This window comes from Blastococcus sp. TF02A-35, from assembly GCF_004571075.1.
GTDB lineage: Bacteria > Actinomycetota > Actinomycetes > Mycobacteriales > Geodermatophilaceae > Blastococcus.
Genome location: NZ_SPQP01000025.1, coordinates 1 through 55,604 on the forward strand (window position 1 = coordinate 1; position 55,604 = coordinate 55,604).

Below are 55,604 nucleotides of genomic sequence, written 5' to 3' on the forward strand. Positions count from 1 at the left end.
GCCTGGACCAGTAACGCCCAGCGCACCGCCGCCCTGGACAGCTGGCTGGAGCACTACAACACTGCCCGCAGCCACTCCGCCCTCGGAGGCCGCCCACCGATCAGCCGCCTCGCCGCGTGAACAACCTCTCTGGTCGCTACACCTAGACGGCGCAGCTGTCTCCCGAGCAGCCGTCGGCGGCCGGGACGGTGACCAGCGGGTTGGCGTCCGCCCACGCCCGCTCCAGCACCTGGAGCAGCAGCTCGGCCGGCTGCGCGCCCGCGGCGCCGTACTTGCGGTCGACGACGAAGAACGGCACGCCGGTCGCGCCGAGCGACTGGGCCGTCGCACCCTCCTGCGCGACGACGGCGCGGTAGCGGCGGTCGGTGAGGACCTCGCGGGCCTCGGTCTCGTCCAGGCCCACCTCGGCGCCGAGCGCCACCAGCGAGTCGACGTCGAAGACGCTGCGGGACTCCTCGAAGTGGGCGTGCAGCAGGCGCTCCTTGAGCTCGCCCTGGACGCCGCGCTCGGCGGCCAGGTGCAGCAGCTCGTGGGCCAGCGAGGTGTTGCCGCTGATGCCGTTGGCCAGGTCGTAGGTCAGCCCCTCGGCGGCGGCGACCTCCTCGAGCTGGCGCATGTTCTGCCGCATCGCGTCCTCGCTGGTGCCGTACTTGCGGGCCAGCGCGGGCAGCGTCGCGTGCGTCTCGCCCTCGGGGAGCGTGGGGTCGAGCTGGAAGGACCGCCACACGACCTCTACCTGGTCGCGGTGCGGGAACTGCTCGAGCGCCGTCTCGAGCCGGCGCTTGCCGACGTAGCACCACGGGCAGACGACGTCGGACCACACCTCTACGCGCATGCCGGGATCAACCTCGTTGCGCGTTCAAGCATTCCGGGGTGTTTCGGGACCCTCAGCCGGTGGACCGCGCCGCGAGGCAAGCCTCGACCCAGACGCGGAGCTTGTCATCGGGGCTCAGCGGCGAGAGAGCCTCACGGATGCGCGCCTCCGCGCCGTCGACCTCCAGGAGCGCCATGGCGAGGCTCCGCTCCGGAGACATGCCGAGAAACGTCCCCGAGGGGCCGTGCTGCACCGCGTCGGCCAACGTCGCAGGGTCGAGCCACGACTCGAGGACGGGCACCACGTCGTCACTCAGGGCGCCGGCGAGAGCGTCGCCGACGAGCGCCGTGTGCTCACCCTCGCCCAGCACCCACGTATCCAACGGAATGGCCCCCGGCGCTCCGGTCCGCGCGAACTCAGGGCTGTGGAGCTGCCCATGCAGCAGCGACTCGTGCACATGGGGCCAGGCGTGCTGGGGGTAGCCCCGCGCTTGGCGGTACTGCCGGAACGCCGGCGTCATCACCCCGTACCCCACCATGACCCCTGTCTGGTGGGCCGTGACGTCAGGATCGAACTGGACGATCAGCTCCGCCCCCCGCGGCCCCTGGCGCATGTACGAGCGGCCCCGGCTCCGGTAACCCGCAGCCTTCAGAAGCGGGGCGGCATACCGCCGCACGAATGCGTCGACGTCACGAGTTCTCACGCCACCCCCGTCGCGGTCGGTCTTCATGGAATCAGGATGGGCATCGGCCTCGGGCGGGACACGATCCCCACCCCCGGGCGCGGCAACAAGCCACCGAAGAGACCTCCTGGGAGAAGCCGGAGCCACCGGGCTCCTCGCCCCCACTGTCGGCCGAATCCTCACCGGATGAGGCAGCGGGCGCGTCATGCGAAGAGCCGATCTGGCTCTGCATTCTCTCCGGCCGCTTCCGCCCTACAGAATCACCTCGACCTCGCCACGGTGCGGGAACTGCTCCAGAGCGCTCTCCAGTCGGCGCTTGCCGATGTAGCACCACGGTCACACAACGTCGGACCAGACCCCCACCTGCATGCCCGTCCGAGCTTCGTTGCGGCTCCGAGCATTCCGGGCGGCTCTGACCGCTACGTCGTCAGAGCCGCTTCCAGGAGTACCCGGATGGCGGGCCGGGAGTGCCGGGGATAGTCCTCGACGCGGATGAGCAGTTCTTCCTGCCCCTCCAGGACATCCTCCTCCATGACCGCGAGGACGCCCCTGGCGCGCTTTTTGGCCTCCGGATCGTCCCAACCGGCGAAGAAATCCCTGGCCCGTCGCACGGCCGTTCGAGCGTCCTTCAGGTGGGTGTACTCGGCGCCACCGGGGAGTCGCTGCTTGGACAGGTCGATGCCGGTCCGGAACGACACATCCACCAACGTCGCGCGCGAGAAGTCATTGCCTTCGAACTGGTTCGCGGCGCGGCCGGTGATCTTCCGGTCCTCCGGCCGGAGGCGCCCGTGGAAGACAGCCTTCTGCAAGCGGCCGGAGAAAGTGCAGTCGACCAGTTCGACCGCCTGGCAGAACCAGTGGTCGATCGAAGCGCCTTCGAAGGTGCAGTCCACGAATCGGGCGAAACCCCCGGGGCCCATGTGGATCTTGGCACCGGTGAAGTCGCAGCCGACGTACTCCGATACACCGCGACCAGCGCCGAAAGAGCCGTGGTCGAACACGGTGCCGCTGAAATCGCAGCGCTCGAAGAGACACCGCTCCGCCGAGAAGTGATGGACGTGTCGGCGGCTGAGATCGGCCTCGACCAGCCGGCGGCCGGAGAGCACGATCTCGGTCCGGTTGGAGAGGTCTACCCGACCGACCGGTCGCACGGAGAAGTCCATGTCAGCCGGCCTGGCACACGTATACGCACATCTCCACGCCACTCTAGCCACGGCGGGCTGCTGGGTCGGCCCGTTGCAGCGCAGCCGCCGTCTCTCAGTGCGCCGGCCCGAGGAACGCGTTGGCGGTCAGGGGTCCGCCCGACGCACCTCCGCGCGGGCGCGGCCGTCGCCGGGGGTCGGGTCCAGGAACACGTAGCGGACGCCCTCGTGGCGGGCGACCAGCCGGCGCTCGGCCTCGTCGGACGCGCGCTCGATGTCGGCCACGGTGACGTCGTCGGCGAAGTCCACCTTCGCCGAGACGATGAGCTGGCCCGGGCCGATGACGGTGGTGAGCAGGAACGGCACGTCGACGACCTGCGGCAGCGCCAGGATCTCGGCCTTCAGTCCCTCCTGGATGCGCGGCGACACGGACTGCCCGATGAGCAGCGAGACGTTCGCCCGGGCCAGCGCTCCGGCGACGAACAGCAGCAGGACACCGATCGCGATCGCCGCGACCCCGTCCCAGACCGGGTCGCCGGTGAGGTGCTCCAGGCCGAGGCCTGCCGCGGCGAGGACCAGGCCGACCAGCGCCGCGCTGTCCTCGAAGGTGACCGCCTTGACCGTGGTGTCGCTGGTCTGCGCCAGGTAGCGGCGCCACGTCGTCCCCCACCTGCGGGCCTCGCCGCGGACCTGGCGCACCGCCTTGACCAGCGACGACCCCTCCAGCACGAAGGAGACCGCGAGGACGACGTAGGCCACCAGCGGCGACCCCTGCTCCTCACCGCCGCGGATGGTGCTGACGCCCTGCCAGATCGAGAAGCCGGCGCCGAGGGTGAAGGTGGCCAGGCAGGCCAGGAGCGCCCAGAAGTAGGTCTCGCGCCCGTAGCCGACCGGGTGCCGGGCGTCGGGGGCCTTGTTCCCGCGCTTGAGCGCGATGAACAGCAGCACCTCGGTGATCGTGTCGGCCAGCGAGTGCGCGGCCTCCGAGAGCATCGCCGACGAGTGGCTCAGCAGGCCGCCGACCAGCTTCGCGACCGCGATGCCCAGGTTCGCCAGGCCGGCGACGACGACCGTGCCGGTGGACTCGCCCCCGCCGCCGGTCGCCTCCTGCAGGACGGCGTGGTCGGTGGCCGGGGCCGGCTGGGTCATGGCTGCCCCGGTGCCCCGTGGGGCACCGGGGCATGCGCCTGGGCGCTAGCGGACGCCGACGAGGTCGACGACGAACACCAGGGTCGCGCCGGGCTTGATGACGCCACCCGCGCCGCGCTCCCCGTAGGCCTTGTGCGCCGGGATGGTGAGCCGGCGGCGGCCGCCGACCTTCATGCCGACGATGCCCTCGTCCCAGCCCTGGATGACCATGCCCACGCCCACGCGGAACTCCAGCGGGTCGCCGCGGTCCCAGGAGGCGTCGAACTGCTCGCCGCCGTCGTGCGTCACGCCCACGTAGTGCGCGCTGACCAGGTCGCCGGCCTTGGCCTCCTGGCCCTCGCCGACCACGAGGTCCTCGATCACCAGGTCGTCGGGCGCAGGCCCGGTCGGCGGCTCGACGTCCGGTCGGCTCAGCTCGGCCACGGTTCTCCCTCCCGCGCCGGGGCGGTCCCGGCGCCGTCTCCACCCATCCAAGCAGCGGCGGCAGCGGTGGGCTTCTCGGCGGGGGCCTCCTCGGCGGGGACGTCGAGCGGGTGGGCCATCTCGTCGGCCGGGAGACGCGCCGCGAGGATGGCCACGACGCAGAAGACCGGCGGCGCCAGCCCCGCGACGAGGAACGCGCCGGTCATGCCGACCAGCTCGGCGAGCGGGCCGGCGAGCGCCATCGACAGCGGCATGAAGCTCAGCGACACGAAGAAGTCGAGGCTGGACACCCGCCCGAGCAGCGCCGGGGGCACCCGCCGCTGCAGAAGCGTGCCCCAGATGACCGTGCCCGCCTGGAACGTCGCGCCCAGCACGGCGGCGGCGGCCAGCATCAGCCCGAGGTCGCTGGTGAGGCCGAAGACGACCATCGGCAGGCAGCCCAGGCCCCAGAGCAGGTTCATCACCGTCAGGTAGCGGCGCGGCAGCCGCCTCGACGCGACGACGAGCGAGCCGAGCGCCCCGCCGATGCCGAACGCGGCGAGCACCCAGCCGTGCTGGCTCGCCCCGCCGCCGGCGTCCTCGATGACGAAGGGCACCAGGACCTCGAACGGGCCGATGAACGCCAGGATCATGAAGGCCGCGAACAGCAGGGTCGCCAGCAGCCACGGCGTCGCCACCATGTAGCGGAAGCCCTCGCGGACGTCGGCGAGCAGCCCCGGCCGGGAGCCGTCCGCCGCCACCTCCCGCCGCACCGGCGTCATCGGCAGCGCCAGCACGCAGGCCGCGGCGGCGAAGGCCACGGCCGCCGTCACCGCGAGGGCCGCCCCGGGCGAGTACGCGGCGACGAGGAAGCCCGCGGCGGCCGGGCCGGCGGCCTGGCCGAGCACCGGGCGGACGGCGCCCTCCAGGCCGTTCACCGCGAGCAGGTCGTCCTCCGGCACGATCGCCGGGACGAGCGCGGAGTAGGCGGGGTAGAACAGCCCGAGCGCCACGCCGTCGGCCAGCGCCACCGCGGCCAGGTGCCAGACCTGGAGGGCATCGGTCAGCGAGAGGGCCGCCGCGACCGAGACCGCGACGCCCTGCAGGAGCGAGACGGTCAGCAGCAGGTGGCGCTGCGGCACCCGGTCGGCCAGCGCGCCGCCGAACAGGGTCATGACCAGCATCCCGCCGGCGCTCAGCGCCGCGACCAGGGACAGCGCCCCGGGCCCGCCACCGAGCGCGACCACCTGCCACACCATGGCGATCGCCCACAGCCCCTGCGTGAGGAGGGCCAGCGCCAGCGCCGCGGCCAGCACCCGGTAGGCGGGGTGCCGGAGCGGCGCGAGAGCGCGTGGCAGCGCCATGGCTCCTCCTCCGGGTGTGGACGGCCCATGGTGGGCGACGGGTACGACAGGACGCACCCGGGTTTCCGTCCACGGTCCGGCCCGCCGACCACGTGCGGTCCGCGGCCCGGCGTGCTGGGCTGGGGGCATGGCCACCGAGCGGGCGGGCGGGGAAGCGGCATGGTGGACCCGCGCCGTTGTCTACCAGGTCTACCCGCGCTCGTTCTCCGACTCCGACGGCGACGGCATCGGTGACCTGGGCGGGGTCCTGCAGCGGGTCGACCACCTGGCCGACCTGGGCGTCGACGTCGTCTGGCTCTCGCCGGTCTACCCCTCGCCGCAGGCCGACAACGGCTACGACATCAGCGACTACCAGGACATCGACCCGCTGTTCGGCTCGCTGGCGCAGCTGGACGAGCTGGTCGAGGCGCTGCACGCCCGCGGGATGAAGCTGCTGATGGACCTGGTGGTCAACCACACCAGCGACCAGCACCCGTGGTTCCTGGAGAGCAGAGCGAGCCGGACCTCGGCCAAGCGCGACTGGTACTGGTGGCGGCCGCCACGGCCCGGGTTCTCGGCCGGTGAGCCGGGCGCCGAGCCGACGAACTGGCAGTCGTTCTTCTCCGGGCCGACCTGGGAGCTCGACGAGGCCTCCGGCGAGTACTACCTGCACCTGTTCGACCGGCGCCAGCCCGACCTGAACTGGGAGAACCCGCAGGTCAGGCAGACCGTGTACGAGATGATGCGGTGGTGGCTCGACCGCGGGGTCGACGGCTTCCGCATGGACGTCATCAACATGATCAGCAAGGACGTCACCCCGGACGGCGGGCTGCACGACGGCCCGCCCGTCCCCGGGACGTCCCTCGGTGACGGGTCGGCGTCCTACCTCTGCGGGCCGCGGATCCACGAGTTCCTGGCCGAGATGCACCGCGAGGTGCTCGCCGGGCGCGACGGCGCGTTCCTCACCGTCGGCGAGATGCCCGGCGTGACGGTGGAGCAGGCGCGCCTGTTCACCGACCCCGCGCGCGGCGAGGTCGACATGGTCTTCCAGTTCGAGCACGTCGGCCTGGACCACGGGACGTCGAAGTGGGACCTGCGGCCGCTGCGGATGCGCGACCTCAAGGCCTCGTTCGGGCGCTGGCAGGCCGGGCTGGCCGACGTCGGCTGGAACTCCCTCTACTGGGACAACCACGACCAGCCGCGCGCGGTCTCCCGCTTCGGCGACGACTCCCCCGGGTTCCGCCGCGACTCGGCCACCTGCCTGGCCACGCTGCTGCACCTGCACCGGGGGACGCCGTACGTCTACCAGGGCCAGGAGCTCGGGATGGCGAACTACCCGTTCACCTCGCTCGAGGACTTCCGGGACGTGGAGTCGCTCAACCACCACGTGCAGGCGGTGTCGGCCGGGCAGGACCCCGCGCAGGTGCTGGCCGCGCTGCGGGCGATGAGCCGCGACAACGCCCGCACGCCGGTGCAGTGGGACGCCTCGCCCCACGCCGGTTTCACCACCGGGACGCCGTGGCTGCCGGTGAACCCGGACCACGTCGAGTGGAACGCGGCGGCGCAGCGGGAGGACGACACCTCGGTCCTCGCCCACTACCGGCGGCTGGTCGCGCTGCGGCACGACGACGACGTGGTGGCGCTGGGCGACTTCACGATGCTGCTCCCCGAGCACGACGACGTCTACGCGTTCACCCGCACCCTCGGGGCCGAGACGCTGCTCGTCGTCTGCAACCTGTCGCGGACGACCTACCGGCTGGCGGAGCTGCTGCCCGAGGCGCCCGCGGCCGAGCTGGTGCTGGGCAACCTGCCCGACGACGACCCGGCGGAGCTGCGCCCGTGGGAGGCCCGCGTCCTGCGGCCCGCCTGACCGGGACGCCGGTCAGCGTCGCCGGCGGACCTGCTCCATCGTGCGGACCGCCTGCCGGCACCGCTCCTCGACCGAGCGGAGGGATCCCGGCGGGGGCGAGAAGGCGGTGATCGCGTGCCGCCGCCCGTCGGGCCGCAGCACCCAGGCGCCGCCGTCGTACACGAACCGCTCCACCTCGGCCCACGGGAGCACCAGGGTGCGGAAGACGTTCACGACGACGACCTCGCGCCCGAGCTCGACTCGCACCCGGTCGTTGCGCCACGTCGCGACGAGCACGAGGACGCTGCCGACCAGGCACAGCGGGAGCAGCGCGCCGCCCTCCTCGATCCCGCCCACGGCGACGGCCGCGGCGGAGACCAGACCGATCGCCGCGACGGCGCCCCGGAGCCACGACGGCGGCCGCAGGACCGTCACCGGTGCCCCCTGGTCGTCGTGCGCACGTGCACCTCCCGAGCGGACCGCATCCGTGGACGCACGCACGGTCGCACGACCCGGCGTCGGGGGTGCGCAGGCCTCACGCGCTCCGCAGCGGCGCCACCTGCGGCGTGCGCTGGAGCACGCTGCCGTAGTGGCTGATCAGCTGGTCGCCCACGCGGGCCCAGGTGCGGTGCTCCACCGACGACCGGGTGCGCGCCGCGACGGCCCGCAGCGCCAGCCGGTCGTCGCGCAGCCCGGCCACCATCGCGGCCAGGACCTCGGGGTCCCCGCCGGCCCACAGCCAGCCGTTCTCCCCGTGCCGCACCAGGTCCAGCGGCCCGCCGGACGCGGCCACGACCGCGGGCACGCCGGCGGCCAGGGCCTCCTGGAGCGCCTGGCAGAACGTCTCGTCCGGGCCGGGGTGCACGAAGAGGTCCAGCGAGGCGACGATCCGGGCGAGCGCGTCACCGGTGCGCTCGCCCAGCAGCACCGCCTCCGGCAGCGCCTCGGCCAGCTGCCCACGGCACGGGCCGTCACCCACCACGACCAGCCGGACACCGGGCAGGCGGGACACCCCCGCCAGCAGCTCGAGGCGCTTCTCCACCGCCAGCCGCGCGACCACGCCGACCAGCAGCTCGCCCCGGGGGGCCAGCTGGCGGCGCAGCCCGGCGTCCCGCCGTCCGGGCGCGAACTGGACCAGGTCCACGCCGCGCGCCCACAGCGCCACCGGGCCGATCCCGTGCCGCCGGAGCAGCGCCGCGGTCGACGACGACGGCGCCAGCGTGAGGTCCGCGCTCCCGTGCACCGAGCGCAGCACCCGCCACGCCGCGGCCGCCCCGCCGGGCACCCGGTAGCGCCGCGCGAAGGCGGCGAGGTCGGTCTGGAACACCGCCACCGACGGGATGCCCAGCGCCCGGGCCGCCCGGCCGGCGGACGCGCCGAGGACCGCCGGCGAGGCCAGGTGGACGACGTCCGGGGCGAGGTCGGCGAGCACGCGCGTGAGGTCGCCGCCCGGCCGGGCCAGCGGCAGCCCGCGGTACAGCGGCAGCCGCATCGACGGCACGGTCACGACCTGCACCTCGGCCCCGCAGGGGGACTGGTAGGAGCCGCCGCTCGGCGCCACGACGACCGGCGTGTGACCCCGGACGGCGAGGTGGTCCACCGTGCGCAGCACCGAGTTGACGACCCCGTTCACGGCCGGGCGGAAGGTCTCGGCCACCACGGCGACGCGCAGGGCCAGGGGCGCGGCCCCGGTGCCGGTCACGGTGCCACCAGGTCCGCGGGGAGGACGGGCACGGTCGGGAACGGCCGGTGCGGCGTCCGGGTGGGCTCCCGCCCGCCGGCCGCGGCGGCGACGGCGTACTCGGCCAGCGCAGCCAGGTCGCGCCGGTCGCTGCCGGGGTGCAGGGGGGCGAGCTGGTGGAGCTCCAGGACGAGGCCCTGCGTGGCGATGACCCGCGCCAGGCTGCGTCGCAGCGAGTCGCCGCCGAGGTAGCCGGCGACCGCGGTCGGCCCCGCCGGCGTGCGGTAGCGCAGCGCGACGGGGCAGACCGGCGCACCGGCGTCGACGGCCGCCTGGAAGAACGCCGGGCGGAAGCGCCCGGGCCGGCTGCCGCAGCTCGTCGTCCCCTCGGGGTGCACCAGGACCGGCGTGCCCGCGCGAAGCAGGTCGGCCACCTCGGCGACGGTCCCCGGGAGCCGGCGCAGGCTGCCGCGGTCGAGGAAGACCGCGCCGGAGCGCCGCGCTGCTGCGCCGACGACCGGCCAGGCCGCGACGTCCACCTTCGCCACGGGGCGCAGGGCGGGGAAGGCGGCCAGCAGCGCCACGTCGTCGAGCCAGGAGACGTGGTTGGCCACGACGAGCGGCGCCGGGCCCTCCCCGGCCAGGCGCCAGGGCACCGCCGGCGGGAGCACGCGCAGCTCCACGCCGAGCGCGGCGAGCGCCCGCGGGGCGGCGCCGGGGACGCCGGCGGCAGCGCCGGCCAGGGCGGCCGAGAGCTCGGTCCAGCGGCGGGCGCGCAGCGTCCGGCCGGCCGGCGGGGCGGGGGTGTCCACGCAGCTCGAGGTGCAGTCCGACCTCGGGAACCAGGCGTTCACGCCATCCCTCCCGCCGCGGCGGTCAGGCGGCGCAGCACGCGCGTGTCGATGTCGGCCATCCGCAGCAGCACGTACAGGTCGGCGGTGCCGAAGTCGGCGTCCAGAGCGGGCCGGCCGCAGACGTGGGCGCCGAGCCGCAGGTAGGCCCGCAGCAGCGGGGGCACCAGCGGCCGGGCGGCCGGCACCGGCGCCTCCACGTCGAACGGGACGTGCGGCACCACCCGGAGCGCCGCGGGCGCCAGGTGCCGCTGGCGCACGACGTCCCACACGCCCGCCGCCGTCGCGCCGCCGTCGGAGAGGGAGACGGACGCGCAGCCGCCGAGGTAGCTGTACCCGCCGTCGCGCACGTAGCGGACGACCCCGGCCCAGAGCCGGCCGACCACGGCGCCGGTGCGGTGGTCGGGGTGGACGCAGCTGCGGCCGGCCTCGACCAGGGCCGGCCGGATCGCCGCGTGCCGTGAGAGGTCGAACTCGCCGTCGGAGTAGCCGCCGCCCAGGCCGGCGGCCCGGTCGGGCGGGAGCAGCCGGTAGGTGCCCACGACGGCATCGGTGCGCTCGTCGCGGACCAGCAGGTGGTCGCAGTGGTCGTCCCACTCGTCGGCGTCGAGCCCCTCGGCGGCACGGGGCCCGCGCAGGCGGGCGCCGCACTCGCGGGCGAAGACGTCGAACCGCAGCCGCTGGGCCGCCTCCACGTCGGCGCGGGTGCGGGCCAGCTCGGTGCGGTAGCGGAACGCGGGCGGGGAGATCGGCAGGGCAGCGGTCACGGGGACACCTCGCGTGCCGGAGGCCCCGGACGGGCCTCGGACACCCCGCAGGGTGGGGACCCCAGGTGTCCGGCCGGTGCACGCCCGCGGACGACGACACGTCGGTTGGGCGGTGCGCGGGCGGATTCGCCCCTCCCGCCCCGATCTCCTCACCCGTTCGGGCGTACGGCCGCGCCGCCGGGCCGGCCGGGCGGACGCGCCCGGCCGTGGAACGCTTGACCCTCGACCGGGTCGAGGCCGGACGGTTCCAGCCGTGGAGGAGCGTATGCGGGGGATCGGCCAGGTGGCACGCGAGAGCGGCCTGACGGTCAGCGCGCTGCGGTTCTACGACGGCGCGGGCGTGCTCGTGCCCGCGCACGTGGACCCGTGGACGAGCTACCGCTGGTACAGCGACGAGCAGGTCGCGGTCGCGCGGCTGGTGGCCCGGCTGCGGCGGGTGGGCCTGCCGCTCGCCGAGATCAGCCGGGTGCTCGAGCACCGCGACGACCTCGCCGTCGTCGACGCCGTCCTGGAGTCGCACCTGCGGCGCCTCGAGGACGGCCTGGCCGACGCCCGCCGTGAGCTCTCCGCAGCCCGTTCCCTTCTCGCACCGGAGAGCGCCATGACCCCCGACAGCACTACTCCCGACAGCACGACCCCTCACAGCACGACGTCCATCCGCACCACGACCACCGCCCTGCTCGACGCCCTGCGCGCCGTCCGCTTCGCCGTCGGCACCGACCCGGGGCTGCCGATGCTCACCGGGGTGCTCGTCGACGCCGACGACGACGCCGTCCGCCTCGTGGCCACCGACCGCTACCGGCTGGTGGTGCGGCACCTCCCGGGTGCCGTGCTCGACGGCGGGCCGGTGAGCGCGATCGTGCCGGTCGGGCTGGTCGACGAGGCGCTGGCGACGTTCACCTCCGACGGCCCCCTCACGGTCCGGGTCGACGGCGACGACGTCGTCCTGGAGGCGGGCGACGGGTCGCTGCGGGGCCGGCGGGTGGACGCCGACTTCCCCGCCTACCGCTCGCTGGTCCGGGAGCCGGGCAGCACGCAGGTGGAGCTGGACGTCGCCCGGTTCCGCGACGACCTGGCCGCGGCGCCCACGCGCAGCGTGCCGACCGGCCCGGACGGCGCCGAGGAGACCGCGACGGTGCTCACGCTGGGCCCGGTGGAGGTGGGCGTGAACCGGGAGTTCCTGCTGCAGGCGCTGGAGGCCGAGGGGGCGGGCCAGCTGGTCCTCGACCTCGACGGGCCGCTCGCGCCGCTGGCCATCCACGACCCGCGCCGTCCGGGCGACGTCTCCCTCGTGATGCCCATCCGCCTTCCCGCCTGAGCCGCACCGGCCGGCATGACTGTGCGCTGGTCCACCCCATCCGGGTGCGGTGAGGTGGACCAGCGCACAGTCGCGCGGGTCAGGTGAGGGGTGAGCGGGGCAGCAGGCGGTCGCTGATGATCCGCTTCTGGATCTCGCTGGTGCCCTCGAAGATCGTGGTCAGGCGGGCGTCGCGCCAGTGCCGCTCGACCTGCCGCTCGGTGGTGTAGCCGTTGCCGCCGTGCAGCTGCATGGCCTGGTTGGTCACCCGGATCGACATCTCGGTGGCCTCCAGCTTCACCATCGAGGCCTCCTTGTGCACCGGCAGCCCGAGGTCGAGCAGGTGGGCGACCTGGCGGTAGAACGCGCGGGACTGCTCGATCTGGGAGGCCATCTCGGCGATGTTGAACCGCAGCGCCTGGAAGTCGGCGATCGGGTGCCCGAACTGCTCGCGCTCCTGCAGGTAGCGGATCGAGTCCTCCAGCGCGGCGCGGGCCAGGCCCACGGCGCGGGCGGCGGTGTGCACGCGCGCGGTGTTGAGGAACTTCTGCGCCTCGGCGAACCCGGCCTGCTCGGCCGCCTTGCCCTCCTCCGCGCTGTCCTCCTGCGCCGCCTTCGCCTGGTCGATCACGTTCTCGCGGGGGATGCGGACGCCGTCGAAGGTGAGGTCCCAGGTGAGGAAGCCGTGGTAGCCGATCTTGTCGATCGGGTGCCCGGTGAGGCCCTCGGGGAACTCGCCGCGCTTCTTCTCCAGCAGCAGGTTGACCAGGCCGGCCGAGCGGGACTCCCCCTCCTCGGGGTCGCGCTCGCGCACGAGCACCTGGATGAAGTCGGCCGCCTTGGCGTTGCCGCACCAGCGCTTGTGCCCGGTCACGACCCACTCGTCCCCGTCGAGGACGGCGCGGGTCTGCACCCCGGCGAGGTCGGAGCCGGCGTCGGGCTCCGACAGCGCGATCGCGCCGATCCAGTCGCCGCGGGCGCTGCGGGCCATCAGCTCGTGCCGGCGGTCGGCGTCGGGAACCGCGGTGCCCAGGCCCTGCGAGCGGGCCAGGATGCTGGCCGTCGACATCCAGGCCCGGGCCAGCTCCTCGCTGACCATGCAGTACTCGAAGACGCCCAGGCCCAGGCCGCCCTGCTCGGCGGGGACGGTGATGCCGAAGTAGCCCAGCTCGGCCAGCCGCTGCAGCAGCGACGCCGGGATCTCGCCCTTCTGCGGGTCGAGCTCGTTCGCGACCGGGAGGACCTCGTCCATCGCGAAGCGGCGGGCCTGCTCCTGCAGCTCCTCCCGCTCCGGGGTGTGCCACGGCGGCAGGAGGACCGGCGGCTGCGGCTCCCAGATCTCGTTCTCGGACTCGCTGGCGCTCGACGTCATCGTCGGTCGCACCTCCTCGGTCGGGCGGACGGTTCGCTACACCTTGGCGGGGAAGCCTTCCCGCCGCACGGCGTCGTCACCCGTGAGGTGAGCAGCCTCACCCGGCATGATCACCGTCGTGAACGTCCCCGGCATCGACGTCCCCGACTCCCGCGGCCGCACCGGGCTGGACCAGGTGGGCCGCGACCTGACCGGCAACCCCGACGTCGTCGTCCGGGACGTCGAGCTGCTGGCCAGCGGCTGGCACGTGCTCCGGCGCACGACGCTGGAACGGCGGCGCCGGGACGGCGAGCAGGTCACCGAGCAGCGCGAGACCTACGACCGCGGCAACGGCGCCACGCTCCTCCCCTACGACGCCGAGCGGCGGACGGTGCTGCTCACGCGCCAGTTCCGCTACCCGGTCTACGTCAACGGCCACCCGGACGGGCTGCTGGTCGAGGCGGCCGCCGGGCTGCTGGACGACGACTCCCCCGAGGACGCCGTCCGGCGCGAGGTCGAGGAGGAGCTCGGGGTGACCGTGGGCGAGGTGGAGCACCTGTTCGACGTCTTCATGAGCCCCGGCTCGGTGACCGAGCGGCTGCACTTCTACGCCGCCCCCTACCGCCCGGCGGACCGCACCGGCGCCGGCGGCGGGCTGGCCGACGAGGGCGAGGACATCGAGGTGCTGGAGCTGCCGTTCGACGAGGCGCTGGCCATGGTCGACGACGGCCGGATCGCCGACGCGAAGACGATCATGCTGCTCCAGTGGGCCGCCCTGCGCGGGCCGTTCAGGAGCTGAGGCGCTGCTCGGCCAGCCCGATGTAGTGCTCGACGAGCGAGGCGTCGTCGACGGTGCCGGTGTTGACCGCCTTCGCCGGCTCGACCCCCTGGAACAGCCGCTTGAGCGGGACCTCGAGGCGCTTGCCGGTGCGGGTGTGCGGCACCCCGGGCACCGCGAGCACCTCGTCGGGCACGTGCCTCGGCGACGCCTGCTCCCGGATGGCCGACCGCAGCCGGGCCACGAGGTCCTCGGTCAGCTCCTCCCCCGGTGCGAGCTGCACGAACAGCGGCATCCAGTAGCCGCCGTCGGGCTGCTCCACGCCGAGGACGACGCAGTCGACCACCTCCGGGAAGCCCTCGACGGCGGCGTAGATGTCGGCGGTGCCCATCCGCACGCCGCCGCGGTTGAGGGTGGAGTCCGAGCGGCCGGTGATGATGCAGGTGCCGCGCTCGGTGACCTCCAGCCAGTCGCCGTGCCGCCAGACCCCGGGCCACGGCTCGAAGTAGGCCGACCGGTAGCGGGCGCCGTCGGGGTCGTTCCAGAAGTACAGCGGCATGGACGGCATCGGCTCGGTCACCACCAGCTCGCCCAGCTCGCCGACCACCGGCTCCCCGGCCTCGTTCCAGGAGGCGACGGCGACGCCGAGGTTCGGGCGCTGCAGCTCGCCGGCCGTCACCGGCAGCAGCGGTGAGGACCCGATGAACCCGGTCGCGACGTCGGTGCCGCCCGAGGCGGAGGTGAGCTGCAGGTCGGTGCCGACGGCGTCGTAGACCCAGGCGTAGGAGGCCGCCGGCAGCGGGGAGCCGGTGCAGCCGAGGACCCGCAGCGTCGAGAGGTCGTGGGTCTCCCCCGGGCGGACGCCGGCCTTCTGGCAGGCGGCGAGGTAGCCGGGGCTGGTCCCCAGGTGGGTGAGGCGGAGCTTCGCCGCCAGCGCGAACTGCGCGTCGACGGTGGGGTAGGCCGGAGCGCCGTCGTGGACCACCGCCGTGGCGCCCGACAGCAGGGACGACACCACGACGTTCCACATCATCCAGGCGGTCGAGGTGTACCAGTAGAAGCGGTCGCCGGGGTTGATGTCGCTGTGCAGGGTCCCGGACTTGCGCTGCTCCAGGACCACCCCGCCGTGCCCGTGCACGATCCCCTTGGGCAGCCCGGTGGTGCCCGAGGAGTAGAGGATCCACAGCGGGTGGTCGAAGGGCGTCGCCTCGAACACCGGGTCCTGCTCCTCGGCGACGGCCTCGGCCCACGGCAGGGCGCCGTCGGCGACCTCGTCGGGGAAGAGCCGGGGGACGGCGACCGTCGTCCGCACCGTCGGCAGCGCCGCTCGCAGCTCGGTGACGACGTCGCGCCGGTCGTGCGCCCGGCCGTTGAAGCGGTAGCCGTCGACGGCGACGAGCACCGTGGGCTCGATCTGGGCGAACCGGTCGAGGACCGCGCGGGTGCCGAAGTCCGGCGCGCAGGCCGACCACACCGCCCCGACGGAGGCCGCACCGAGGAACGCGACGATCGCCTCCGGCACGTTGGGGAGGTAGCCGACCACGCGGTCGCCGCGGCGCACCCCGAGCCGGCGCAGGGTGGCGGCGAACGCGCCGACCTGACCGCGCAGCGTCGCCCAGGAGATCTCGCGCGGGTCGCCGTCCTCCGCGACGGCGACGACGGCGGGGTAGGCGTCGGTGGCGTGCCGAAGCGCCTGCTCGGCGTAGTTCACCGTCGTCCCGGGGAACCAGACGGCGCCGGGCATGGTGCGGTCGGTCAGCACCCGGTCCTCGGGGACGCCGGGCAGCACGCCGGTCCACTCGGCGAGGTCGCCCCAGAATTGGTCGAGGTGGTCGACCGACCAGCGCCACAGGGCGTCGTAGCCGGTGGGGTCGCCGAAGGACAGCCCCCGGCGTTCCTCCACCCAGCGGGCGAAGGCCGCCATCCGGGTGCCCCGGATGCTCTCCGGGGTCGGTCGCCAGAGCTCCGCGGGGGTCTCGCTCATCCCCGCACCATGCCATCCTCGGTCCGCGCCGACCACGTCTTCCCCGACCTCCCCAGGAGCGCCCGTGCCCCCCGACCCCGACGACGAGCGCAACGTGCTGGGCGGCCCGCTCGAGCCGTGCGGCACCGACCCGGTCACCGGCTTCTACCGGGACGGGCACTGCACGACCGGCCCGGACGACCTGGGCCGGCACACCGTCTGCGCCGTCGTCTCCACCGAGTTCCTCGCGATGCAGCGGGAGCTGGGCAACGACCTCTCCACCCCGCGGCCCGAGTACGGCTTCCCGGGCCTGCGGCCCGGCGACCGCTGGTGCGTCGTCGCCACCCGGTGGCTGCAGGCCTACCAGGCCGGCGCGGCCTCCGGCGTGGTGCTGGCGGCCACCAACGCCCGCTCGCTGGAGATCGTCCCGCTCGAGGCGCTGCGCCAGCACGCCGTCGACGTCCCCGACGACATCAGCGGCCTGGAATGAACGCCGCCCCGGCCGCGCTGGCGCCGGCATGAGCGACCTCCTCGACCTGCCCGTCACGACCCTGCAGGGCGCGCCGACGACGTTCGGCGAACTGACCGGCGGCCGGCCCGCGCTGGTGGTGAACGTCGCCAGCCGCTGCGGGCTCACCCCGCAGTACGCCGCGCTGGAGGCGCTGCACGAGGAGTACCGCGAGCGCGGGTTCACCGTGCTCGGCGTGCCGTGCAACCAGTTCATGGGCCAGGAGCCGGGCACGGCCGAGGAGATCGAGCAGTTCTGCTCCGCCACCTACGGCGTCACCTTCCCGATGACGGAGAAGGTGGAGGTGAACGGCGAGGGCGCGCACCCGCTGTTCCAGGCGCTCACCGCCGCCCCCGACCTGGACGGCGAGGCCGGCCCGGTCACCTGGAACTTCGAGAAGTGGGTGGTCGCGGGGACCGGGTCAGTCGTCGCCCGCTTCCGGCCGCGCACGCTCCCCGACTCCCCCGAGGTCCGCGCCGCGATCGAGTCGGTGCTCCCGTGAGCGACGCCGACCTGCGCTTCTGGTTCGACCCGGTCTGCCCGTTCGCCTGGATGACCAGCAAGTGGGTCCGGATGGTCGGCGAGCAGCGGCAGTACGCCGTCGAGTGGCGGTTCATCTCGCTGCGGCTGCTCAACGCGCACGTCGACTACGACGCCCACTTCCCGCCGGAGTACGAGGCCGGGCACACCGCGGGCCTGCGGCTGCTCCGCGTCGCCGCCCGCGCCCGGGCCGAGCACGGCCCGGAGGCCGTCGGCCGGCTGTACGAGGCGCTGGGCGCCCGCGTCTTCGAGGTGCCGGCGCAGCCGGGCGACGAGAGCCGACGCGGGACGCGCGCGTTCGTGGAGCCGGCCCTGGCCGACGCCGGCCTGCCGTCGGAGCTGGCCGGCGCGCTGGACGACGGCTCCTGGGACGCGCAGATCCAGGCGGAGACCGACGAGGCGCTGGCGCTCACCGGCAAGGACGTCGGGACGCCGATCCTGCAGTTCCGCCCACCCGACGGCGTCGCCTTCTTCGGCCCCGTCATCAGCCGGCTCCCCGCCGAGGACGAGGCCGTGCAGCTGTGGGACCACGTGGTCGGGCTGGCGTCGTTCCCGGGGTTCGCCGAGCTCAAGCGGAGCCTGCGCGAGCGGCCCCAGCTGCCGGCGTTCGGGGTCCGGCCGGGCGAGGCGGGCGCCGAGGAGGACTGGCACGGCGGCAGCCGGCGGCAGAAGCGCTGACCGCCGTCCGGAGGACGGCACTGCCGGACGGCCGTCGGCGGAGCTAAGGTAAGCCTTATCTGACCTGCACCGCCGTTCGTCCCGGGAGCTGCTCGTGGCCACCACGGTCGACGTCCCGACCCGGGACGCGGCACGCCCGCCCGCGCGCTCGATGCGCGCCCGGCGGCTGGCGACGCTGGCGCTGCTGCTGGTCCTGGTCGTCGGGGCGGCGCTGGCGAGCATCGCCGTCGGCACCCGCTCCATCGGCCTCGGCGACGTGTGGCAGGCGCTGCTCGACGGCGACCTGGCCAGCGAGGAAGCCGTCATCGTGCGGCAGCTGCGGGTGCCGCGCACCGCCCTGGGCCTGCTGGTCGGGCTCGCGCTGGGCATCGCCGGTGCGCTCATGCAGGGCCACACCCGCAACCCGCTGGGCGACCCCGGGCTGCTCGGCGTCACCGCCGGCGCCAGCCTCGCCGTCGTCCTCGCCATCTCCGTGCTGGGCCTGACCTCGCCGTCGGACAACGTCTGGTTCGCCTTCGCCGGCGCGCTGGCCGGCACGGTGCTCGTCTACGCGATCGGCTCGGCCGGCCGGGGCGGGGCCACCCCGCTCACCCTCGCGCTGGCCGGCGCGGCGCTGTCGGCGCTGCTCTACGCGCTGGTCCGGGCGATCCTGGTCTCCGACGAGCAGACCCTGGAGAGCTTCCGGTTCTGGGTGGTGGGCTCGCTGGCCGGCCGGGGGGCGGACGTCGCGTGGCAGGTCGGCCCGTTCATCGCGCTGGGCCTGGTGCTCGCGCTGGCCAACGCGCCGGCGCTGAACCTCCTGGGGCTGGGCGAGGACGTCGCCCGAGGGCTGGGCCAGCGGATCTGGCTGGCACGCGTCGTGGGCCTGGCCGCGATCACGCTGCTCTGCGGCGCGGCGACCGCGGCGTGCGGCCCCATCGCGTTCCTCGGCCTGGTCGTGCCGCACATGGTGCGGGCGCTCACCGGGCCCGACCACCGCTGGCTGCTGCCGTGCTCGGGCCTGCTGGGTGCCGCACTGCTGCTGGCCGCCGACGTCATCGGCCGGGTCGTCGCCCGCCCGGGCGAGCTGCAGGTGGGCATCGTCCTGGCGCTGGTCGGCGCCCCGTTCTTCATCGCGCTGGTGCGCCGGGTACGGACGGCCGGGCTGTGAGCGTCACCGCGCCCCCGCGGGCGCCGGGCACCCCTCCCGTGCGCAGCGGCCGGACCCTGCGGGTCGGGCCGGTGTCGGCGTCGCTGCGCTGGCGCGAGGTCGCCCTCCCGGTGGTCGGGTTCGCCGCGCTGGTGCTGGTGTCGGCGGTCAGCATGGGCCGCGGCGACTTCCCGATCGGCGTGCCCGACGTGCTGCGCACCCTCGTGGGCCTCGGCGAGGGGCCGCAGGAGTTCATCGTCCTGGAGCTGCGCGCCCCGCGGGTCGTCGTCGGCGTGCTGGTCGGGCTGGCGCTCGGCGTGGCCGGGGCGCTCTTCCAGACCTTCGCCCGCAACCCGCTGGCCTCCCCCGACACCCTGGGCCTCACCACCGGCGCCTCGGCCGGTGCGGTGGCGGCGATCGTGCTCACCGGCGACACCGCCACCGGCGCGGTCCTCGGCGGGCTGGGGATCCCGACCGCCGCGCTGCTGGGCGCGGCCGTGGCCGGGCTGCTGCTGTTCGCGCTCGCCTGGCGCGCCGGCCTCGACGGGTACCGGCTGGTGCTGGTCGGCATCGCGCTGTGGTCGGTCGGCAACGCGCTCATCGACTGGCTGCTCACCCGTGCCGAGATCTACGACGCGACCTCGGCCTACGTGTGGATCACCGGCTCGCTGAACAGCCGGACGTGGGACCACGCCGTCCCCCTGGCCATCGCGCTGGCGGTCCTGGTCCCGCTGGCCCTGGCCGCGAGCCGGGTGCTGGCGGCCCTCCAGTTCGGCGACGACACCGCCCGCGGGCTCGGGGTGCGGCTGGCCGGCGCGCAGACGGCCGTCGTGCTGCTCGCCGTGGGGCTGGTCGCCTTCGCCGTCTCCGCCGCGGGCCCGGTCACCTTCGTGGCGCTGGTCGTCCCGCAGATCGCCGTGCGGCTCACCAGGGGCTCCCGGCCGCCGCTGCTGGCCTCGGGGCTGCTGGGCGCACTCCTGGTCGTGAGCGCCGACCTGGTCACCCGCACCGTGCTGCCCCAGGCGCTGCCGGTCGGCATCCTCACCGCCGTCATCGGCGCGCCCTACCTGCTCTGGCTCCTGGTCCGCGGAAGGCGGCGAAGCACACTGTGACGATCGAGACCGAGCTCGTGCCCGCCGCCACCGCCACCGCCCGGGTGCGGCTGGCCGCCGAGCACGTCCGCCTGGCCTACGACGAGCGCGTGGTCGTCGACGACCTGGACCTGGAGCTGACCGAGGGCTCCTTCACCGCCATCGTCGGCCCCAACGGCTGCGGCAAGTCCACGCTGCTGCGGGCGCTGGGCCGGCTGCTGCGCCCCACGTCCGGGCAGGTGCTGCTCGACGGGCGGGCCATCGCGCGGACGCCCACCCGCGAGGTGGCCAAGGTGCTCGGCCTGCTCCCGCAGACCCCCGTGGCGCCCGAGGGGCTCACCGTCGGGGACCTGGTGGCCCGCGGCCGGCACCCCCACCAGAGCTGGCTGCGCCAGTGGTCCCGGGACGACGAGGCCGTGGTCACCGAGGCCCTGACCTGGACCGACATGGCCGACCTCGCGGACCGGCCGGTGGACGCCCTCTCCGGCGGACAGCGCCAGCGGGCGTGGATCTCGATGGCCCTGGCGCAGGGCACCGACCTGCTCCTGCTGGACGAGCCGACCACCTACCTCGACCTTTCCCACCAGATCGACGTGCTGGAGCTGGTGGGCCGCCTGCACGCCGAGCGCGGCCGCACCGTGGTCGTCGTGCTGCACGACCTGAACCTCGCCGCCCGCTACGCGCAGCGCCTGGTGGCCATGAAGGACGGCGCCCTCGTCGCCTCGGGAAGCCCCGCGGAGGTGCTCACCGAGCAGCTGCTGGCCGACGTCTTCGACCTCGAGGCGCGGGTCGTCCCCGACCCGGTGACGGGCACGCCGATGGTCGTCCCGGTGCGCCGGCTGCGCTGAGCAGGGCCTTCTCGCGGGGGACCCCCTTCTCGGCCTTGGTTAGGGCAGGCTAACCTTCCCGCCACCCGGGGATGATCGATCCCCTGACGACTGAGGAGCACCCGTGCACCGGAAGAGCCTGATGGGGGGCCTGCTCGCGCTGGCCGTCGTGGCCTCGGCGAGCGCCTGCGGCAGCGACGACGAGAGCAACGGTGGCGGCGCCGCCGCCGAGGGCGGCTGGGAGTTCACCGACGACATCGGCCAGACCGTGGAGCTCGACGCGGCGCCCGAGCGCATCGCCGGCCTCAACGACCTGACGGCCTCGCTGTGGAACTACGGCATCGAGCCGGTCGCCACCTTCGGCCAGACCTCCGCCGAGGACGACGTCGCCTTCGAGGGCCGCGACCTCGGCGACGTGGCGATCGTCGGCTCCGCCTACGGCGAGATCGACCTCGAGGCGCTCGCGGCCGCCGACCCCGACCTGATCGTCACGACGATCTACCCGGACGACTCCTCGGGCGAGATCCCGGAGGGCAAGGCCGGCTACGGCTTCAACGACATGGCCCAGCAGGAGCAGGTCGCCGAGATCGCGCCGATCGTCCACATCGCCTACACCGGCTCGGGCGCCGACGTCATCGAGCGCGTCGTCGACCTGGCCGCCGCCCTCGGCGTCGACACCGAGGGTGGCGAGGTCGCGGAGGCCCGCGCCGACTTCGAGGCCGCCTCGGCGAAGCTGGAGGAGGCCGCGGCCGGCGGCGTCAGCGTGCTGCCGGTCTTCGCGACGCAGGCCGACGGCTGGTGGATGGCCAAGGCCGACGACGACCCGCAGCTCAAGATGTACAAGGAGCTCGGCGTCAACTTCGTCGACCCGGGTGGTGACGGCTACTTCTGGAACCCGGTCGGCTGGGAAGAGGTGCCGAACCACCCGAGCGACGTGCTGCTCTACTCGCTGCGGTTCAGCATGACGCCGGAGGAGATCGCCGCGCAGCCCACCGCCGCGCTGCTCCCCGCCGTCCAGAACGACCAGCTGCACCCGTGGAAGTACATCGGCCCCGACTACGTCGCCCAGGCCGCCTACATGGAGGAGCTGGCCGGCTACCTGACCGAGAGCACCGACGTCACCCCCTGAGCCAGCACCCCCGGCCCCGCTGTCAGCCCGACAGCGGGGCCGGGGACTCCGGCAGCAGCGGGGGCTCCGCGCGGGCGGCCGTGCCCGCCCGCGCCGTCTGCGCCAGCGCGATCCCGGTGAGGACGACGATCCCGCCGGCCACCTGCCAGGCGGTGAGCACCTGCTCCACCCACAGCCAGGCGACGACGGAGGCGAACACCGGCTCCACGGTCGCCACCAGCCCCGCCGTGGTCGGCGGCAGGTGCGGCAGCGCGCTGATCGACAGCCAGAACGGCGCGACCGCGCCGAGCACGCAGATCCACCCGACCAGCACCCACAGCGGGGCGGTCAGGTCGCCCAGCGAGAGCGGCACCTGCTCGGCCAGCACGCCCGGGTCGAAGGCCCACCACGGCGCGGCCGCCGCCCAGAACAGCGCGGCCGCCACGAAGCTCCAGCAGGTGAGCGTCACGGGGTCGCGGCCGACCGTGCCGCGCTCCCCCACCAGGTAGTACGTCGCCAGGCAGAGCGCCGCTGCCAGCGCCGCCCCGACGCCGACCGCGTCGAGCGAGCCGCCGCCCTCCCACACCTGGGCCACCAGCACCAGCCCCGACAGCGAGAGCAGCAGCGCCAGCCACAGCCGGCTGCGCACCGCCTCGCGCCTGACCAGCCACACGTAGAGCGCGATGAACACCGGCGCGGTCATCTCGAAGACCAGCGCGATGCCGACCGGCAGCCGCCCGATCGCGACGTAGTAGAGGAACTGCGTCATCGCCACACCGACGACGCCGAAGACCGCGAGCAGCGGCAGCTCCCGGCGGTGCACGCGAAGGCGGTCCCGGGAGAGCACCGCGAGAGCGCCGAGCAGCACGAGCGCCGCACCGGTGCAGCGCAGCGCGGTCAGGCGCGTGGGCGGGATGCCGGCCTCCAGCGCCAGCGTGGACACGGTGCCGTTGACCGCGAAGAGCCCGGCCGAGGCCAGCGTGAAGGCGTACCCGAGAGCGGGACGGGCGGTGCGGGACACCGCCGCACCGTAGCGGGCGTCCGGCCGCGAGACGCCTACCGCTCAGGGAGCACCCAGGCGGTGGCGGTACAACGGAGGCAGGCCACGACCGGGAGGAGGCCCCGCGTGCAGCAGCGACCACCGTGGTCCGACCGGCGCCGGCGGACCCTGACGGCCCTCGGCCTGGGCATCGTGCTCGGCGGGCTCGGCGCGGTCGGGCTGCCCGCGGAGTACGGCGTGACCGCCGGCATCCTGGCCGCGCTGTGCGCCTTCCTGCTGGTGGCGGCGACCGTCGTCTTCCTGGCGGTCCCCGGACCGGGGACGGCGGGCGTCCTCGCCCGGTCCTCCCCCGTGGCGGGCTCGGCCCTCGTCGTCGCCGTCCTGCTGCTGCTGTCCACCTCCGCCGAGCTGCGCTGGGTGTGGACGCTGGTCGCCCTGGCCGCCGCCGCGTGGACTGCCTACGCGGTGTGGGAGACCCGGCGCACCGAGGGCTGAGCGCCGCGGCCAGACTGCCGGCATGGAGCTGCCCACCGCCCTCTACGTCCCCGACGGCGACGGCTCGACGAGCACCCGGTTCACCGCCACGGCGCTGACCATCGGCCCGTGGGACGCCGGGCTGCAGCACGCCGGCCCGCCCGCCGCGCTGCTGCTGCGCGAGGCGGAGCGGGCCGGCGGCATCGACGACGGCCAGACGGTCCGGCTGGCCTACGACATCTTCGCGCCGGTGCCGGTCGGGCCGGTCCGCCTGCGCAGCTCCGTCGTCCGCCCCGGCCGCCGGGTCGAGCTGGTGGAGACCGTCCTCGACGCCGGCGACGACCGCCCGCTGATGCGGCTGTCCGCCTGGCGGATGCGCACGGCCGAGGGCGCGCAGGCCACCGCCCTGCCGCACCCGTCGGCGACCGGCCCGGAGGAGAGCCGCGCCGAGACGGCGGCCTTCTTCACCACCGAGGTGGCCTACCACCGGGCGCTGGACTGGCGGTTCGCCGAGGGGTCGTTCAACGCGCCCGGGCCGGCCACCGCCTGGACCCGGCCGGAGTGCGAGCTCGTGGCCGGCGAGCCGATGACCCCGCTCCAGCACCTGCTGGTGATGACCGACGCGGCCAGCGGTATCTCCGCGGCGCTGGACTGGACGACCGACACCTTCGCCAACGTGGACCTCTCGCTGGCCCTGCACCGCCCGCCGCGGGGCGAGTGGCTCGGCATGTCCGCCACCACCGTGCTCGGCGGCGCCGGGGCCGCCCAGTGCTTCGCGGTCCTCTTCGACACCGAGGGCCCGGTCGGCCGCTCCAGCCAGTCGCTGTTCGTGGAGCCCCGCCGGAGGCCGTGACGGATCTCGCCCCGAACGTGGCGATCCGGCTGGCACCGGTCGGCCGGCGTCGGGGAGGGTGGGGAGGTCGACTTCCCCCGACGATCGGAGTGCATTCCCCGTGGACGCGTTCAGGGACCTGCTGGACTGGTTCGCCGGCCGCGGTCTCGAGGTCGTGCTGATCATCCTGGGCTCGGTGCTGCTCGCCCGGTTCGTCTCGTGGGCCGGGAACCGGATCACCGACCGGATCGACCGCAACGCCACCGGCGGCGACGCGCTGGTGCGCTCGGAGGCCGCCAAGCACCGGCACTCGCTCACCCAGGTGCTGCAGTGGGCGGCGATCGTGCTGATCTACTCGATCTCGGTCTTCTTCGTGCTCGACCGGCTCGGCGTCCCGGTGACCGGCCTGGTCGCCCCCGCCACGGTGCTCGGCGTCGGCCTCGGTTTCGGCGCCCAGCGGATCGTGGGTGACGTGCTCGCCGGCTTCTTCATCATCACCGAGCGGCAGTACGGGTTCGGCGACGTCGTGGCCATCAGCGTCGTCGGGGCCGGGGAGGCCGCGACCGGCACCGTCGAGGACGTGACCCTGCGCGTCACCCGGGTGCGCTCGCCCAACGGCGAGGTGGTCACGGTCCCGAACGGGCAGATCGTCAAGGTCGTCAACCTCTCCCGCGACTGGGCGCGCGCCGTCGTCGACGTCCCCGTCCCGTCGACCGTGGACGTGAACCGGGTCAACGAGATCCTGCGGGAGGTGGGCCGGGAGGCGTTCCGCGACCCGGCGATGCGGCCGCTGCTGCTCGACCCGCCGACCGTGATGGGCGTGGAGTCCCTCGGCCTGGACGAGGTCAACGTGCGCGTGGTCGCGCGGACGCTGCCCGGCAAGCAGTTCGAGGTGGGCCGCGACCTGCGCGCCCGGGTCGTGCTCGCCTTCCGCAACCAGGGGATGCAGGTGCCCGCGTCCCCGACCACCCAGGAGAGCCAGGACGGCGCGACCGTGGTGCAGGAGAGCATCCGATGAGCGGCCTCGAGCAGCCGAAGCACGCCGACGACGCCGCGGCGGCCGCGCCCATCGTGAGCACGGCGCCCGCGGCCGCGCCGCAGCACCGCTGGTGGTCCTCGATCCCCTCGCACCTGGGGCGCGCCCGCACCTCGACGGTGGTGCTCGCGGTGCTGTTCGTCGGGATCTTCGCGCTCTACCTGCAGGTGAAGCCGCCGGACCCGAACGCCCCGGCGCCGCGGGAGACCTCCGTCGAGCAGCCGACCACCCCGACGACGACGGAACCGGCACCCACGACCACCGAGCCGGTCCCGACGACCGACGAGGACGACCGGACGACGAGCACGCCCACGCCGACCCGGACCCCCACGCCGACGACCGGCCCGCAGACCGGCTCGGAACCCGAGCCCGAGCCGGAGGAGCCGACGACCGTGCCCGAGCCGTCGGCCCGCACGACCCCCGACTCGCCCGGCGGGAGCACGCCGACCACGGTCAGCCCGCCGGGCTGACCTGGCTCAGAACGTCGTGACGACGGCGATGCCGGGCCGCCGGCCGACCTCGGCCAGCGCGGTCCCGGCATCGTCGAGCGCGAGCTCGCGGGTGACCAGCGGCCGGGGGTCCAGCCGGCCTGCGGCGATGAGCCCGAGCAGCTCGGGGTAGGCGTGCGCGGCCATGCCGTGGCTGCCCAGCACCTGCAGCTCGAGGGCGATGACCCGTTCCATCGGCACCTCGGCCCGCCCCTGCTCCGGCGGCAGCAGGCCCACCTGCACGTGCCGGCCGCGGGGGCGGAGGCTGCGCACGGAGCCGGCGCACGTCGCCGGGGCACCGAGCGCGTCGAGGGAGACGTGCGCACCGCCGCCGGTCAGCTCGGCGACCGCGGCCGGGACGTCGCCCGCGCCGTCCACCACGTGCTCCGCCCCGAGCGCACGGGCGAGCTCGAGCGCACCGGGGGCGACGTCGACCGCCACGACGCGCGCGCCCGCGGCCACGGCGACCTGGACGGCGGAGAGGCCGACGCCGCCGCAGCCGTGCACGGCCACCCACTCGCCGGGCCGCACCTGGCCGACGTGCACGACGGCCCGGAAGGCGGTGGCGTAGCGGCAGCCCAGCGCGGCCGCGGTGGAGAGCTCCAGCTCGTCGGGGACGGCCACCAGGTTGACGTCGGCGGCGTCCAGGGCGACGAGCCCGGCCAGCGACCCCCAGTGGGTGAAGCCCGGCTGCGTCTGGCGGGCGCACACCTGGTGCTCGCCCGCCGCGCACTGCGCGCACCGGCCGCAGGCGTTCACGAACGGCACCGTGACGCGGTCGCCGACCCGCCAGCCCGCGACGCCGTCGCCCACGGCCGCGACCGTCCCGGCCAGCTCGTGGCCCGGCACGTGCGGAAGGACGACGTCGGCGTCGTGGCCCTGCCAGGCGTGCCAGTCGCTGCGGCAGATGCCGCTGGCGCCCACCTCGACGACGACGCCGCCCGGCGCCGGGACCGGGTCGGGTACCTCCCGCACCTCGAGCGGACCGCCGAAGGACTCGAACACCAGTGCGCGCACGGGCCCAGCCTGCCGTGCCGCCCGCCGGGCCTCCGCCCAGGCCCACTGCGTGGGACGGATGTTTCACGTGGGACAAGCGGGGCCCTAGTATCGGCGGTGGCTCACGAGAGGCAGCGACAAGCACCTGGCTGGCTGCCCGGCAACCTCTACTCCGTCTGAGGTGCTCCCAGGGGAAGAGCCGGCCGGTCGGCGCCCGCCGTCCGGCAAGGACGGAGCTCCCGTGCGCCGCGGGTCTCCGCGAGCGAGAGGAGACGGCGCATGACCGACCCCCAGGCCTGGAGCTTCGAGACCCGGCAGATCCACGCGGGCACCAGCCCCGACCCGACCACCGGGGCGCGCGCCCTGCCGATCTACGCGACCACGAGCTACCAGTTCCGCGACAGCCAGCACGCCGCGGACCTGTTCGCGCTGGCCGAGATGGGCAACATCTACACCCGGATCATGAACCCGACGCAGGACGCGCTGGAGCAGCGCGTGGCCTCGCTGGAGGGCGGCGTCGCCGCGCTCGCGGTCGCCTCCGGGCAGGCCGCCGAGACGCTGGCCATCCTCAACCTGGCCGAGGCAGGCGACCACGTCGTCGCCTCCGCCTCGCTGTACGGCGGCACCTACAACCTGCTGCACCACTCGCTGCCCAAGCTGGGCATCACCGTCTCCTTCGTCGAGAACCCCGACGACCCGGAGAACTGGCAGTCCCTCGTGCAGGAGAACACCCGCGCCTTCTACGCCGAGAGCATCGGCAACCCGAAGGGCGACGTCCTCGACATCGAGACCGTCGCCGGCGTCGCGCACTCCAACGGCGTCCCGCTCATCGTGGACAACACCGTCGCCACGCCGTACCTGATCCGCCCCTTCGAGTTCGGCGCCGACGTCGTCGTGCACTCGGCGACGAAGTACCTCGGCGGCCACGGCACCGCGATCGCCGGGCTGATCGTCGACGGCGGCTCGTTCGACTGGCGCGGCGGCCGGCACCCCATGTTCACCACGCCCGACCCGACGTACCACGGCGTCGTCTACGCCGACCTCGGCGCGCCGGCCTACGCCCTCAAGGCGCGGGTGCAGCTGCTGCGGGACCTCGGGCCCGCCGTCTCGCCGTTCAACGCCTTCCTCATCGTGCAGGGCATCGAGACGCTGTCCCTGCGCATGGAGCGGCACGTGGCCAACGCCCAGCGGGTGGCCGAGTTCCTGGAGGCCCACGACGCCGTCGAGCGGGTCAACTACGCCGGCCTGCCCACCAACCAGTGGCACGCGGCCCAGCAGAAGTACGCCCCCAAGGGCGCCGGCGCCGTCCTCACCTTCGAGCTGCACGGCGGCAAGGAGGCCGGCCAGCGGTTCGTGGAGGCCCTGGAGCTGCACAGCCACGTGGCCAACATCGGCGACGTGCGCAGCCTGGTCATCCACCCGGCGTCGACCACGCACTCGCAGCTCACGCCGGAGGAGCAGCTGACCACCGGCGTCACCCCGGGCCTGGTCCGGCTGGCCGTCGGCCTGGAGGGCATCGAGGACATCCTCGCCGACCTCGAGGCCGGCTTCCGCGCCGCCAAGGCAGCCTGAGCCACAGGGCAGCTGGGCAGATGGGCGGGTGGGTCGAGGGGGACCCGGTCGGCGACCGGCGCTTCCTCGACCTGCCCGCCTTCTCCCCGGAGCGGGGCGGGCTCCTGCCGTCGGTCCGGGTCGCGTACGAGACCTGGGGGACCCTCGCCCCCGACGGCGGGAACGCGGTGCTGGTCGAGCACGCGCTGACCGGCGACAGCCACGTCGTCGGGGACGCGGGGCCCGGGCACCCCACACCGGGCTGGTGGAGCGGCATCGTCGGCCCCGGCGCGGCCCTGGACACCGACCGGTTCTTCGTCGTCTGCGCGAACGTCCTCGGCGGCTGCCAGGGGACGACGGGGCCGTCGTCGGCGGCCCCCGACGGCCGGCCCTGGGGGTCGCGGTTCCCGGAGGTCACCGTCGGCGACCAGGTGCGGGTCGAGGCGGCGCTGGCCGACGCGCTCGGCGTCGACCGGTGGGCCTGCGTCGTCGGCGGGTCGATGGGCGGCATGCGGGCGCTGGAGTGGGCGGTGGCCGCGCCCGAGCGGGTGGCGTCGGTGTTCTTCCTCGCCTCGGCCGCCGTCGCCTCCGCCGACCAGATCGGCACGCAGACCACGCAGCAGGCGGCCGTGCGCGCCGACCCGCGCTGGCGCGGCGGCGACCACCGGCCCGACGAGCAGCCGGTCGACGGCCTCGGCATCGCGCGCCGGATCGCCCACCTGACCTACCGCAGCGGGCTGGAGCTGGAGGCCCGGTTCGGCGCGCGGGTGCAGGACGACGGCCGCTACGCCGTGGCCTCCTACCTCGACCACCACGCCGAGAAGCTGGCCGCCCGGTTCGACGCCGGCAGCTACGTGGTGCTCACCGAGGCGATGAACAGCTGGGACGTCGGCCGCGGCCGCGGCGGCGTGGAGGCCGCGCTGGGCCGGGTGACCGCTCGCGCGCTCGTCGCGGGCGTGGACACCGACCGGCTCTACCCGCCGGACCAGCAGCGGCGGGTCGCCGACGCCCTCGGCGTGCCGCTGCGGCTGATCACCTCGCCGTACGGGCACGACGGCTTCCTCATCGAGACCGGCGCCGTCGACGCGCTGCTCCGCGAGCTGCTCGGCGCGGGCGGCTACGACGGGTCGGCGGACGGTTCGAGGAACTCCAGCCGGTTGCCGAACGGGTCGGTCGCGTAGCAGCGGTCGTGGCCGGGGAAGTCGTCGTCCCAGGTGACCGGGTGCCCGGCCGACTCCAGCACCGCCGCGAGCTCCCGCAGCCCGGAGACCAGCAGGCCGGGGTGAGCCTTCTTCGCCGGGACGAACGGGTCCTCGGCGCCCAGGTGCACCTCCAGCCCGCCACCGCGGAACCAGCACCCGCCGCGGGCCGCCAGCACCGGCGGCTTCGCCAGCTCCTCCATGCCGAGCACGTCCCGCCAGAAGGCCCGGCACGCGTCCTCGCCGCCGGGCGGGATGGCGAGCTGGACGTGGTGCAGGGGCAGCAGCTCGAAGGCCGCGGGCGACGCGTCGGGCACGGTGCACTCTCCTCGCTGGCGCAGGATGCGCCGGTGGCGGTCGATCTTCCGGTCGATGGCGCGCAGGTTCTCCCCGAGCAGGCCGACCCGCCGGCGCACCTCGGCCCGGTGCTCCAGCAGCATGGCCAGCCGCCCGGCGCGACCGGCCTCCCCGTGCCGGCGCAGCTCCGCGAACCGCCGCATCGTGGCGATCGGCATCCCGGTGGCCCGCAGCCGCAGGAGGAAGGCCAGCCGGTCGAGGTCCACCTGCCGGTACCGCCGCCGCCCGCCCGGGCTGCGGGCCACCGGCGGCAGCAGACCCTCCCGCTCGTAGTAGCGCAGCGTGTCGGCCGACAGGCCCGTGCGCGCGGTGACGACGGCCAGGGCCATCCCGGGGTCGGCATCGTCCTCGCTCATCACCGGTCACGCTAGGACCTGGAGCGCGCTCCAGGTCAAGCACCGCTCCGGGGCCGGGCAGACTGTGCCGGTGGACGACGACCTCCTCGCCCTGCGGGCCTCCTGCGAGCGCAGCCTGACCGGCCACGCGGACTGGCGGCCCGACGCCCTGCTCGCCGGGATCCCCGCGGGCACGCGGCCGGACCGCTACGGCGACGGCGGCGTCGTCACCGAGCTGGAGAACGAGGTCGCCGAGGTCCTCGGCCTGCCCGCGGCGGTCTACCTGCCCAGCGGTGTCATGGCGCAGCAGGCGGCGCTGCGCGTGCACGCCGACCGGAGCGGCCGGCGCACCGTCGTCTGCCACCCCGAGAGCCACCTGGTCTCGCACGAGGAGCAGGCCTTCGAGCGGCTGCACGGCATGGTGCTGCGACCGGCCGGCGACCGGCACGGGCTGCTCCTGCGGGCGGACCTCGACGCGGTGGCCGAGCGGCCGGCGGCGCTGCTGGTGGAGCTGCCGCAGCGCGACCTGGGTGGCCGGCTGCCCCCGTGGGCGGACCTGGTCGAGCAGGTGGGCTGGGCACGCCAGCGCGGCGCGGCCGCCCACCTGGACGGCGCCCGGCTGTGGGAGGCCTCCGCGGGCTACGACCGCACCCCGGCCGAGATCGCCGGCCTGTTCGACACCGTCTACGTCAGCTTCTACAAGGGGCTGGGCGCGCTGGCCGGGTGCTGCCTGGCCGGCCCCGAGGACGTCGTCGCCGAGGTCCGCGAGTGGCGCCGGCGGCTGGGCGGCACCCTGTTCGGCATGTGGCCGGGTGCGGCGTCGGCGCTGGGCTGCCTGCGCCGACGGCTGCCGCTGATGCCGGCCTACCTCGAGCGCGCCCGGGAGGTCGCCGCGGCCGTGCGGGACCTGCCCGGAGTCACCGTCGTCCCCGACCCGCCGCAGGCCCCGATGCTGCACCTGCTGCTGCGCACCACCCCGGAGCGGTTCACGGCCACCGCGCGCCGGCTGGCCACCGACGAGTCGCTGTGGACGTGGGCGCAGGCCGCGCGCACCGGGGACCCGTGCACCGTGCGGGTGGAGCTCGCCGTCGGCGACGCGACGCTGACGCTGACCGTGGCCGAGATCCGCGCCGCGGTCGCCGCCCTCGCCGGCTAGCCCTCCAGGCGGCGCACCTGCCGCGCGGAGCCGAGCCGGTCGGTGTAGCTGATCGCGTTGCCCTGGATGTGCAGCTGGTCGTCGTCGGTGGCCTCGCGCAGTACCTTCGCGGGCACGCCCGCGATCAGCGAGCGCGGCGGGAAGACCTTGCCCTGGGTGACGACGGCGCCGGCGGCGACGATCGAGCCGGAGCCGATGTGCGCGCCGTTCATGACGATGCTGCCCATGCCGACGAGCACGTCGTCGTCGATGCGGCAGCCGTGCAGGACCACCCGGTGCCCCACCGAGACCCGCTCCCCCACGACCAGCGGGAAGCCGGGGTCGGAGTGCAGCGTCGAGCCGTCCTGGACGTTGGAGTCGGCGCCGATCTCGATGACCTCGGCGTCGGCCCGGGCGACCGCGCCGTACCAGAGGCTCGACCGGGGGCCCATCGTCACCGCGCCCACGACGACCGCCGTCGGCGCGACGAACGCGCTGTCGTCGATCTGCGGGCTGCCGAAGTCCAGGGCGCCGATGAAGTTGTCCGTCACACCCCCACCCCAGCACAGCGCGCGTCCGCACGTCGGGCCGGGGGCGGCGGCATAGCATCCCCGCGGACCAGCACGAGGACGGGGAAGCGCGATGACCAGCCTGGCAGGCGAGCTCCTCGGGCCGCTCGGTGCCGGGGACGCGGCACCGGCGCGGGCCTGGGTGGCGCGGTACCTCGAGTCCGCCGGCATGCCCCCCGCCCGGCTCGCCGCCCTGACGGGCCTCGGGCGCTGGAACGCCGACCGGGCCGACGCCGAGCTCACCGGCGAGGCCGCCGACGCGCTCCGGTCGGCCGTCCGCCTGACCTCGGGCGACCGCACGGCGAGCGGCCTGCTGGCGCTCTGCCTCCGGCTGGACTGCGAGGCGGCCTGGGAGGTCTCGTGGGAGCACGGCCCGGTGCAGGCGGTGATCGACACCGCGCTCGCCGCCCGCACGGGCACCGAGGAGCACGCCGACGCCGAGTGGGGCCTGCTCGCCCTCGTGGGCCGGGAGATGCTGGTCGAGGCGGCGGCCGCGTCGGGCAGCCTGCGGGTGCTGGCCGAGCAGGCGACCGCCACCGCGGTCGCCGCTGCCGAGGTGGCCGCCCTCGCCGCCGCGCGGGGCGGTGACCCGATCGCCGCGCACACCGGCGAGGCGGCCGACGCCGAGACCCGGTACTACCGCGCGGTGGCGACCGCGGCGACCGCCGCCGGCCGGCCGTCGGGCCGCGCGCTCGACGCCGCCGTGGCCGAGCTCGCCGACGCCGAGACGTGGTTCGCCGACGACGACGTCGGCCGCAGCGAGCTGCGCGCGCACCGGGCGTCGCTGGAGGCGCTGCGGGAGGCGGCCGGGCGGCCGGCGCTGGAGGTGTCCGCCGGAACGGTCGTGCACCTCTACCCGTTCGGCCTGCGCGGGGTGACGCCCGGGGCCGCGGTGCGCGCCCTGCGGGCCACCGGGCAGCGGTGGACCCTGGCCGGGCTGCCGGTGGCGCACGTGGAGCGCGAGCTTCCGCTCAACGACGTCTGGAAGGGCAACGACCCACTCGGGCGGCAGTACGCCGGCGCCGCCCTGGTCCTGCCCGACGTGCTGCTCCCCGACGGCGACCGAGACGAGCCGCACCGGCTGCGGGTGGAGGTGCGGCTGACCGAGCTGGGCAACCACTGCGTCCGGCTGGTCATGCCGCTGGAGGACGCCGGCCCGCAGGCCCTGTACGCCGCCCAGCTGCGCGCCGCGCCGGAGGCCGGCGACCTGCGCGAGCTCGGCACGGCCGTCGTGCCCGCCGAGGGCGCGGCCGGCCCGGGGTGGGGCCGGCTCAGCGACCTGGCCGCCGACATCTGCGCCGACCTGTGCGCCCAGTTCGCCGAGCACGCCGGTCTCCCGACGGTGCAGGTGAGCACCCGGTCGGGTGCGTACCACGTGCTCACGCGGGTGGAGCGGGCCGTCGCCGTGTCGCCGGACTGCCCAGCCGTACCGGTCGAGGACCCGCGGGAGCTGGTCTCGCTGGTCGGGGGCGCGCTGCTCGGGCACCCGGTGCGGCACGGCGTCAGCGCCATCGCGGAGTGGTCGGGCTACCGGCCCGGCGCCGCGACGCCGATCGACGCGCCGGGCCTGGTGGAGGGGCTGGTGCTGCGCACGGCCAACACGACGGCCCTGGCCTGCCCGACGTCGCCGAGCTACATGGTCGACGCGGTGCAGGAGGCGGCAGAGTTCGTCGCCACCCTGGACGGTCTCTTCGCAGGCTGGCAGGTCGAGCTCGCCGACCACTACTACCGGATCAACCGCGAGATGGAGCGGCTGCAGGAGGAGATCGCCCGGCGCCCCGCCGAGGGCGACTGGGACCTGCCCTTCCTGGACAGCACGCAGCGCGACCTGGAGGCCGCCCAGCACGGGATGCAGCTGTTCGTGATGGCGGCGCGCCTGCGGCTGATGTTCATCACCGCGCCGTCGCTGGTGACCTCCCCGGTGATGCGGACGACGCTGGACCACCTGCTGGCCGCCGCCGGCTTCGACCGGGCCCGCGCGGACTTCGTCGGCACCGTGGAGGACGTCGTGGGCGACCGGGCCTGGGCGCTGATCGACAGCTCGGTGCGGCGCCGGCAGGAGCTCGCCGAGGCGCGGCGCCGCGAGCAGGAGGCGGTCGCCCTGGCGCAGCAGGCCGAGGACGAGGCGCGCGGCCGCCGCAGGATGGACATCCTGCTCGCCGCGGTCGCCGCCGTCGGCATCTCGGGCCTGTTCTCCATCGTGCAGGCCGGCTACGCGCTCACCGGCTGGCGCTCGGCCGTGCTGGTGGCGCTGGCCGTGGTCACCGCCCTGGCGACCGGCGCCATCACGCACCGGCTGACCGCCCCGTCGCGCACCACCCGGCGGAGGTGACCGGCGTGCAGCCCGTGGTCCTGACCGGGCCGGCCGACCTGGCGGAGGTCCACGCCGGCCTGCTGGTGCCCGCCTTCCCCGCGGACGAGCTGGTCGACGCCGAGGACCTCGTCGCGGCCGTGGGGGCCGGCACCGCCGAGGTGCTGGTGCTGCGCGACGAGCGGGGACCCGTCGCCGCCGCCGTCGCGGACTTCTTCCCGGGCGCGGGCGTCGTCCTGCTGTCCTACCTGGCCACCCGGCCCGACGCGCGCGCCGCCGGGAACGGCGGCCGGCTGCTGGACGCCGCGCTGGAGCGCTGGCGGGCCCGGGCGGACCCCTGCCTGGTCCTGGCCGAGGTCGAGGACCCCGCCCACCACGCGGGGTCCACCGCGCACGGCGACCCGGCGGCCCGGCTGCGGTTCTACGGCCGGCGGGGCGCCCGCCGGCTCGCGCTGCCCTACGTGCAGCCCGCCGTCCGCCCCGGGGCGCCGCGCGTGCCACACCTGTTCCTCCTGGTGCTGCACGCCGCCCCGGAGCTGCGCCGGGGCGAGGGCGCCGTCGACGGCCGGCCGGTCCGCGCGTTCCTCGAGGCGGCGTTCCTCGCCGACGAGGGACGGGCGCCCACCGACCCGCAGGCGCTGGCGCTGCTCGACGCGGTGGGCGACGAGACGGCTCTGCTGCCCGTCTGACCTCAGATCAGGCCGTGGGCGTGCACCGCCTCGGCCACCTGCAGGAACCCCGCGACGTTCGCGCCCAGCACCAGGTCGCCGGGCGAGCCGTACTCCTCGGCGGTCTCGTGGCAGCGGGCGTGGATGTCGCGCATGATCTCGGCCAGCCGGGCCTCGCTGTGCTCGAAGGTCCAGCGGTCGCGGGAGGCGTTCTGCTGCATCTCCAGCGCCGAGGTGGCGACGCCACCGGCGTTGGCCGCCTTGCCGGGAGCGAACGCGACGCCGGACTCGCGGAACACCTTCACCGCCGACGGGGTGGCGGGCATGTTCGCGCCCTCGACGACGTAGCGGCAGCCGTTGCGCGCCAGGACCGCCGCGGCGTCGCCGTCGAGCTCGTTCTGGGTCGCGCTGGGGATCGCCACCTCGCACGGCACGTCCCAGACGCTGCCCCCGTCCACGAACTGCGCCGAGGCGACGCGGTCGGCGTAGTCGGCGATCCGGCCCCGCTCGACCTCCTTGACCTGCTTGAGGACGTCGAGGTCGATGCCCTTCTCGTCGACGACGTAGCCGCTGGAGTCCGAGCAGGCGACGACGGTGCCACCGAGCTGGTGGACCTTCTCGATGCCGTAGACGGCGACGTTGCCCGAGCCGCTGACGACCACCCGCCGGCCGTCGAAGGACTCACCGCGGACCTTCATCATCGCCTCGGCGAAGAAGGCCGCGCCGTAGCCCGTGGCCTCGGTGCGCACCAGCGCGCCGCCCCAGCCCAGCCCCTTGCCGGTGAGCACGCCGGACTCGTAGCGGTTGGTGATCCGCTTGTACTGGCCGAAGAGGTAGCCGATCTCGCGCGCGCCGACGCCGATGTCGCCGGCCGGGACGTCGGTGTACTCGCCCAGGTGCCGGTAGAGCTCGGTCATGAACGACTGGCAGAACCGCATGACCTCGGCGTCCGAGCGGCCCTTGGGGTCGAAGTCGGAGCCGCCCTTGCCGCCACCGATGGGCATGCCGGTCAGCGCGTTCTTGAAGATCTGCTCGAAGCCGAGGAACTTGACGATGCCGAGGTTGACCGACGGGTGGAACCGCAGCCCGCCCTTGTAGGGGCCGAGGGCGGAGTTGAACTCCACCCGGAACCCGCGGTTGATCTGCACCTCGCCGCGGTCGTCCATCCACGGCACGCGGAAGATGATCTGCCGCTCGGGCTCGCAGATGCGCTCGACGGTCTTCATCTCGCTGAACTCGCTGTGCCGGTCCAGCACGACGGCCAGGGACTCGAGCACCTCGCGGACAGCCTGGTGGAACTCGCCCTCACCGGGGTTCCGGCGGAGCACCTCCTGGTAGATCCCCTGCACCCGCTCCGGGACCTCGGCGTTCACGGCGTCTCCTCGCAGTGCGTCACGCCCAGAAAGTACGTGCCCGCCGGGCCGCGCGCGGAACGAGGTCGTCCGCAGCTGCGGTTGTCGTACCCGGGGTCCACCATGTCGGCGTGCCCGAGCCCACCGACCTCCCCGTGCGCGCCTTCGCCGACCAGGCCGCGCTGGAGGAGTGGCTGGAGGAGAACCACGCCACGTCGCCCGGGCTCTACGTGAAGATCGCGAAGAAGGGGTCGGGGATCCCCTCGGTCGACTGGGCCGGGATGGTCGAGGTGCTGCTGTGCTTCGGCTGGATCGACGGCCGGGCGAACCGGGTCGACGACACCTGGTACGTGCAGCGGGTCACCCCGCGGCGCCCGCGCAGCGTGTGGTCCCTGAAGAACGTGGAGACCGTGGCCCGGCTGGTCGAGCAGGGCCGGATGCGCCCGGCGGGCCTCGCGGCGGTCGAGGCGGCGAAGGCGGACGGCCGCTGGGAGCGCGCCTACGCCGGACCGGCCACGATCACCGTGCCCGAGGACCTCGCGGCAGCGCTGGACGCCGCGCCCGCGGCGCGGGCCGCGTTCGACGCGCTGGGCAGCGCGGACCGGTACTCGGTGCTGTGGCGGGTGCACACGGCCGGCACCCCGGCAACGCGGGCGAAGCGGATCGCCGCCGCGGTGCAGGACCTCGCCGACCGGTCGGCCGGCGACGAGGTCAGCCGGTGAGGCGGACGCCGAAGCGGAAGCCGTTCTGGTCCACGGTGGTCACCGAGAGCGGCGTGCCGTAGGTGCGGGCGTGCACGATCTTCCCGTCGCCGATGTAGAGGGCGACGTGGCTGATCGGCGTGTAGTAGAAGACCAGGTCGCCGGGCTGCAGCTCGGCACGGCCGACCTGGCGGCCGATGGTGGCCTGGGCGCGGCTGCTGCGCGGGAGGGTGACCCCTGCGGCGGCGTAGGCGTAGGAGGTCAGCCCGGAGCAGTCGAACGCACCAGGCCCGGAGGCGCCACCGCGGTAGGGCGAGCCGACCTTGGACAGCGCCACCTGGATCGCGGTCGCGGCTGCACCGTTGGGGGCGACCGGCAGCTCGGCGATCGACGGGGCGGCCAGCTTGGGGCCGGCGATCGCGGTGGAGATCCGGTCCTGCTCCTCGGCCGACAGGCGGGCGAGGTCGGACTGGTACTTCTCCGCCTGCTGCTGGACCTCGGCCTCCTGCTTCTCGAGCTCGGCGAGGCTGGCCTGCGCGGTGGCCGTCGCCTGGTCCGCGGCCGCCTGGGCCTCCTCGGCCGCGGCGCGGGCGCGGGCGACCTCGGAGACGACGCTGTTCGTGTGCGCCGCGATCATGTCCAGCGTCGTCATCTGCTGGATGAGGTCCTCGGCGGACTCGCTGGTCAGGAAGGCCGCGACCCGCGACTCCTGCTTCTGGAAGCTGCTCTGCGCGATCGCGCGGATCTGCGGCTCGTGGACCGCGAGGACGTCACGGGCGGCCTGCGCGGCAGCGGCGGCCGTGGCGGCCTCGGCCTGCAGGCGGGCGACGGTGAGCTCGCCCTCGTGGACCTGCTCCTCGATGACGGTCAGGCGCTGCGCGGTCTCCTGCAGCAGGCGGGTCGCCTCGGCCGCGGAGCCGGGGGCCGCGCCCGCGGGGGTCGGGGCGAGCACGCCGGTCGCACCGGCGAGCAGCACCGCGCCGAGCGCCAGGACAGCGCGCGAGCGGCGACGCGTGGTCGTGCGCAGCGTCTGCACCGTGGCCTCCGATCACCCGCGCCGGACCCGGGGAAGGGGCCTCAACCAAGCGCGTCAGCACGGACCGTAGGGAGGCGGTATCGACTTGTAGTGCTCGGCGCGCCCAACGCAAGACCTGGGACCGCCACAGTCGTCACAGGCGTCCCACGAGGTCCCGACCGCACCGCGGGCGGTGGACTCAGCGGCGGCGCGGACCCCGCGCGGTGCCGTCGGGCGGCGGTCGGCGGCGAGCGGGACCAGCCGGTCGGCGACCGCGCCGGTGACGAGGGAGTAGACGGCCTTGTGGCCGACGTCGACGACCTGATCGCGACGGGACCACGTCCACGGCGGTGCCCCGACCCCGGTCGCGTTCTCCAGGGTCTGGTCGGTGGCCAGCCGCACGGAGGTGTGCCAGGCCCACGCCCGCCAGCCGCGGAGACCGGAGGCGGCCCAGATGCCGCGAAGGGCACCGACGGCGGCGCCGGTGCCCCAGTGCATGAGGTGGTTGCGCACCGGCGGCCGGGCCGAGCCCGGGAGCCGGCGGCCGGTGGTGAGCGCGGTGACCGTGCGCGCGGGCACGTAGCTGTCGGGGCGGCCGGTCACGGCCTGCTCGGCCTTCTCGCCGAGCGTCATCGCGGCGACCCCGGCCAGACCGGCAACAGCGCCCCGCAGGGCAGCGCGTCCCAACATGGGACCGCGCCTACCCCGCACCGCAGCTCATGGAACGGCCCTCGCGCAGGGTCCCGGTTCGAGCGGAGCGAGTGCCGGGGGGCGCGGGGGTCCTTCCTTCAACCGGCGAGGGGCTCCTGGGCCTCCATGCCGGCGATGGCCTGGAAGTCGCGCAGGATCGCCGAGAGCTCCTCGGAGGTCCACGGCTCGCAGCAGTCGCAGCCGTCCTCGCGGAAGCTGACCAGACCGATGGAGCCACCGGCCTGGTCCTCGGAGATGGCGAGGTGACCGGCGGACGGGTGGCGGTGGCAGGCGCAGGCCGCGGCGCAGAGACCGAGACCCCAGCCCGAGATGACGACGGTGTGGCCGTCGTCGCGGACCTTGCCCACCTGGAAGACGGACGGCTTGCGACTCCTGCTCACGGAGTCCTCCCCTCGACGGCCCCCGGGAAGAGGGGCCCCGCGTTGCGATGTACGGAAGTTTCGAGCTACGGGAGGTTTCGGCAGAACCAGGTCTGGGGTAAAGCTCTCCGACTGCTCTTCTTCCGCAACCGAGCGTAATCCGGCATGCACGCGTCGTCGCCGTCAGTTTCCGCCAGGGCTGCCGAGATCCACTTGTCGCCACCTGTGACGGAACGCCCCCGCTCCGCTCAGCTGGCCGGGCTCACGCTGCTCATGTTGAAGTCCGGGACCCGCAGGGCCGGCATCGCGGTGCGGGTGAACCAGTCGTTCCACTCCCGCGGCAGCGTGCGCTCGGTGCGCCCCGCCTGCACCGCGCGGCCGAGCAGGTCCACCGGCGACTCGTTGAACCGGAAGTTGTTCACCGCGCCGGTGACCTCGCCGTCCTCCACCAGGAAGATCCCATCCCGGGTCAGCCCGGTGAGCAGCAGGGTCTGCGGGTCGACCTCGCGGATGTACCAGAGCGTCGTGAGGAGGAGGCCGCGCTCGGTGGCGGCGATCATCTCCTCCTGCGTGGCCGTGGCGGTCGGGTCCTCGAGGACCAGGTTGTCGACGGCGGCAGTGGCCGGGGAGGTGGTGCGCAGCGCCCACGCGCGCGGGCGGACCAGGTTGGCGAGGACGCCGTTCTCGATCCAGCTCACCGCCGGCGTGGCCATGCCGTTGTCGAAGACCGAGGCCCCGCCCGACGAGGCGCCGGTCACCAGGAACGGCGAGGCCTCCAGCCCCGGGTGGTGCGGGTCGCTGCGCAGGGTCAGCGGCAGCTGCGCGAGCCGGTCGCCGATGCGGTTGCCGCCACCGGGCCGGGCGAAGACGTTGCGGCCCTCGTCGGCGTCGCGCGCCTCCATCGTCCAGTAGAGGTAGATCATCAGGTCGCTCACCGCGGAGGGCGGCAGGAGCGTCTCGTAGCGGCCGGCGGGCAGCTCGATGCGCCGCTGGGACCACGCCATCTTCTTCTGCACGTCGGCGGCGAGGTCGGCGACGGAGACGTCGGTGAAGTCCCGCGTGCTCGTCCCCGCCCACACCGAGCGGCTGAAGTCCGGGCTCTTGCCGTTGAGCTCGACCCGCCCGGTCGGCTGGTCGTGGCGCAGCCGCAGCCCGGTCGAGCTGCCCAGGTAGGTGGTGCTCATCGAGTGCTCGGCGAAGCCGAAGAGCAGCTCGCCGCGGTCGGCTGCCTCGCCGAACGCCTGGCCCAGTGCCGGGGCGAAGTCGGCGAAGACGCCGATGGAGGTCTCGGCGGGGTCGGCGTCCCAGTCGCCGGCGCCCGGCGGAGCCTCTCCGACCAGCGGCATCGCGTCCTCGGCCGGCCCGGCGTCGCGGGCGGACTGCTCGCTGGCGGCGACCAGCTCGGCGATGTCCGGCGTCCCGCTGCGGGTGACCGTGCCGGCCGCCATCCCCGTGCCGCCGTCGACGAAGGAGACGACGACGATGCGGCGGGAGCGCATGGCGCCGTTGGTGGTGAGGCTGTTGCCCGCCCACCGCAGGTTGGCCTCCGACCCCTCGACGACGAAGGTGACCTGCCCGTCGGCGGTGGAGGCGGCCAGCGCCTGCTCGACCAGGTCCTGCGCGCGGGTCATCGCCCGGCCTCCTCGACGGTGTTCAGGATGTTCACGTTCTCGAACAGCGCGGTGGGGCAGCCGTGGCTGACCGCCGCCGTCTGGCCGGGCTGGGCCTTGCCGCAGTTGAACGCACCGCCGAGGACGTAGGTCTGCGGGCCGCCCACGACCCGCATCGAGCCCCAGAAGTCGGTGGTCGTCGCCTGGTAGGCGACGTCCCGGACCTGGCCGGCGAGCCGGCCGCCCTCGATCCGGTAGAACCGCTGGCCGGTGAACTGGAAGTTGTAGCGCTGCATGTCGATCGACCAGCTCTTGTCGCCGACGACGTAGATGCCGCGCTCCACGCCGGCGATGACGTCCTCGGTGGAGGGCCCGTCGGGTGCCGGCTGCAGCGAGACGTTGGGCATCCGCTGCACCGGCACGTGCCCGGGCGAGTCGGCGAAGGCGCAGCCGTTGGACCGCCCCATGCCCTGCCGGCGGGCCATGTTCCGGTCGGTCTGGTACCCGACGAGGACGCCGTCCTTGACGATGTCCCACTGCTGGCCGGCGACGCCCTCGTCGTCCCAGCCGACGGTGGACAGGCCGTGCAGGGCGGTGCGGTCGCCGGTCACGTTCATCAGCGGGGAGCCGTACCGCAGGCTGCCCAGCTTGTCGACGGTGGCGAACGACGTCCCGGCGTAGGCGGCCTCGTAGCCCAGCGCCCGGTCCAGCTCGGTGGCGTGGCCGATGGACTCGTGGATGGTCAGCCACAGGTTCGACGGGTCGACGACGAGGTCGTAGCGGCCGGACTGCACCGACGGGGCCTTGGTCTTCTCGCGCAGCAGCTCCGGGATCTCGGCGAGCTCGGCCCGCCAGTCCCAGCCGGTGCCGGTGAGGTACTCCCAGCCGCGGCCGGCCGGCGGCGCCAGGGTCCGCATGCTCTCGAAGGACCCGGTGGCGCGGTCGACGGCGAGCGCGGTGAAGTCGGGGTGGATGCGCACGCGCTGCTGGCGGGTGCGGGTGCCGGCGGTGTCGGCGTAGTACTTCTGCTCCTTCACCAGCATGCAGGTGGCCTGCACGTGCTCGACGCCGTCGGCGGCCAGGAGCTGCTCGGAGAGCTCGGTCATGAGCCCGGACTTCTCCGCGTCGGGCACGGTGAACGGGTCGACGTCGTAGGCGGAGACGTAGGTCGCGTCGGCGTAGACCGGCTCGGGGGCCAGCTCCACCCGGTCGCGGTTCAGCGCGGCCGCCACCTGGGCGACGGCGACCGCCTCCTCGGCCAGGCGCACCGCCTCGGCCGCGGTGAGGACGACGCCGGCGGCGAAGCCCCAGGTGCCCTCGTGGACCACGCGGACGGCGAGGCCGAGGTCCTCGCTGTCGGTGAAGGCCTCGGGGCGGGCGTCGCGGAGGCTGATGGTCTGGGTCCGGATGCGCTCGACGCGGATGTCGGCGTGCTCGCAGCCGAGGTCGACCGCCCGGGTCAGGGCGGCGTCGGTGAGCGCGGACAGCGGCAGCGCGAGGAACGCCTCGTCGATGGCGCGGGGAGCTGGCACGGCCCCCTGTCTACCAGCGCCACGCGCGGGTAAGCGCGTGCGCATGGCCGACCCCTCGGATGACGTGACGATGACCTTCGGCGGCAACGCCACGATGCTGCTGCGGGTCGGGGCGTTCACCCTGCTCACCGACCCGAGCTTCCTGCACCGGGGGCAGCGGGCCTACCTGGGCAAGGGGCTGTGGACCAAGCGGCTCACCGACCCGGCGCTGCAGCCGACCCAGCTGCCGGCCCTCGACGCGATCCTGCTGTCGCACATGCACGGCGACCACTGGGACGACATCGCCACCGACAACCTGGACAAGGCGACGCCCGTCGTCACCACACAGGAGGCGGCGAAGGCCCTGAACCGCAAGGGCTTCGCCGCGACGTCGGACCTGCGCCCGTGGCAGCAGCACGTGCTCGCGCAGGGCACCGACGAGGAGCTGCGGATCACCTCGGTGCCCGGCGTCCACGGGCCCGGGGTGCTGGCGAAAGTGCTGCCGCCGGTGATGGGCAGCGTGCTGGAGCTGGTGCGCGGCGGCGAGGTGAGCTGGCGCGGCTACATCAGCGGTGACACCCTGTTCCGGCCGTTCCTGGGCGAGGTGCTGGAGCGCTGCGGCCCGCTGGACGTCGTCATCCCGCACCTGGGCGGCACCAAGGCGCTGGGGCTGACGGTGACGATGGACGGCCGGCAGGGCGCGGACCTGGTGGAGCTGCTCAAGCCGCCGGTGACGGTGCCGGTCCACTACGACGACTACGACCGGTTCGCCTCGCCGCTGGGCGACTTCGTCGCCGAGGTGGCCCGCCGCCGGCTGCCCGGGACCGTCCGGCCGGCGCACCGGGGGGAGACCATCAGCCTGCGGGCGTAGCGCGGTGATCATCCCGGCGGCCGACGCGCAGGGACGCCGCCCTGACCGAGGCTCGCTGCATGACGATCAAGGTGGTTCTCGGCGTGGCAGCGGGTGCGGTGGCGGTGGCCGGGGCGGCGGTGGCGGGTCTCCTGGTGACCATGCCGCCCGGCGTGGACAGCCCGGGCGAGGTGCTGGCGGAGCTGCAGGGCCACACCGACACCACCGGCTACGCGCGGGCCGACCGCGCGCCGAGCGGTGACGTGCCCGGCTGGACGCGCACGGCGGGCACCGACGTCGTCGTCGTGCGGCCCGGGTCGGCCGCCGGCGACGACGGCGGCAGCCGGCGCGTCGACCTCGACCTCGGCGGCGCCACCCCGCCGGCCGACTGCACCGAGCTGCCGCAGCTGGGCATGCCCTTCGACGGCGGCGGCGGCTGGCCCGACCTCGGCGACGGTCCGGCGCTGCTCTGCGACGGGTGGGTGACCGTGGTCCTCGACGACCGGCTCTACGCCTGGACCGACGATGCGCTCCTGGCGGGCGGCTGAGCGCTCAGCCCTCGGCGAGCAGGGCGTCGAGCTTCTCGTACCCTTCGTTCACGCCGACCTCCATGCCGCTGGCGACGAAACCGTCGCGGCCCTCGAACGAGTCGACCAGCGACGTCGAGGTGAGCCGGGTGCGCCCGTTGCCGAGGTCCTCCAGGACGATCCGCTCCAGGGCCACGTCGTCGGGCATGCCCTCGAAGGCGAAGGTCTGGACGATGAGCTGGTCGGTGCGCACCTCGTGGAAGACACCGTTGAAGGCGTACTCCTCGCCGTCCTGGCTCATCACGTAGCGGTAGGAGCCGCCGGTGCGGCAGTCGTGCCGGTCGATCCGGACGTCCATGCCCTTCGGGCCGGTCCAGCGGGCGAACAGCTCGGGGTCCACGTGCGCCCGGAACACCTTCGCGGGCGGGGCATCGAACTCGCGCACGATCCGGACGAGCGGGACGTCGGGGTCGACGACGATCTGGGTCTCGCGGTGCGTGGTGCTGGTCATGGCTGCGTTGCCTTCGCGGGTTGGGGCCCGGCGTCCGGCATCGATCGCAGGACGTCGTCCAGACGGCGGTAGCGCTCCTCCGCCTGGCGGCGGTAGCGCTCGATCCACTTCGTCATGAGGTCGAAGACCTCTGCCTCGAGGTGCACCGGACGGCGCTGGGCCTCCCGGCTCCGGCTCACCAGGCCGGCGTCCTCCAGCACCTTGAGGTGCTTCGAGACGGCCTGGACGGTCACGTCGTAGGGCGCGGCGAGCTCGTTGACCGTGGCGTCGCCGACCGCGAGCCGCGCCACGATGTCCCGCCGGGTGGGGTCGGCGAGCGCCGAGAACACCCGGGAGAGCGGATCCGCCACCGTGTTCCTCCTCGTTCAACCTTTCGGTTGAGGAAAACGCTAGACCTCTGGCAGGGCGTGGTCAACCACTTGGTTGAAGAAGGTCAGCCCGTGGCCAGGCGGGCGGCGCGGGCGGCCACGTCGGCCCGCAGCGCGGCGACGTCGACGTTCACCGCGACGCCGCCGCGGACCACCGGCCGGCCGCCGACCCAGACGTCGCGGACGTGCCGCCCGGCACCGGACCAGACGAGGTGGGCGAGCACGTCGCCCGGGTCGCCGACCGGCTCGAACACCAGGTCGCGGGTGTCGACGTGCACCAGGTCGGCCCGGCGGCCGGCCTCGAGCTGCCCGAGGTCAGGGCGGTCGATGGCGTCGGCCGCGGCGCCGGTGGCCAGCCAGAACGCCTCGGCGGCGGTGAGCGCGGTGGCCGACCGCTCCCGCAGCCGCGCCATCCCGGCGGCCAGGCGCAGGTCGGCGAAGAGGTCGAGGGAGTCGTTGGACGCCGGCCCGTCGGTGCCCAGGGCCACGCGGATGCCGCGGTCGAGCATCGGGCGGACCGGGGCGACCCCGCTGGCGAGCTTGGCGTTGCTGGCCGGGCAGTGGGCGACGGCGACGTCGTACTCCCGCCACAGCTCCTGGTCGGCGTCGTCCACGTGCACGCAGTGGGCAGCGAGGACCCGGCCGCCGAGCACGTCGTAGGAGGCCAGCAGCGCGGGGACCGATAGGCCGTGCGCGGCGAGCAGGTCCGCACCCTCGGTGGCGGTCTCGGCGACGTGCAGGTGCAGCAGCAGGCCGTGCTCGCGGGCGGCCCGCGCGGCGTCGGCGAGGAGGGGCAGCGGGACGGTGTAGGCCGCGTGCGGGCCGAGTCCGTACTCGACGGTGCCGTCGTCCGGGGCGGTCGCGGCCAGCCCGACGGCCGCCCGCAGCTGCTCCTCCATGGGCGGCATGCCGGGCAGCGGGAGGAGCGGGGTGGCGATGACCGCCCGCGCGCCGGTGGCGCCGACGGCGGCGGCGATCCGCTCGGGGTGGAAGTACATCTCGACGCTGGTGGTGATCCCGTTGCCGAGCATCTCCGCCGACGCCGCGGTCATGGCGACCTCGACGTCCTCGGCCGTCAGGCGGGCCTCCCGCGGCCACATGACCTCCTGCAGCCAGCGGTCCAGCGGCAGGCCCTCCCCCTGGCCGCGGAACAGCACCATCGCGGCGTGCGAGTGGGTGTTCACCAGGCCGGGGGTCAGGACGCCGGGGAGCTCGACGACCTCGGCGTCCCCCGGCGCCGGCGCCTCCCCCGCGGGGCCGACCCAGGTGATCCTCCCGTCGGCGACGTCCACGACGGCGTCGGGGACGACGGTTCCGGCGCGGTCACCGAGAACGGCGGCCCGGGCGGTGAAGCGCTGGCGCATACCTGCCGACGGTAGTGCCGCCGTCCGCACGCGTCGCGGCAGCGCGCAGCACCCGCCGATACCGTGGGCGGCATGGACCTCCTCGCCGCTGCCTCCTCCGACGAGGGTGGGATCACCGGATTCCTGCTCGATCTCGTGGAACGGCTGGGTGCGGTGGGCGTCGGCCTGAGCATCCTGGCCGAGACCGTCATCCCGCCGATCCCCAGCGAGGCGGTGCTGGGGCTGGCCGGGGTGCTGATCAACCAGGGCCGCATGTCGGTCGTCCCGGTGGTCCTGTTCGCCACCCTGGGGTCGATCCTGGGCGCGATCTTCTTCTACTACGTCGGCCGGGCGCTGGGGCCGCGGCGGTCGCACGCCTTCCTCGACCGGCTGCCGCTGGTGAGCACCGAGGACGTGGACAAGACCTTCGCGTGGTTCGAGCGGCACGGGCGCTCGGCGGTGTTCTTCGGCCGGATGGTGCCGATCGTGCGGAGCTTCATCTCCGTGCCGGCCGGGGTGGTCAGGATGCCGTTCGGCCAGTTCCTGCTGTTCAGCGCGGCGGGCAGCCTGATCTGGAACAGCCTGCTCATCGGGCTGGGCGTGGCCGCCGGCGACTTCATCGAGGAGAACCTGAAGTACCTCGACTACGTCGTCGTGGCGGCGGTCGTCGCCGTGGTCGGCTGGCTGGTCTACCGGAAGGTGAGCGGGAAGCTGGACCGTCCGCAGACGGCCGGTGCGGACCTGCCGCCGGACGAGCGCGACCAGCCGGCGTGACGCGGCGCCGTCCGGAGGTCGTGGCCTTCGACGTCAACGAGACGCTGCTGGACCTGGCCCCGGTCCGGGCCGCGCTGGTGGAGGCCGGGCAGCCGGAGTCGCTGCTGGGGACGGTGTTCGCCCGCACGCTGCTGACCGGCTTCGCCGCTGCCGCCGTCGGCTCCTGGTGCCCGTTCCGGGAGGCGTTCGACGCGGCGCTGGCGCAGGAGGCGGAGCTGCCCGCCGACGTCCGGAGCTCGGTCGCCGACACGTTCCGCGAGCTGTCTCCGCACCCGGACGTGGAGCCGGCGCTGCGGCGGCTGGGGCAGGCCGGCGTGCGGGTGGTGACCCTGTCGCACGGCTCCCCCGACGTCGCCGAGGCGGGGCTGGAGCGGGGCGGGATCGCGCCGCTGGTGGAGCGGACCCTGTCCAGCGAGGCGGTCCGCGCGTGGAAGCCGAACCGCGAGGCCTACCTGTGGGCGGCGGGCACCTGCGGCGTGGCGCCGGAGCGGATGGCGCTGGTGGCAGCGCACGGCTGGGACGTGCTGGGCGCGCAGCGGGCGGGGCTGACCGGTGCGTGGTTCCCCCGCAGCGAGCGCACGTACCCGGCCGTGTACGAGGAGCCGCACGTGCGGGCCGAGGACCTGGCGGGCGCGGTGGACGCCCTGCTGGCGCTGCCGGCATGACGGCGGACCCCGCGCTCGTCGGCACCCCGCACGGCCCGGCCCGGGTGACCAGCGCGGGCGACGGGCGCGCAGGCACCCTCGTGCTCGGCCACGGCGCCGGCGGGGGCTCGGAGTCCGCGGACCTCGCGCTGCTGGCCGCCGAGGCGGCCGACGCCGGCTGGCTCGTGCACCGCGTGGACCAGCCGTGGCGGGTGGCGGGCAAGCGCATCGCCCCCGCCCCGCCGCGGCTGGACGAGGCCTGGCACGCGGTGCTCGACCGGCTGCGGCTGCTGGACCGGCTGCCCGGCCGGCTGGTGCTGGGCGGGCGCAGCGCCGGGGCGCGGGTGGCCTGCCGGACCGCCGCGGAGCAGGGCGCTGCCGGCGTGCTGTCGTTGGCCTTCCCGCTGCACCCGCCGGGCAAGCCGGAGAAGAGCCGGGCGCCGGAGCTGGTCGCCGTGCCCGTTCCGCTGGTCGTGGTGCAGGGCGAGACCGACGCGATGGGACGGCCGGAGCACGTGGCGGCAGCGCTGCAGGGCCGGCCGGGGGCCTCGGTGTACGCCGTCCCGGGCGACCACTCGCTGAAGAAGAACCCGCACCTGGTCGCGGCCGCGGCGATGTCGTGGCTCACCGAGGTGCTGCCCGGCTGATCGCTCGCTCAGAAGGGCGGCGGGTCCACACCCTCGTACCCGGGCCCCCCGCCGCTGGGCGGCCCGCCGACCTGGGCCATCAGCTGCGCCTCCCGTGACGGCGCCGGATAGCCCATCGCCGCCCAGTGGCCCGGCGGTCTGGTGGTCCGGGTGACGCCGCTCGGCGTGGTCACGGCGAGCGCGCCGTCGGGGGACATCTCGAAGCGCCACCCGGGCGCGAACGTCTTGAGCCGGTGGTGCCGGCGGCAGAGGCAGCAGAGGTTCTCGCAGCTCGTCTCCCCGCCCTCGCCATGCGGGACGACGTGGTCGAGATCGGCCCACCCGGCATGGTTGCCGCAGCCGGGGTAGCGGCAGGTGCGGTCGCGCATCGTCACGAAGCGGCGCTGGGCCACGGACGGGCGGTACCGGTCCGTCACGGGCGGCCCTCCGAGCACGGAGCAGCGGCAGCCGCCCTGCGGATGGCTCGGGCAGCCCCTGCGCACCAGGCGCTCCAGCTGCGCAGCGGTCGCGGTCGCTCGCAGGTCGCCGGTCCGGGGGTCGACCAGCGCGAGGTCCAGGGAGCCGCCGGCCGGAGCGCGGACCCCGCCCGGGAGGAGCCACTCCAGGTGCTCGAGCAGCGCGCGCAGCTGGGGCACCGTGATCGGCTGCCCGTCCACCTCCGCCGGCGCGGCACCCGCGCCGGCGTCGGTGTCGGCGTCGGCGGGCAACGGCGCGAGCACGGTCAGGTGTGCCGTGACCGGCGGACGGCTGGTGTCCCACGGCCGCAGCACCAGGTCCGCCAGCGCGGAGACCCGCAGCTCGCCGAGCGGCAGCGACGGGTCGTCGGCCTTGGCGATGCGGGCGTACCGGTCGATCGTGTCCCTGACCGCCGCGGCCAGCGGGCGAGGCAGGAAGACGGAGAGCTCGGCCATCCCGTCGGCGCGGGGCTTCACGGTCACGTCCGCGCGCCGCTGGGCATGCCTCCGCCGGCGCTCGGCCGCCTCCTCGTCGTGCCGCAGCAGCTCCGCCCGAGCCGCCGCCCGGAGGCCTGGAACCGACAGCTGGGTGGCACGCGGCAGGACCGCTGCCTCGATCCCAGCCAGCACCTCCGGCTCGACATCGCGGGCGACCGGCCCGAGCTCGGCCGCCAGGGCACGGGCCCGGGGCCAGTCCAGGTCCCCGTCCGCCAGCGCGCACCAGATGCCCGGGAGGAACCCGCGCAGCACGAGGCACTGGTCGGCGAGCGTGGAAGCAGCCGTGCGCGAGCAGTTCAGGACGTGGGCGAGCTCGTCCGCGAAGAACTCGCTCACCCCGGGCGCCGGCTCGTTCTGCGGACCTGGCCGCCAGTCGGGCGATGCCGCCCCCCGCTCGCCCACCTGCCGGTCGTCGCTGTCGGGCCGGCGGGACGCGAGCTCGCCGACCAGCTCGGCGCGGTAGGCGGCCAGCCGCGCCTCGAGCACCTGGATGCGCTGCAGCTCGACGGCGATCTCGTCGCCCGTGCGGGACACCACCGGCATCAGCTCGCCCAGCCGGGTGGGGCGCGCCGTGACGCCGGCCGGCAGCAGCTCGGCCGGCCGGGCAGGCGCGTCGAGGACGTGGACGGTCACGCCCACGCCGAACCCGAACCCGAACCCACCACCCTCGAACACGTGTTCGAGAGTAGGGCAGGGGTCCGACAGTTTCCGCAGGTCAGCGGCGACGGCGGCGACGCCGCACGAGCAGCGTCACGACGAGCACCGCCGCGGCCACGCCCGCGGCGGGCGCGGCGTAGCGGGACACGGCGGCGCCGCCGGCGACCTCGAGCAGGTCGATCGGCTCCGGCTCGGCCGGCTTCGGCCGGGCAGCGGGCGCGGTGGACCGCACCGGGCCGGCGGACGGCACGCTGCGCAGCGGCGCCCCGGTGGCCGGGCGCGCCGGGGGCCCCGACGGCCCCTTGGGCGGAGCGCTGGGTGCCTTGGCGGCGGGGGCGGTGTCCTTCGCGGCCGGGGCCGACGACGATGCGGCGGGCGCGGAGTCGGTCGACGCCGGAGCCGAGTCGCTTGCAGAGGGCACCGCGCTGACCGCCGGGGCGGCGGCCTTCTTCGCGGCAGCCGTCTTCGCGGGCGCGGCTGCGGCCGGTGCAGCCTTGGCCGGCGCAGCCTTGACGGCCTTCGCCGCCTTGGCGGGCGCCGCCGCGCCGCTGTCGCCGGCGGAGGTCACCTTGTCCGTGGTCGACGCCGCGGCCTTCTTGGTGGCTGCCGCGGCCTTCTTGACCGCGCCGTCCCCCACGGCCTGCTCGGCGGAGGCGGCGATCTCCTCCACCGCCCCCGCGGCCGTGGCCACGGCCTTCTGGGTGGCCGTTTCGCGCTCGGCGTCGCCCTGGGCGTCACCCTCGCCCAGCTGGGCGGCCAGCTTGTCGGCGAACTGGCCGAGCAGCTTGTTGCCGACGTCGGTCATCACGCCACGGCCGAACTGGGCCGGACGCCCGGTGATGTTCAGGTCGGTGAGCACGTCGACCCGCGTCACCGACCCCTCGGCACTGAGGGTCGCCGTCACCACGGCGGCGGCCGTCCCGTTGCCCCGCTGGTCCTTGCCGCGCGCGTCGATGACCGCCCGGTGCGCCGCCTCGTCCTTCTCGATGAACGATGCCTTGCCCTGGTAGGTCAGGTTGATCGGCCCGAGCTTCACCTTCACGCGGCCGGTGAAGTCGTCCCCCGTGACCGAGTCCAGCGCGGCACCGGGCATGCAGGGGGCGATCCGCTCGATGTCGAGCAGCACCCGCCACGCCTCGTCGACGGGCACCGGGACGGTGAACGAGTTCTCCAGCTGCACGGGGGGACCTCCTGGTGACGTCCTGGAACGGCCCCGTGCAGGGCCCCGGCGCGAGCCTGCGAGTGCTGGGGGGCACGGGGTCCTTCAAGCTACAGCCCGGCGGCGGTGCTCACCGCCCGGCGCGTCAGCACCTTGGCGAGGTGCTGCCGGTAGTCGGCCTGCGCGTTCAGGTCGCTGGTGGGGTCGGTGCCCTCCGCAGCCCGCTCGGCAGCGGCGGCCACCGCCTCCGCCGTCGCCTCGGCCCCCGCGAGGGCCTCCTCGACCTGGCGGGCCCGCAGCGGTGTCGGCCCCATGTTGGTCAGCCCGACCCGGGCCTCGGCGATCCGGCCGTCCTCCCGCCGCACCGCGGCGGCCACCGCCACGATCGACCACGCCTGCGCGACGCGGTTGAACTTCTCGTAGCGCATCGACCAGCCGGTGTACTTCGGCACCCGCACCTCGACCAGCAGCTCGCCCTCGCCGACCGCCGTCGTCAGGTAGTCGACGAAGAACTCGCCGGCCGGCACGGTCCGCCGCCCCGACTGGCCGGCGACGACGAACTCGGCGTCCAGCGCCAGCGCCACCGCCGGGAGGTCCCCGGCCGGGTCTGCGTGCACCAGCGCGCCGCCGAAGGTCCCGCGGTGGCGGACCTGCCGGTCGGCCACCGTGCCGGTCGCCTCGGCGATCAGCGGCGCATGCTCGGCGACCAGCGGGTCCGCGAGGACGTCGGAGTGCGTCGTCATCGCGCCGATGACGATCGCGTCGCCGTCGTCGCGGACCCCGCGCAGGCCGGCGACCTTGCCGAGGTCGACCACGGTCTCCGGGGCCGCCAGGCGCAGCCGCATGACGGGGATCAGCGACTGCCCACCGGCGAGGACCTTCACGTCCTCACCGCAGTCGGCGATCGCCTGCAGCGCCTCCTCGACCGTCGTCGGCCGGGCGTACGCGAAGGGGGCGGGGATCACAGGGCACCTCCGGAGGTGGACGGGGCGTCGGACGAGTCGACGGCCTGGGCGTTGCTCCGGGCCGCCGCCCGGTCCCCGCCGTCACCGCCCTGGTGGATGGCCCGCCAGACCCGTTCGGGCGTCAGCGGCATCCGGATGTCGGTCACGCCCAGGTGCCGGACGGCGTCCAGGGCGGCGTTCACGACGGCGGGGGTCGACGCGATGCAGCCGGCCTCCCCCACGCCCTTGGCGCCGATCGGGTTGCCCGGTGCCGCGTGCACCGTGTTGCCGGTGTCGAAGTGCGGCAGGTCCGCGGCCGAGGGCACCAGGTAGTCGACGAAGGTGCCGGTGGTGAGGTTGCCGTCGGCGTCGTAGATCGCCTCCTCGTACAGCGCCTGCGCGATGCCCTGCGCCAGGCCGCCGTGCACCTGCCCCTCGACGATCAGCGGGTTCACGATCGTGCCGACGTCGTCGACGGAGGCGTACTTGCGGATCTTCACGAACCCGGTCTCGGTGTCCACCTCCATCGCGCACAGGTGGGTGCCGTGCGGGAAGGAGAAGTTCTCCGGGTCGAACGTCGCGTCGGCGTCGATCGAGGGCTCGATGCCCTCCGGGTAGTCGTGCGCGGCGAAGATCGCCAGCGCGATCTCCTGGATGCCCAGGCCGGTGCCCGGCGTCCCGCGCACGGAGAACTTCCCGTCCGCGAACTCCAGGTCGTCCTCGCTGGCCTCGAGCAGGTGCGCCGCGATCTTCCGCGCCTTCGCGATCACCTTGTCCGCCGCCCTGACCACCGCCGACCCGCCGACGACCAGCGACCGCGAGCCGTAGGTGTCCAGGCCCCGGGAGGAGATCGCGGTGTCGCCGTGCAGCACCTCGACGTCCTCGAACGGCACCCCGAGGGAGTCGGCGACCAGCTGGCTCCACGCCGTCTCGTGCCCCTGGCCGTGCGGCGTCGAGCCGGTGACGACCTCGACCTTGCCGGTGGGCAGCATCCGGATGGAGGCGTGCTCCCAGCCGCCGGCGCCGAAGGCCAGCGAGCCCAGCACCCGCGAGGGCGCCAGGCCGCACATCTCGGTGAAGGTGGAGATGCCGATGCCCAGCTGCACCGGGTCGCCTGACTCCCGGCGCCGGCGCTGCTCCTCGCGCAGCTCGTCGTAGCCCAGCAGCTGCAGGGCCTGCTGGGTCGCCGCCTCGTAGTCCCCGCTGTCGTAGGCCAGCCCCGCCACGGTGGTGAAGGGGAACTCGGCGGCGTCGATCCAGTTCTTCCGCCGCAGCTCCAGCGGGTCCATGCCCAGCTCGACGGCGAGCTCGTCCATGATCCGCTCGATCGCGAAGGTGGCCTCCGGCCGGCCGGCACCGCGGTAGGCGTCGGTCGGCACCTTGTTGGTGAAGACGCCGTCGCACTCGAACCGGTAGGCCGGGAACTTGTAGATGCCGGGGTACATGAAGGCACCCAGCGCCGGGACGCCCGGCGTGATCAGCCGCAGGTAGGCGCCCATGTCGGCGAGCAGCCGCACGCGCAGGCCCAGGATGTTCCCCTCCCGGTCGGCGGCGATGTCGACGAACTGGACCTGGTCGCGGCCGTGGTGGGCGGTCATCAGGGACTCGCTGCGGGTCTCGGTCCACTTGACCGGCTTGCCGAGCCGGCGGGCGATCAGCAGGCAGAGGATCTCCTCCGGGTTGACCTGCAGCTTGCCGCCGAACCCACCGCCGACGTCGGGGGCGATGACCCGCAGCTTGTGCTCCGGGATGCCGGTCACCATCGCGGCCATCACCCGCAGGATGTGCGGGATCTGGGTGGCCGACCACATCGTGTAGTTGTCGCCCTGCGGCTGGACGACGACCGACCGGGGCTCCATGAACGCCGGGATCAGCCGCTGCTGCACGAAGCGCCGGCTCACGACGACGTCGGCGCCCGAGAACGCCTGCTCGGTGTCCCCGCCGGTGCCGGCCTCGCCGGCGTCGAAGACGAAGTGGTAGCTGGTGTTGGACTCCAGGTGGTCGTGGACGAGGTCGGCGCCGTCCTTCACCGCCTCCTCCATGTCCAGCACGACGGGCAGCGGCTCGTAGTCGATGTCGGCCAGCTCGACGGCGTCCTGGGCCGCGGCCTTGCTGCGCGCCACGATGACCGCGACCGCCTCGCCCACGTGGTTCACCTGGTCGACGGCGATCGAGGGGTGCCCCGGGTTGACCATGTCCGGCGTCACCGGCCACGCGCACGGCAGCGAGCCCTGCTCCTCGGCCAGGTCGCGGCCGGTGAACACGGCGACGACGCCGGGGGCCTCCCGCGCCGCGCTGACGTCGACGTTGCTGATCCGCGCGTGGGCCACGGGCGAGCGGACGACGGCCAGGTGCAGCATCCCCGGCAGGACCATGTTGTCGGTCCAGGTGGTGCGGCCGGTGATCAGCCGCGCGTCCTCCTTGCGGCGGCGCGCCTTGCCGATCTCCTTCTCCGGCGCCGCGGCGCCGGTGCGCTCCTCGACGGCGGTCACGACTGCACCGCCACGTGCGGGGCGGCCGCCGTGTCCACGACCGCGGGGGAGACCGAGCCGGAGGGGACGCCGTTCGCCCCGCCGCGCATCTCGGCGGCGGCGTGCCGCACGGCGCGGACGATGTTCTGGTAGCCGGTGCAGCGGCAGAGGTTGCCCTCGATGCCCTCGCGGACCTCGTCGTCGCTGGGGTCCGGGTTGTCCTTCAGCAGGTCGATCGAGGCCATGATCATCCCGGGCGTGCAGTAGCCGCACTGGAGCCCGTGCATCTCGTGGAAGGCCTTCTGGACCGGGTGCAGCCCGGCGCCGCCGGCCACGCCCTCGATCGTCGTCACCTCGCTGCCGTCGGCCTGCACCGCGAGGACCGTGCAGCTCTTCACGGCCTCGCCGTCGAGGTGCACGGTGCAGGCGCCGCAGTTGCTGGTGTCGCAGCCGACGACCGTCCCGACCTTGCCCAGCTGCTCGCGCAGGTAGTGGACCAGCAGGGTCCGCGGTTCGACGTCGTCGGTGTACGACGCGCCGTCCACGCGCACGGTGATGGGGGTCATCAGTCCTCCGCCTCGTTGCAGGGGTCGATGGCGCCCACGGACTCCGTGGGCCCGACCCGGAGTCTGCACCCAGGAGAGTGACTTAGGCCACGCTCACCTGCACGGGCTCGGCCTCGGCCCCGGCGCGCCGGGCCGCTGCCGCACGGAGGTCCCGGCGGCGGAGCATCGCCGAGGCGGTCAGCGCGACCAGGCCGAGGGCCGCCAGCCCGGCGCCGACCATGCCCGGGGCGGTGTAGCCGAGGCCCGCGGCGATGACCAGCCCGCCCAGCCAGGCACCCAGCGCGTTGGCGGCGTTCAGGGCCGAGTGGTTCAGCGCGGCGCCCAGCATCTGCGCCTCGCCGGCGACCTCCATGAGCCGCATCTGCAGGCAGACGACGAGGGCGGAGGCGGCCGCGCCGACGCTGAAGACCAGCGCGACGATCGTGACCGGCGTGCGGGCCGCGAGGGGGACCAGCGCCAGGAGCACCCCGGTCGTGACCATGGTGCCCACCAGGGAGCGGAACAGCGCGAGGTCGGCGAGCCGCCCGCCGAGCGCGGTGCCCACCACGCCGCCGGCCCCGAACGCGAACAGCACCCAGGGGATGGACCCGCGCGACATGCCGGTCACGTCGGTGACCAGCGGCGCGACGTAGCTGTAGACGGCGAACATGCCGCCGAAGCCGACGACGCCGACCACCAGCGTGAGCAGCACCTGCGGACGGCGCAGCGCGCCCAGCTCCGACCGCACGGTGGCCTCCCGGTTGCCGGGTGCGCCGGGGACGACGGCGGTGACCGCGGCGATGGTCAGCCCGGCGATCACCACGACGGCCCAGTACGCGCTGCGCCAGCCGAACTCCTGGCCGAGCCAGGTCGCGGCCGGCACCCCGCCGAGGTTGGCGAACGCGAGACCGAGCATCACCGAGCTGACCGCGCGGCCGCGCAGGTGCGGCGGCACCAGCGAGGCGGCCACCAGCGAGGCGACGCCGAAGTAGGCGCCGTGCGGCAGGCCGGCCAGGAGCCGGGCGACGAGCAGGGAGCCGTACCCCGGGGC

At 74.7% G+C, this 55,604-nt stretch carries 57 protein-coding genes and 1 riboswitch (1 of these 58 running past the window's edge); of the genes, 26 read left to right on the forward strand and 31 right to left on the reverse strand.

All coding sequences use genetic code 11. The features are described 5' to 3' along the window. Window positions 1-120: integrase core domain-containing protein (locus E4P43_RS12765; RefSeq protein ID WP_167759172.1), on the forward strand; the 120-nt coding region annotated here is incomplete at its 5' end. A gap of 22 nt (window positions 121-142) precedes the next feature. On the opposite strand, the gene E4P43_RS12770 is transcribed toward E4P43_RS12765, so the two are convergent. From E4P43_RS12770 to E4P43_RS12800, 6 genes are all read right to left on the reverse strand, one after another. Continuing rightward, window positions 143-835: a DsbA family oxidoreductase gene (locus E4P43_RS12770; protein WP_135145842.1), complete on the reverse strand. Its 693-nt coding sequence runs from the start codon at window positions 833-835 to the stop codon at window positions 143-145. A gap of 52 nt (window positions 836-887) precedes the next feature. Beyond that, the gene (locus E4P43_RS12775; RefSeq protein WP_135145843.1) at window positions 888-1,544 is read right to left on the reverse strand and encodes a hypothetical protein; all 657 of its coding nucleotides are present in this window, start codon (window positions 1,542-1,544) and stop codon (window positions 888-890) included. Window positions 1,545-1,915: 371 nt separating this feature from the next. Beyond that, window positions 1,916-2,659, reverse strand: a complete 744-nt coding sequence (locus E4P43_RS12785) for a pentapeptide repeat-containing protein (protein WP_135145844.1) — start codon at window positions 2,657-2,659, stop codon at window positions 1,916-1,918. A gap of 126 nt (window positions 2,660-2,785) precedes the next feature. Next, window positions 2,786-3,787 carry a cation diffusion facilitator family transporter gene (locus E4P43_RS12790; RefSeq protein ID WP_135145845.1) on the reverse strand — a complete coding sequence of 334 codons (1,002 nt, stop codon included), beginning with the start codon at window positions 3,785-3,787 and terminating at the stop codon, window positions 2,786-2,788. A gap of 45 nt (window positions 3,788-3,832) precedes the next feature. Further along, a complete protein-coding gene (locus tag E4P43_RS12795; protein ID WP_113810817.1) occupies window positions 3,833-4,210 on the reverse strand; it encodes an FKBP-type peptidyl-prolyl cis-trans isomerase in 378 nt (125 codons plus the stop codon). Then, on the reverse strand, window positions 4,198-5,553 hold the full coding sequence (locus E4P43_RS12800; RefSeq protein WP_135145846.1) for an MFS transporter: 1,356 nt from the start codon (window positions 5,551-5,553) through the stop codon (window positions 4,198-4,200). Before E4P43_RS12800 ends, E4P43_RS12795 begins: the two co-directional genes overlap by 13 nt. Before the next feature lie 127 nt (window positions 5,554-5,680). Between E4P43_RS12800 and E4P43_RS12805 the strand changes: the two genes are divergently transcribed. Further along, the gene (locus E4P43_RS12805) at window positions 5,681-7,402 is read left to right on the forward strand and encodes an alpha-glucosidase (RefSeq protein ID WP_135145847.1); all 1,722 of its coding nucleotides are present in this window, start codon (window positions 5,681-5,683) and stop codon (window positions 7,400-7,402) included. Window positions 7,403-7,414: 12 nt separating this feature from the next. Here E4P43_RS12805 and E4P43_RS12810 read toward each other — a convergent pair whose 3' ends face one another. From E4P43_RS12810 to E4P43_RS12825, 4 genes are all read right to left on the reverse strand, one after another. After that, window positions 7,415-7,816: a hypothetical protein gene (locus tag E4P43_RS12810; protein WP_135145848.1), complete on the reverse strand. Its 402-nt coding sequence runs from the start codon at window positions 7,814-7,816 to the stop codon at window positions 7,415-7,417. 100 nt (window positions 7,817-7,916) lie between these two features. After that, entirely contained in the window at window positions 7,917-9,083 is a 1,167-nt protein-coding gene (locus E4P43_RS12815) for a glycosyltransferase family 1 protein (RefSeq protein ID WP_245159111.1), read from the reverse strand. Continuing rightward, complete coding sequence (locus tag E4P43_RS12820) at window positions 9,080-9,874, reverse strand: lysophospholipid acyltransferase family protein (protein ID WP_167759173.1); 795 nt, start codon at window positions 9,872-9,874, stop codon at window positions 9,080-9,082. The genes E4P43_RS12815 and E4P43_RS12820 overlap by 4 nt, the downstream gene beginning before the upstream one ends. 38 nt (window positions 9,875-9,912) lie before the next feature. Next, window positions 9,913-10,680 carry a GNAT family N-acyltransferase gene (locus E4P43_RS12825; protein ID WP_135145850.1) on the reverse strand — a complete coding sequence of 256 codons (768 nt, stop codon included), beginning with the start codon at window positions 10,678-10,680 and terminating at the stop codon, window positions 9,913-9,915. A gap of 283 nt (window positions 10,681-10,963) precedes the next feature. On the opposite strand from E4P43_RS12825, the gene E4P43_RS12830 reads away from it, so the two are divergent. Next, entirely contained in the window at window positions 10,964-11,998 is a 1,035-nt protein-coding gene (locus E4P43_RS12830) for a MerR family transcriptional regulator (RefSeq protein WP_209313861.1), read from the forward strand. A gap of 79 nt (window positions 11,999-12,077) precedes the next feature. On the opposite strand, the gene E4P43_RS12835 is transcribed toward E4P43_RS12830, so the two are convergent. Continuing rightward, on the reverse strand, window positions 12,078-13,349 hold the full coding sequence (locus E4P43_RS12835; RefSeq protein WP_135145851.1) for an acyl-CoA dehydrogenase family protein: 1,272 nt from the start codon (window positions 13,347-13,349) through the stop codon (window positions 12,078-12,080). A 106-nt stretch (window positions 13,350-13,455) separates the two neighbouring features. Here E4P43_RS12835 and E4P43_RS12840 point away from each other — a divergent pair, with 106 nt between their 5' ends. Continuing rightward, window positions 13,456-14,127, forward strand: coding sequence for an NUDIX domain-containing protein (locus tag E4P43_RS12840; RefSeq protein WP_135145852.1), 672 nt, complete (start codon window positions 13,456-13,458; stop codon window positions 14,125-14,127). Here the strand turns inward: E4P43_RS12840 and E4P43_RS12845 are convergent. After that, window positions 14,117-16,090: an acetoacetate--CoA ligase gene (locus E4P43_RS12845; RefSeq protein ID WP_135145853.1), complete on the reverse strand. Its 1,974-nt coding sequence runs from the start codon at window positions 16,088-16,090 to the stop codon at window positions 14,117-14,119. The two genes, E4P43_RS12840 and E4P43_RS12845, sit on opposite strands and share 11 nt — an antisense overlap. 64 nt (window positions 16,091-16,154) lie before the next feature. Between E4P43_RS12845 and E4P43_RS12850 the strand changes: the two genes are divergently transcribed. The 7 genes from E4P43_RS12850 (at window position 16,155) to E4P43_RS12880 (ending at window position 21,971) form a co-directional block, all read left to right on the forward strand. Then, window positions 16,155-16,559: a DUF2237 domain-containing protein gene (locus E4P43_RS12850; protein WP_135145854.1), complete on the forward strand. Its 405-nt coding sequence runs from the start codon at window positions 16,155-16,157 to the stop codon at window positions 16,557-16,559. A 28-nt stretch (window positions 16,560-16,587) separates the two neighbouring features. Next, complete coding sequence (locus E4P43_RS12855; RefSeq protein ID WP_135145855.1) at window positions 16,588-17,079, forward strand: glutathione peroxidase; 492 nt, start codon at window positions 16,588-16,590, stop codon at window positions 17,077-17,079. After that, a complete protein-coding gene (locus tag E4P43_RS12860; protein WP_135145856.1) occupies window positions 17,076-17,795 on the forward strand; it encodes a hypothetical protein in 720 nt (239 codons plus the stop codon). The genes E4P43_RS12855 and E4P43_RS12860 overlap by 4 nt, the downstream gene beginning before the upstream one ends. A 94-nt stretch (window positions 17,796-17,889) precedes the next feature. Further along, window positions 17,890-18,945 (forward strand): iron ABC transporter permease, encoded by a 1,056-nt coding sequence (locus tag E4P43_RS12865; protein WP_209313862.1) that lies wholly within the window; start codon window positions 17,890-17,892, stop codon window positions 18,943-18,945. Next, entirely contained in the window at window positions 18,942-20,036 is a 1,095-nt protein-coding gene (locus E4P43_RS12870; protein WP_135145857.1) for an iron chelate uptake ABC transporter family permease subunit, read from the forward strand. The genes E4P43_RS12865 and E4P43_RS12870 overlap by 4 nt, the downstream gene beginning before the upstream one ends. Further along, the gene (locus tag E4P43_RS12875; protein WP_135145858.1) at window positions 20,033-20,863 is read left to right on the forward strand and encodes an ABC transporter ATP-binding protein; all 831 of its coding nucleotides are present in this window, start codon (window positions 20,033-20,035) and stop codon (window positions 20,861-20,863) included. The genes E4P43_RS12870 and E4P43_RS12875 overlap by 4 nt, the downstream gene beginning before the upstream one ends. Window positions 20,864-20,966: 103 nt before the next feature. Further along, the gene (locus tag E4P43_RS12880) at window positions 20,967-21,971 is read left to right on the forward strand and encodes an ABC transporter substrate-binding protein (RefSeq protein ID WP_209313863.1); all 1,005 of its coding nucleotides are present in this window, start codon (window positions 20,967-20,969) and stop codon (window positions 21,969-21,971) included. A 22-nt stretch (window positions 21,972-21,993) separates the two neighbouring features. On the opposite strand, the gene E4P43_RS12885 is transcribed toward E4P43_RS12880, so the two are convergent. Continuing rightward, the gene (locus E4P43_RS12885; protein WP_135145859.1) at window positions 21,994-22,971 is read right to left on the reverse strand and encodes a DMT family transporter; all 978 of its coding nucleotides are present in this window, start codon (window positions 22,969-22,971) and stop codon (window positions 21,994-21,996) included. 105 nt (window positions 22,972-23,076) lie between these two features. Between E4P43_RS12885 and E4P43_RS12890 the strand changes: the two genes are divergently transcribed. The 4 genes from E4P43_RS12890 to E4P43_RS12905 all read left to right on the forward strand — a co-directional run bounded on the left by E4P43_RS12890 (window position 23,077) and on the right by E4P43_RS12905 (window position 25,762). After that, window positions 23,077-23,445, forward strand: a complete 369-nt coding sequence (locus tag E4P43_RS12890) for a hypothetical protein (RefSeq protein WP_135145860.1) — start codon at window positions 23,077-23,079, stop codon at window positions 23,443-23,445. A 22-nt stretch (window positions 23,446-23,467) separates the two neighbouring features. Further along, window positions 23,468-24,277, forward strand: a complete 810-nt coding sequence (locus E4P43_RS12895) for a thioesterase family protein (RefSeq protein WP_135145861.1) — start codon at window positions 23,468-23,470, stop codon at window positions 24,275-24,277. A 100-nt stretch (window positions 24,278-24,377) separates the two neighbouring features. Beyond that, window positions 24,378-25,274 (forward strand): mechanosensitive ion channel family protein, encoded by an 897-nt coding sequence (locus E4P43_RS12900; RefSeq protein ID WP_135145862.1) that lies wholly within the window; start codon window positions 24,378-24,380, stop codon window positions 25,272-25,274. Further along, the gene (locus tag E4P43_RS12905) at window positions 25,271-25,762 is read left to right on the forward strand and encodes a hypothetical protein (protein ID WP_135145863.1); all 492 of its coding nucleotides are present in this window, start codon (window positions 25,271-25,273) and stop codon (window positions 25,760-25,762) included. The genes E4P43_RS12900 and E4P43_RS12905 overlap by 4 nt, the downstream gene beginning before the upstream one ends. Before the next feature lie 6 nt (window positions 25,763-25,768). On the opposite strand, the gene E4P43_RS12910 is transcribed toward E4P43_RS12905, so the two are convergent. Continuing rightward, window positions 25,769-26,797: a zinc-dependent alcohol dehydrogenase family protein gene (locus E4P43_RS12910; protein WP_135145864.1), complete on the reverse strand. Its 1,029-nt coding sequence runs from the start codon at window positions 26,795-26,797 to the stop codon at window positions 25,769-25,771. 99 nt (window positions 26,798-26,896) lie between these two features. Beyond that, window positions 26,897-27,013, forward strand: a riboswitch (SAM riboswitch). A 42-nt stretch (window positions 27,014-27,055) separates the two neighbouring features. Here E4P43_RS12910 and E4P43_RS12915 point away from each other — a divergent pair. Both E4P43_RS12915 and E4P43_RS12920 read left to right on the forward strand, forming a co-directional pair. After that, window positions 27,056-28,348: a bifunctional o-acetylhomoserine/o-acetylserine sulfhydrylase gene (locus E4P43_RS12915; protein ID WP_135145865.1), complete on the forward strand. Its 1,293-nt coding sequence runs from the start codon at window positions 27,056-27,058 to the stop codon at window positions 28,346-28,348. A 20-nt stretch (window positions 28,349-28,368) separates the two neighbouring features. Next, on the forward strand, window positions 28,369-29,508 hold the full coding sequence (locus tag E4P43_RS12920; protein WP_135145866.1) for a homoserine O-acetyltransferase: 1,140 nt from the start codon (window positions 28,369-28,371) through the stop codon (window positions 29,506-29,508). Here the strand turns inward: E4P43_RS12920 and E4P43_RS20565 are convergent. Beyond that, window positions 29,445-30,239: a MerR family transcriptional regulator gene (locus E4P43_RS20565; RefSeq protein WP_135145867.1), complete on the reverse strand. Its 795-nt coding sequence runs from the start codon at window positions 30,237-30,239 to the stop codon at window positions 29,445-29,447. The two genes, E4P43_RS12920 and E4P43_RS20565, sit on opposite strands and share 64 nt — an antisense overlap. A 70-nt stretch (window positions 30,240-30,309) precedes the next feature. Here E4P43_RS20565 and E4P43_RS12930 point away from each other — a divergent pair, with 70 nt between their 5' ends. Beyond that, window positions 30,310-31,374, forward strand: a complete 1,065-nt coding sequence (locus E4P43_RS12930) for a beta-eliminating lyase-related protein (protein ID WP_135145868.1) — start codon at window positions 30,310-30,312, stop codon at window positions 31,372-31,374. Here E4P43_RS12930 and E4P43_RS12935 read toward each other — a convergent pair. Beyond that, entirely contained in the window at window positions 31,371-31,904 is a 534-nt protein-coding gene (locus E4P43_RS12935) for a gamma carbonic anhydrase family protein (RefSeq protein WP_135145869.1), read from the reverse strand. The genes E4P43_RS12930 and E4P43_RS12935 overlap by 4 nt on opposite strands. A 91-nt stretch (window positions 31,905-31,995) precedes the next feature. Between E4P43_RS12935 and E4P43_RS12940 the strand changes: the two genes are divergently transcribed. Both E4P43_RS12940 and E4P43_RS12945 read left to right on the forward strand, forming a co-directional pair. Beyond that, complete coding sequence (locus E4P43_RS12940) at window positions 31,996-34,254, forward strand: hypothetical protein (RefSeq protein WP_135145870.1); 2,259 nt, start codon at window positions 31,996-31,998, stop codon at window positions 34,252-34,254. 5 nt (window positions 34,255-34,259) lie between these two features. Beyond that, window positions 34,260-34,922 carry a GNAT family N-acetyltransferase gene (locus tag E4P43_RS12945; protein WP_135145871.1) on the forward strand — a complete coding sequence of 221 codons (663 nt, stop codon included), beginning with the start codon at window positions 34,260-34,262 and terminating at the stop codon, window positions 34,920-34,922. 2 nt (window positions 34,923-34,924) lie between these two features. Here the strand turns inward: E4P43_RS12945 and gdhA are convergent, their stop codons facing one another. Further along, entirely contained in the window at window positions 34,925-36,274 is a 1,350-nt protein-coding gene (gene gdhA / locus E4P43_RS12950) for an NADP-specific glutamate dehydrogenase (RefSeq protein ID WP_135145872.1), read from the reverse strand. A 110-nt stretch (window positions 36,275-36,384) separates the two neighbouring features. Between gdhA and E4P43_RS12955 the strand changes: the two genes are divergently transcribed. Beyond that, on the forward strand, window positions 36,385-36,975 hold the full coding sequence (locus tag E4P43_RS12955) for a YdeI/OmpD-associated family protein (protein WP_135145873.1): 591 nt from the start codon (window positions 36,385-36,387) through the stop codon (window positions 36,973-36,975). On the opposite strand, the gene E4P43_RS12960 is transcribed toward E4P43_RS12955, so the two are convergent. The 5 genes from E4P43_RS12960 to E4P43_RS12980 all read right to left on the reverse strand — a co-directional run bounded on the left by E4P43_RS12960 (window position 36,965) and on the right by E4P43_RS12980 (window position 42,181). Beyond that, window positions 36,965-37,990: a C40 family peptidase gene (locus E4P43_RS12960; protein ID WP_135145874.1), complete on the reverse strand. Its 1,026-nt coding sequence runs from the start codon at window positions 37,988-37,990 to the stop codon at window positions 36,965-36,967. The two genes, E4P43_RS12955 and E4P43_RS12960, sit on opposite strands and share 11 nt — an antisense overlap. Before the next feature lie 54 nt (window positions 37,991-38,044). Continuing rightward, window positions 38,045-38,659 carry a hypothetical protein gene (locus E4P43_RS12965; RefSeq protein ID WP_245159112.1) on the reverse strand — a complete coding sequence of 205 codons (615 nt, stop codon included), beginning with the start codon at window positions 38,657-38,659 and terminating at the stop codon, window positions 38,045-38,047. A gap of 98 nt (window positions 38,660-38,757) precedes the next feature. After that, entirely contained in the window at window positions 38,758-39,060 is a 303-nt protein-coding gene (locus tag E4P43_RS12970) for a hypothetical protein (protein ID WP_135145875.1), read from the reverse strand. 227 nt (window positions 39,061-39,287) lie between these two features. Then, entirely contained in the window at window positions 39,288-40,670 is a 1,383-nt protein-coding gene (locus E4P43_RS12975; protein ID WP_135145876.1) for a metallopeptidase TldD-related protein, read from the reverse strand. Further along, window positions 40,667-42,181, reverse strand: coding sequence for a TldD/PmbA family protein (locus tag E4P43_RS12980; protein ID WP_135145877.1), 1,515 nt, complete (start codon window positions 42,179-42,181; stop codon window positions 40,667-40,669). Before E4P43_RS12980 ends, E4P43_RS12975 begins: the two co-directional genes overlap by 4 nt. A 43-nt stretch (window positions 42,182-42,224) precedes the next feature. Between E4P43_RS12980 and E4P43_RS12985 the strand changes: the two genes are divergently transcribed. Further along, window positions 42,225-43,031: an MBL fold metallo-hydrolase gene (locus E4P43_RS12985; protein WP_135145878.1), complete on the forward strand. Its 807-nt coding sequence runs from the start codon at window positions 42,225-42,227 to the stop codon at window positions 43,029-43,031. 59 nt (window positions 43,032-43,090) lie between these two features. Continuing rightward, complete coding sequence (locus E4P43_RS12990) at window positions 43,091-43,558, forward strand: hypothetical protein (RefSeq protein ID WP_135145879.1); 468 nt, start codon at window positions 43,091-43,093, stop codon at window positions 43,556-43,558. 4 nt (window positions 43,559-43,562) lie between these two features. On the opposite strand, the gene E4P43_RS12995 is transcribed toward E4P43_RS12990, so the two are convergent. The 3 genes from E4P43_RS12995 to E4P43_RS13005 all read right to left on the reverse strand — a co-directional run bounded on the left by E4P43_RS12995 (window position 43,563) and on the right by E4P43_RS13005 (window position 45,780). Continuing rightward, window positions 43,563-44,048, reverse strand: a complete 486-nt coding sequence (locus E4P43_RS12995; protein WP_135145880.1) for an SRPBCC family protein — start codon at window positions 44,046-44,048, stop codon at window positions 43,563-43,565. Then, a complete protein-coding gene (locus tag E4P43_RS13000) occupies window positions 44,045-44,398 on the reverse strand; it encodes a metalloregulator ArsR/SmtB family transcription factor (RefSeq protein ID WP_135145881.1) in 354 nt (117 codons plus the stop codon). The genes E4P43_RS12995 and E4P43_RS13000 overlap by 4 nt, the downstream gene beginning before the upstream one ends. A gap of 83 nt (window positions 44,399-44,481) precedes the next feature. Then, a complete protein-coding gene (locus E4P43_RS13005) occupies window positions 44,482-45,780 on the reverse strand; it encodes an amidohydrolase family protein (RefSeq protein WP_135145882.1) in 1,299 nt (432 codons plus the stop codon). Between the two features lie 72 nt (window positions 45,781-45,852). Between E4P43_RS13005 and E4P43_RS13010 the strand changes: the two genes are divergently transcribed. The 3 genes from E4P43_RS13010 to E4P43_RS13020 are packed head-to-tail and all read left to right on the forward strand — an operon-like array spanning window position 45,853 to window position 47,824. Then, a complete protein-coding gene (locus tag E4P43_RS13010) occupies window positions 45,853-46,533 on the forward strand; it encodes a DedA family protein (protein ID WP_135145883.1) in 681 nt (226 codons plus the stop codon). Continuing rightward, window positions 46,530-47,198, forward strand: a complete 669-nt coding sequence (locus E4P43_RS13015) for an HAD-IA family hydrolase (RefSeq protein WP_135145884.1) — start codon at window positions 46,530-46,532, stop codon at window positions 47,196-47,198. Before E4P43_RS13010 ends, E4P43_RS13015 begins: the two co-directional genes overlap by 4 nt. Then, a complete protein-coding gene (locus E4P43_RS13020) occupies window positions 47,195-47,824 on the forward strand; it encodes an alpha/beta family hydrolase (protein WP_135145885.1) in 630 nt (209 codons plus the stop codon). Before E4P43_RS13015 ends, E4P43_RS13020 begins: the two co-directional genes overlap by 4 nt. A gap of 8 nt (window positions 47,825-47,832) precedes the next feature. Here the strand turns inward: E4P43_RS13020 and E4P43_RS13025 are convergent, their stop codons facing one another. The 6 genes from E4P43_RS13025 to E4P43_RS13050 form a co-directional block, all read right to left on the reverse strand. Then, window positions 47,833-49,452 (reverse strand): HNH endonuclease signature motif containing protein, encoded by a 1,620-nt coding sequence (locus E4P43_RS13025; RefSeq protein WP_135145886.1) that lies wholly within the window; start codon window positions 49,450-49,452, stop codon window positions 47,833-47,835. A 40-nt stretch (window positions 49,453-49,492) separates the two neighbouring features. Beyond that, complete coding sequence (locus tag E4P43_RS13030) at window positions 49,493-50,614, reverse strand: SRPBCC family protein (protein ID WP_135145887.1); 1,122 nt, start codon at window positions 50,612-50,614, stop codon at window positions 49,493-49,495. Between the two features lie 89 nt (window positions 50,615-50,703). Continuing rightward, window positions 50,704-51,558, reverse strand: coding sequence for a xanthine dehydrogenase family protein subunit M (locus E4P43_RS13035; protein ID WP_135145888.1), 855 nt, complete (start codon window positions 51,556-51,558; stop codon window positions 50,704-50,706). Further along, the gene (locus tag E4P43_RS13040; RefSeq protein ID WP_135145889.1) at window positions 51,555-54,029 is read right to left on the reverse strand and encodes a molybdopterin cofactor-binding domain-containing protein; all 2,475 of its coding nucleotides are present in this window, start codon (window positions 54,027-54,029) and stop codon (window positions 51,555-51,557) included. The genes E4P43_RS13035 and E4P43_RS13040 overlap by 4 nt, the downstream gene beginning before the upstream one ends. Then, window positions 54,026-54,574: a (2Fe-2S)-binding protein gene (locus E4P43_RS13045; protein WP_135145890.1), complete on the reverse strand. Its 549-nt coding sequence runs from the start codon at window positions 54,572-54,574 to the stop codon at window positions 54,026-54,028. The genes E4P43_RS13040 and E4P43_RS13045 overlap by 4 nt, the downstream gene beginning before the upstream one ends. Before the next feature lie 82 nt (window positions 54,575-54,656). Further along, on the reverse strand, window positions 54,657-55,604 hold the 3' portion of the coding sequence (locus E4P43_RS13050; protein WP_245159113.1) for an MFS transporter. Its footprint extends 300 nt past the window's final position; the window shows 948 of its 1,248 coding nt (coding positions 301-1,248); its start codon lies beyond the right edge, outside the window; it ends in the stop codon at window positions 54,657-54,659.

What these genes read in the sequence shown, in the direction of transcription:
- E4P43_RS12770 (WP_135145842.1), bottom strand. Translation starts at nt 835, where the DNA reads ATGCGCGTAGAGGTGTGGTCCGACGTCGTCTGCCCGTGGTGCTACGTC.
- E4P43_RS12775 (WP_135145843.1), bottom strand. Translation starts at nt 1,544, where the DNA reads ATGAAGACCGACCGCGACGGGGGTGGCGTGAGAACTCGTGACGTCGAC.
- E4P43_RS12785 (WP_135145844.1), bottom strand. Translation starts at nt 2,659, where the DNA reads ATGGACTTCTCCGTGCGACCGGTCGGTCGGGTAGACCTCTCCAACCGG.
- E4P43_RS12790 (WP_135145845.1), bottom strand. Translation starts at nt 3,787, where the DNA reads ATGACCCAGCCGGCCCCGGCCACCGACCACGCCGTCCTGCAGGAGGCG.
- E4P43_RS12800 (WP_135145846.1), bottom strand. Translation starts at nt 5,553, where the DNA reads ATGGCGCTGCCACGCGCTCTCGCGCCGCTCCGGCACCCCGCCTACCGG.
- E4P43_RS12805 (WP_135145847.1), top strand. Translation starts at nt 5,681, where the DNA reads ATGGCCACCGAGCGGGCGGGCGGGGAAGCGGCATGGTGGACCCGCGCC.
- E4P43_RS12835 (WP_135145851.1), bottom strand. Translation starts at nt 13,349, where the DNA reads ATGACGTCGAGCGCCAGCGAGTCCGAGAACGAGATCTGGGAGCCGCAG.
- E4P43_RS12840 (WP_135145852.1), top strand. Translation starts at nt 13,456, where the DNA reads ATGATCACCGTCGTGAACGTCCCCGGCATCGACGTCCCCGACTCCCGC.
- E4P43_RS12845 (WP_135145853.1), bottom strand. Translation starts at nt 16,090, where the DNA reads ATGAGCGAGACCCCCGCGGAGCTCTGGCGACCGACCCCGGAGAGCATC.
- E4P43_RS12855 (WP_135145855.1), top strand. Translation starts at nt 16,588, where the DNA reads ATGAGCGACCTCCTCGACCTGCCCGTCACGACCCTGCAGGGCGCGCCG.
- E4P43_RS12895 (WP_135145861.1), top strand. Translation starts at nt 23,468, where the DNA reads ATGGAGCTGCCCACCGCCCTCTACGTCCCCGACGGCGACGGCTCGACG.
- E4P43_RS12905 (WP_135145863.1), top strand. Translation starts at nt 25,271, where the DNA reads ATGAGCGGCCTCGAGCAGCCGAAGCACGCCGACGACGCCGCGGCGGCC.
- E4P43_RS12915 (WP_135145865.1), top strand. Translation starts at nt 27,056, where the DNA reads ATGACCGACCCCCAGGCCTGGAGCTTCGAGACCCGGCAGATCCACGCG.
- E4P43_RS12920 (WP_135145866.1), top strand. Translation starts at nt 28,369, where the DNA reads ATGGGCGGGTGGGTCGAGGGGGACCCGGTCGGCGACCGGCGCTTCCTC.
- E4P43_RS20565 (WP_135145867.1), bottom strand. Translation starts at nt 30,239, where the DNA reads ATGAGCGAGGACGATGCCGACCCCGGGATGGCCCTGGCCGTCGTCACC.
- E4P43_RS12940 (WP_135145870.1), top strand. Translation starts at nt 31,996, where the DNA reads ATGACCAGCCTGGCAGGCGAGCTCCTCGGGCCGCTCGGTGCCGGGGAC.
- E4P43_RS12965 (WP_245159112.1), bottom strand. Translation starts at nt 38,659, where the DNA reads ATGTTGGGACGCGCTGCCCTGCGGGGCGCTGTTGCCGGTCTGGCCGGG.
- E4P43_RS12975 (WP_135145876.1), bottom strand. Translation starts at nt 40,670, where the DNA reads ATGACCCGCGCGCAGGACCTGGTCGAGCAGGCGCTGGCCGCCTCCACC.
- E4P43_RS12985 (WP_135145878.1), top strand. Translation starts at nt 42,225, where the DNA reads ATGGCCGACCCCTCGGATGACGTGACGATGACCTTCGGCGGCAACGCC.
- E4P43_RS12990 (WP_135145879.1), top strand. Translation starts at nt 43,091, where the DNA reads ATGACGATCAAGGTGGTTCTCGGCGTGGCAGCGGGTGCGGTGGCGGTG.
- E4P43_RS12995 (WP_135145880.1), bottom strand. Translation starts at nt 44,048, where the DNA reads ATGACCAGCACCACGCACCGCGAGACCCAGATCGTCGTCGACCCCGAC.
- E4P43_RS13005 (WP_135145882.1), bottom strand. Translation starts at nt 45,780, where the DNA reads ATGCGCCAGCGCTTCACCGCCCGGGCCGCCGTTCTCGGTGACCGCGCC.
- E4P43_RS13010 (WP_135145883.1), top strand. Translation starts at nt 45,853, where the DNA reads ATGGACCTCCTCGCCGCTGCCTCCTCCGACGAGGGTGGGATCACCGGA.
- E4P43_RS13020 (WP_135145885.1), top strand. Translation starts at nt 47,195, where the DNA reads ATGACGGCGGACCCCGCGCTCGTCGGCACCCCGCACGGCCCGGCCCGG.
- E4P43_RS13045 (WP_135145890.1), bottom strand. Translation starts at nt 54,574, where the DNA reads ATGACCCCCATCACCGTGCGCGTGGACGGCGCGTCGTACACCGACGAC.